Here is a 56,532-nt window from a genome sequence, read left to right on the forward strand (position 1 = left end):
ATTTCTCGTGTACTAAATGTTAAGGGAAAAATCTACCCAATTTCCACAGAAAACTTATCGCTTCATGCAAGAATGGAAGACGGGACAATTGTTTCAGGAGAGTCAAATATTCCCCTGTCAAACAAGAGGATTGATGAAGTTTATTTAAGCCCACAACCAGCAAAGCCGTTCGTAAATGCAGTGCAGGCGATTGTTGATGCAGATTTAATCGTCATTGCCCCTGGAAGTTTATATACGAGTATTATGCCGAATTTGATTGTACCTAGTGTACAAGAGGCGTTAGAAATAACAAATGCTAAAATAGTATATGTCTGTAATTTAATGACACAATACGGGGAAACTACGGGATACACTGCTTCTGATCATGTGGAAGCAATTAACCGACACATCGGTAGCGGTATTTTACAATCAATTGTTGTACATAACGAGCCCATTCAACAGACCATCAGACAAAAATATGCTGAAGAGAATGCTGAACCAGTAGTTTATGACATTGAACGATTACTCTCCTTAGGATTAGAAATCATTGAGGGAGATATCATAAAAAAACCTCATCATACTGTAAGACACGATACAGAAAAGATAGCAAAACTACTGTATTCTCTTTTACAAAAATAAACGCTTGAGAATGAGATAATAGGGAGGTGAAGCTAATGTCGTTTGCTTCTGAAATTAAGAAAGAATTAACTGGTATGGAAACAGAAAAAGAAGAACAAATTGCTGAGTTGTCCGCATTGATTCGAATGAATGGCGTAGTTTCCTTTTCAAGACACCATTACACACTCGATGTTCAAACCGAAAATGCAGCAATTGCAAGAAGAATCTATACCTTAATAAAAGCAAATTTTACCCAAACGATTGAAATATTAGTACGAAGAAAAATGAAGCTTAAAAAGAATAATATTTACATTGTGCGTATGAAAGATGATGCAATTTCCTTCCTAAAAGAATTAAAAATAATGGAAGATCCTCATCAAACAATACAAGCAATTTCACCAGAAATAATTAATAATACCGATACAAAGAGAGCATACCTACGAGGTGCTTTTCTAGCTGGTGGTTCCATTAATAATCCAGAAACATCATCTTATCATCTTGAAATCTATAATTTTCACGAGGAGCATAATAACTCTTTGAGTGAATTATTAAATACATTTGGCTTAAGATCCCGAACTTTAGAAAGAAAGCATGGTTTTATCGTTTATATAAAAGAAGCTGAAAAAATCACAGAGTTTCTAAGTTTAATTGGTGCGCATAACGCTTTATTTAGATTTGAGGATGTTCGTATTGTTCGTGACATGCGGAATTCTGTAAATCGTCTCGTGAATTGTGAAACAGCCAATCTGAATAAAACAATTGGTGCAGCGTTTCGCCAGATTGAAAACATAAAGTTAATTGAACGTACGGTAGGACTCGAGCAGCTTCCTGAAAAGCTTCAAGAAATCGCACTTTTGCGAATGGAGCATGAGGATGTTTCTTTGAAAGAACTTGGTGAATTAGTAAGCAATGGCAAGATTTCTAAATCTGGTGTTAATCATCGATTGAAAAAAATTGATGAATATGCAGATAAAATTAGACAAGGGGAATTAATTACGAAATAGAAGATGATAAAAGTCCACTTTTTGTAACCTCGCATTTTTATACCCAGTCTACACGCAACTCGCTTTCCGTTTAAGTTTTGGGAAAGCGAATTGTTATTAGGCGTTAGTAATAGCAACTTACTAATATGAGAAAATGGCAAATGATAATATTTCAATTTGGAAAAAATATACAAAATTAAGTACAAAATGTAATAATTTTGTTTTATCGTTCTCATAATTTTTATTTCATGCTATAATACAAATAATTAGTAATTAAAATTTATGTAACGCAATAAGATAAACTGAAAAAGCAGTTTGGACTGCTTTTTTGAATACTGAATAATGTTAGCGTTTTCTATAACTCAGGGAGGATGAGTGGAGTTGGTTGAGAATACAGTAAAGATAGAGTTAGAAACAGGATTACAGGCACGTCCTGCTGCACAATTTGTGCAAGAAGCAAATCGATATTCTTCGCATTTATTTTTAGAAAAAGATGGTAAAAAAGTGAATGCCAAGAGTATTATGGGCTTAATGAGTTTAGCGATTGCTAATGGTGAAGAAATTAAAATCATAGCAGATGGGCCTGATGAAGAAATAGCAATGAACCATTTAGTCTCCTTCGTAACAAAAGGATAATTGAAGGTTATATGAAAACAAGCGCAATCCCGTTAAATGTTAGGGGATGCGCTTATTTTATTGTGCTTTTTAAAAGCATTTATTATTGATTAGGTTCATAAATATCCCATGCCGTTTTTAGTGAGTCTACCACAAAGTCTGAAACCTCTTCAATGTCAATATTATCTGTTACTACTTTTGAGTGATGTTCTTCATATATTGGTTGTCTCTTATAATACAACTCTTTCATTTCTTCATCGTTTTTCCCTTTAAGAACTGGACGACTTTCGATTAAAATATTTGCTCTTTCTTTCCAAGAATCCCATGATAAATCAAGATAAAATACAATACTCTTGGAGAGACACAGTTCTCTAATTTCTTTCTGTAAAAAAGCTCCGCCACCCAAAGAAATTACTTTTAATCGTTGGTTACAAAATTCTGTAATCATTTCTTTTTCTTTTTCTCTAAAAGTAGCTTCTCCGTACTCTTGAAAAATTTGTGTCGTTGGCATTTGAAATTCTTTTTCAATTTCCTGATCAATATCAATGAAATCCCGGTAAAGTTTCCTTGCGATGGATTTCCCAATCGTCGTTTTACCTACCCCCATAAAGCCAATTAAAACTATATTTTTCTGTCTAAGTGCAACCTGATTAAAAACCATACAACAATCCTCTTCCTACTAATATATTTATATTTTTTAGATATTCTAAAGTTTATTATTGAGTTTTTCTAATTGAAGAATGAGAAGACTAAAATGAGCTTCAGAAATATACGGAGACTCCAGCGGGAGGAAGCTCACCAGCCGCCCGCCAAGCGTGCGTATATTTCCGAAGCGGGTTTATCCTCTCAACAATATTTAACTTTAACAGCGCTAATCTTTAGTTAAACAGTATAATTACAATAATATCTACTTCATAGTATAATCCATCTTTGTTTATATGTAAAAACGGTTCGGATTATCAATAGGAGATAATCCGAACCGTTAAGTGTTCTTAATGAAGCTATTCATTTAGATTCTGATAAATTACTTCGCTTCTTCGTTACGTTCTAAAATTTTGTCAATCAAACCGTACTCAACTGAACGTTGTGCAGTCATGAAGTTATCACGTTCTGTATCACGTTCAATTGTTTCCATAGGCTGTCCAGTCTTGTCAGCTAAAATTTCATTCATACGTCTTTTAATTTCAATAATACGTTTCGCATGAATTTCAATATCAGTTGCTTGACCTTGTGTGCCACCTAATGGCTGGTGAATCATAATTTCACTGTTTGGTAATGCAAAACGTTTACCTTTTTCACCAGCAGCTAGTAGGAAAGCTCCCATAGATGCTGCCATTCCAATACAAATTGTTGATACGTCAGATTTAATGAAGTTCATCGTATCGTAGATTGCCATACCAGCTGTAATCGATCCACCTGGTGAGTTGATGTAAAGAGAGATATCTTTTCCTGGATCTTCAGCTTCTAAGAATAGTAGCTGTGCAACAATTGAGTTTGCAACGTTATCATCGATCCCGCTTCCTAGTAAAATAATACGGTCCTTCAAAAGTCTTGAATAAATATCATATGCACGTTCCCCGCGGTTTGTTTGTTCAATAACTGTAGGTACTAAATTCATAAACAAATTCCTCCTAGTAAACAAATTTTCTTTGTAAATCTAATTTTATCATATATCATTGGTCAATGAAGGTCAAACAAAAACGTTCAATAAAAAAAGAACTATATCCAAGCTTTCCCATTTCTAATATTTATAAACCGAATTGCTTTTTTATCCATAGATTCAAGCTTGTAAGAGATTTGGATAAAGGTTATAATATGGATTGTGTAATTTTTCGTTGGATAATCGAATTTTAACGAAGTTTCATTTTTGCGCCCATAGCTCAGCTGGATAGAGCACTAGTTTCCGGTACTAGGTTTGTCGGGGGTTCGAATCCCTCTGGGCGTGTTATACTAATAGATGAGCAAGTGAAAAGTATTTCTTTTCACTTGTTTTTTTATGCGTTTTAACTATTAATTTTTATTCTACTTATCATTTCTGCGATATTTCTTTTCTTATAATTTCTCTTGCCAGTCGATCAGCAATGTAATTTTCTTTCTCAGGAATCCATTTAATAAAGAAATAAGGAAAATCTTTCTTTAACTCTCGAATCTCTGTTAAAAAGGAAGAAAAGATATGATTTTTTGTGTGGTCCTTCTCAATTGTGTCAACAACTACTTTAGAATCTGTACGAAAAGAAAGTATTTCTTCAGGAAAGTTTTTCTTGCAAATTTCTAATGCTTTTATAACTGCGAGAAACTCTGCTTCATGGTTGGAAAGGTTCTCTTGAAAGAAACTATACTCATGAATTTCTTTATTCTTTTTTATCGCAATCCCCATGCCACTAGGCCCAGGGTTACCTCGTGAAGCTCCATCTGTATAAACTTCAATCAATCAATAGCAACCTCCTTATGAACAATACTTATAGAATATTATAAGCTATTTGTTATTTTAAGTAAAAATCTAAAACAAATTTGAAGTAGCAAGAATGCTGTTATATAACCTTTGTTTTGTTGTTTTTTCTTTTATTAGGAAAATAAACAAGACATATAATATTAAATGACTTGCCATATTAATTAATATTCAGTATATTATAAACACAGAGTACTCCAACTTCGAGGGGGGATGGTATGTCAGAAGTAATTTTAGAACTTAAAGAATTAAGTACTCATTTTTTTACAGATAGTGGAGAAATCCCTGCGGTGGATAAAGTTAGCTTTAAAGTTCATAAAGGAGAAGTAGTCGGAATTGTAGGAGAGTCTGGGAGTGGAAAGAGTGTTACTTCACTTTCAGTCATGCAATTAGTTCCAAGCCCACCAGGTCGGATCGTCGGCGGGGAAGTGAATTTTAAAGGTCAAGATATAGCACATGCATCTGAAAAGAAAATGAAACAAATTCGCGGTAATGAAATTTCGATGATTTTCCAAGAGCCAATGACATCATTAAATCCATTATTTACAATTGGAAATCAGATGCGAGAAGCAATTCGTATTCACCAAAAGGTCAGTAAGAAGTTTGCAACTCAAAAAGCGATTGAAATGCTTAAAATGGTAGGTATTCCAAGAGCAGAAGCTATTGTAAATGAATATCCTCACCAATTATCGGGTGGAATGCGTCAGCGTGTAATGATAGCGATGGCTATGTCTAGTGATCCAGAACTTTTAATAGCGGATGAGCCAACGACAGCATTAGACGTGACGATTCAAGCGCAGATATTGGACTTAATGAAGAACTTAAATAAAGAAGAAGATACAAGTATTCTACTCATTACACATGATTTAGGTGTTGTTGCAGATATTTGCGATAGGGTAGTTGTAATGTACTCTGGACAAGTTGTAGAACAAGGCACAAAACGTGAAATTTTAAAAGATCCACAGCACCCATATACACAAGGACTAATTAAATCACTACCCAAAATTCATGGAAGAGATGAAAAATTATACTCAATTCCAGGAACGGTAGCACGTCCAAAGGTTGGGCAGGTAGGATGTAGATTTGCTCCACGCTGTGAGTTCGCTTTTGATAGATGTTTTAATGAAAATCCTGAATTATATAAACTAGAAAACGGTCGTGAAAGTCGCTGCTTTTTACATGCCGAAGAGGAAAGGGAGCGATTAGCCAATGCAACAGCCTCTACTAGAAGTTAAAGGATTAAAGAAGCACTTCCCTATTCACGGGGGTGTTTTAGGAAAAAAAGTTGGAGATGTGAAAGCGGTTGATGATGTTTCCTTCGAAGTAAGAGAAGGTGAAATTCTCGGTATTGTTGGAGAGTCTGGCTGTGGGAAATCAACAACTGGAAAAGCTATTTTAAGATTGATTGAACCAACAGAAGGTGAGATTTGGTTTGAAGGTGAAGAAATTACTAATATTTCTCCAGAAGAAATGCGTAAGTTAAGAAGGAATATGCAAATAATTTTTCAAGATCCATACGCATCTTTAAACCCACGTCATACAGTTGAGAAAATTATTGGAGAACCTTTACTTATTCATGGAATGAGTTCGCGCGCTGAAAGAAAAGCAAGAGTGCAAGAACTATTAGAAGTTGTCGGGCTTAGTGCTTATCATGCTACAAGGTACCCACACCAGTTTAGTGGTGGACAAAGACAACGTATTGGGATTGCTAGAGCGCTTGCGAATAATCCCAAGCTAATCATTTGTGATGAACCTGTATCCGCATTGGACGTTTCCGTGCAATCACAAATACTTAATTTGATGGAAGATTTAAGAGATGAATTTAATTTAACCTATGTATTTATAGCGCATGATTTAAGTGTCGTAAAGCATATTAGTGATCGTGTTGGCGTAATGTACTTAGGAAGAATGGTAGAACTTGCCGATAAGGATGATCTCTATGCATCTCCTAGACATCCATATACACAAGCATTATTATCTGCAGTTCCAGACCCTGATCCAGATGTTGTTCAGGATAGGATCATTTTACAGGGAGATGTTCCAAGTCCTGCAGATCCGCCAAGCGGTTGTGCTTTTCATACCCGCTGTCCAGTAGCAATGGACATATGTAGTAAGGTTCGACCAGAATTTCAGCCAGTTGATGATAATCATTTTGTTGCTTGTCATTTATATGGTGATAAGCAGTAAAATATATATTTTTCAAAAAAACAAGGGGGTAAGTAAATGAAATTTCGATTAACGTTTTTAGCTATCTTGATGCTAGCTTTTGTACTAGTTTTAGCAGCATGTAGCGGCGATGGTGGAGCAGATCCAGAAGACACGGATACAGACACTACCGAAGATACGGATGATGGAGAAGAGACTACTGATGATGATGGGGAAACTGACGGTGAAGAAACGGCGTCTGGAGACCAGATTCTAGTATTTGCTAGAGGTGGAGATTCAGAGAGTCTTGACCCATCAGCTACATCTGACGGGGAATCTTCAAGAGTTACGCAACAAGTTCTAGAAGGGTTATTAACTTTTGAAAAGGATTCATTTGAATTACAACCTGGTCTTGCACATGATTGGGAAGTTTCTGATGACGGATTGAAGTACACGTTCTATCTAGAAGAGGGAGTTACTTTCCACGATGGAACAGACTTTAATGCAGAAGCAGTAAAAATTAACTTTGAAAGATGGGCAGATCCTGAGCACGAATACGCATTTGCAGATGATGGCTATGTGTATGTACTTTACGGAACAATGTTCGGTGGGTACAAAGGTGATCCAGGACATGTAATTGATGAAATTAATGTTGTAAATGATCATGAAGTTGAATTTATTTTAAATCAGCCACTTGGATTCTTCTTACAGAATCTAGGGATGAGCTACTTTGCAATGATGTCTCCTGCAGCACTAGAAGAATATGGACCATCAATTAATGAAAACCCAGTAGGGACTGGTCCGTTTAAATTCGTAAGCTGGAGCAGAGATGATTCTATTATCCTTGATAAATTTGAGGACTATCGTAAAGAAGGTTTACCAAAGCTTGATCGTGTAATATTTGAAGTTATTCCAGATAACGCTGCAAGATTAATTGCACTTCGTTCTGGTGAAATCGATATTATGGATGGACTAAATCCAGACGATGCAGCTGGAGTAGAAGCGGAAGATGGACTTGAATTATTAACAAGAACTGAGAACAACTTTGGTTATGTTGGTTTCAACACACAAAAAGCGCCATTTGACCAAGTAGAAGTGCGTCAAGCATTTAAACATGCAGTTGATAACCAAGCAATTGCTGATGCTTTATATGCTGGTTACGCAACGACTGCTAAGAATCCTTTACCACCAGGATATCTTGGTTATAACGATGATGTAGCAGCTTTCGAATATGATCCTGAAAGAGCTAAAGAGTTACTAGCAGAAGCAGGATTTGAAGATGGTATGGAAATCGAATTATGGACAATGCCGGTTGCAAGACCATATATGCCAGATCCAGAAACAGTTTCACAAATTGTACAAAGTAACTTGGCAGATATCGGTGTTACAGCAACAATTGTTCGTGAAGAATGGGCTCCATATCTAGAGAAAACATTAGCTGGAGAGCATCAGCTCTTTATCTTAGGTTGGTCAGGTACGAACGGAGATCCTGATTACTTCTTAAGTAGTCTTCTACATGGCGACGCAATTGGAAGTAGTAACCGTTCATTCTATGAAAACCCAGAAGTTGATGAATTATTAGATGCAGCTAAACGTGCTGTTGACCAGGACGAACGTGCAGATCTTTATGCACAAGCTCAAGCTATAATCTCAGAAGATTCACCAATGATTACACTTGTACACTCTCGACCAGTGATGGCTACGACTAGTAATGTTATAAACTACGTGCCACACCCATCAACAAGTGAATCATTAGCAGAAGTTGAATTACAGAATTAATAACTAAAAAGAAAATCAGGGGTAGTAGTTAAGTGCTACTATCCCTTCTCTTTTATTGGGAAGAAGTCTTAAGAGAATGAGGGTGAAAAGATGGTTACCTATATAATTAGACGCTTGCTTATGCTTATACCAGTATTGATAGGAATGACTTTAATCACATTCTCCATCGTGCACTTAATTCCTGGAAATCCAGCTCAAGCGATATTGGGAGAAGCAGCCACCGCCCAAGCAGTTGCAGATTTAGAACAAAGTATGGGGCTGAATGAACCTTATTTTATACAATACGGTCATTATGTTCTTGATTTACTTCAAGGGGATCTTGGAACTTCCTTACGATCCAAAGGAGAAATATCTACTGAAATTATACCTTACATAGCGGCTACATTTGAGCTAACTGTATTTGCTATGATTTTCGCGATCGTTATCGGTGTTAATGCGGGAATTATCAGTGCTTGGAAGCAAAACTCATGGTTTGATTTATTAGCAATGTTATTTGCTTTAATTGGTGTTTCCATGCCTGTATTCTGGTTAGCTCTAATGGAGCAATGGGTGTTTGCGCAAGAATTGGGTTGGCTTCCAGCGTATGGAAGGCAAAGCAGTCGAGATCCAATTGCTGCAATTACACATTTATATGTACTAGACTCATTGATTCATCTAGATTTCTCTAGAACGATTACTATTTTGAAGCACTTAATTTTACCAGGTATCGCACTAGGAACCATTCCAATGGCGATTATTGCACGTATGACAAGATCTAGTATGTTAGAGGTTATGAAGTCTGACTACATTCGTACGGTTCGTGCAAAAGGTTCTGGTCAATTTTTAGTTATCTATAAGCATGCATTAAAGAATGCGATGATTCCAGTACTTACTGTTATCGGTCTTCAATCAGGTGTTTTACTTGGTGGAGCAATTCTAACGGAGACAATTTTCAGTTGGCCGGGTATTGGTCGCTATATATATGAAGCCATCAACTACCGAGATTATCCTGTTATTCAATCGGGTATCCTTGTAGTCGCATTTATCTTCGTAATGATTAATTTATTTGTAGATATTCTTTATAAAAAAATTGATCCACGGATTAAATACTAGGGGGTGCTGCATATGAAAACAGAAGTAAAAAATTCAGAACAACTAGTACCTAATCCTGCAAGTCGTGATCAACATATAGATACGGAAGAAATAGAAGCTGTCTCTCCCTGGAAGGATACCTTAAAGCAACTCTCAAGGAATCGTTTTGCAATTATTGGCTTTGGGATTATCGGATTCTTTATCTTAGTTGCAATAATAGCGCCGTTCTTTACTTCTTTCGCCTACGAAGAACAAAATCTTGTCGATCGATTAGTTCCTCCATCAGCTGAATACTGGTTAGGAACAGACCATTTAGGTAGAGATATGTTTACAAGACTTGTGTATGGTGCGAGAGTTTCCTTGATGGTTGGATTCTTTGCTGTTACAGGTGCATTGGTATTTGGGACATTATTAGGAATTATTGCTGGTTATTTTGGACGCTGGATTGATATGGTTATTTCACGTATCTTTGATATCCTTTTAGCATTTCCTAGTATTCTTCTAGCAATTGCGATTGTTGCTATTTTAGGAGCATCATTAGAAAATGCGCTAATTGCGATTGCTATTATTAATATCCCTATCTTTGGTAGACTTGTTCGTTCAAGAGTTATTAGTTTGCGAGAAGAAGAATATATCATGGCTGCAAAAGCCCAAGGAATGAAACACGGTAGAATAATCTTTCAGCATATATTACCAAACAGTATTGCGCCGATTATTGTTCAATCAACCCTTGGATTTGGTACAGCTATCCTAGAGGCTGCGGCACTTGGATTCTTAGGTTTAGGTGCGCAACCACCGACTCCAGAGTGGGGGCAAATGCTTGCGGATTCGAGAGATTTTATCCAGCTAGCACCTTGGACGGTTGTCGTTCCTGGTATAGCCATCGTTCTTGTCGTATTAGGTTTTAACTTAATTGGAGATGGCTTGCGTGATGCATTAGATCCGAAAATGAAAAATTAATAGGAAAACTATTTAAATGCCCGTTCATCAGAAACTTTGATGGGCGGGCATTTTAATTTTATGTGGTTTGCTTTCTCTCTTGATCCAAGTCGTGAGAGTTTCATCGAAGATTTTTTACATGGTATAATAGATAGAAACGGTAAAGCAGGAGGATATGTAAAGTGAAGCAGGGGATTATTCAACACCAAACGCTGGAAAGAAAAATAAATCAGACACTTATACAATCGCTGCAACTATTACAATTTACTTCTACAGAGCTACATCATTACTTGAATCATATTGCGGAAGAGAATCCTTTAATAGAAGATATAATTTTTAATTATGAAGAAAAGCCAACTACATACCACCGTTCGGAAACGGTTTCCTTGGAAGAAACAAATGCAAGTGAAAAAAATTTATATGATGTTTTGCTAGATCAAATTTTAACCATGAATCTTTCTCCTGACCTAAAAAAAATAACGGAATACGGAATCTATTCCTTGGATGAAGCAGGATATCTTGATATTACTCTAGAAGACTGGGCAGAAAATTGTGCGGTAGATATCCCCCAGGTAGAGGAGTCATTAAAAGTTATCCAACAGCTTGAACCATTCGGTGTTGGCGCTCGCTCACTTGGTGAGTGTCTTCTTTTACAAGTAAGACAGATGAAGGGCTACCACGATTATATGGATGACTTATTGTTGTATCATCTGGAGTGGCTTGCAGAAAATGAGTTTGAAGCAATTAAGGATACTTATAATATAGAAGAAAATGAGGTTGCTGAGCTCTTTCAAATGATCCAGGGATGTAACCCAAAGCCTGGTCAACTGCTCACAACTTCTCCAACAGAATATATCATTCCAGAGGCAAATATTTATAAAGATGAAGCAGAGTGGCATATTGTTTTTCATCACCTAAGTATCCCGAAAATTATATACAGTAAGCCTGCTTTAGAACAAGTAGATCGCGAAACAAAGGATTATTTAAAAGAAAAAACACAACAGATTGATGGAATAAAAAGAGCATTGAAATATCGTGCATCGACTTTGGAATTGGTTTTAAAAGAGATTACGGATAAACAACAAGCTTTCTTTGAAAATGGAATAATTGGTCTTGTCCCTTTAAAGTTGAGTGATGTTGCGAACAAAGTAGGTTTGCATCTCTCTACAATTAGTCGAGCAATTAGCAATAAACATATTCAAACTCCGCATGGTGTCTATCCTATAAAGTTTTTCTTCCAACACGGAATAAAACAAAAGGATGGATCAATTGCTACAATTATAATTAAGGATTTAATAAAACAAATCATTAGTCAAGAAAATAAAGATAAACCTTTATCAGACGAAAAGATTCGCTTAGAATTAGAGGGGTCGTATTCTTTAAAGGTAGCGAGACGCACGGTTATGAAATATCGAGAGCAACTAAATATACCCTCATCATTAAAAAGGAGGCAACAGATTTAACATGCATATTATTTTTTATACGAAAGAAATATGTTCTTTATGTGACGATGCAGAAGCTTTGCTTTCAGCGTTTTCTTCTGATTATCCACATACGATTGAAAAAAGAGATATTTATTCAAATGAAGAGTGGTTGGAAAAGTACCAATTATTAATTCCAGTAATTGAAATCAACGGAGAACAGCTAAATTGTGAAGAAATTAGTTATGATGCAATAGAAGATTTTTTGAAAAAACACCAAGGAGAATAGCGATTGCTATTCTTTTTTTGGTTCTAACGTAAATAGTTGTAATTGAAAGTGTGTGTGGTATAATTATTTTATGCGAGGGACTGTTTACGTCTACCATGGACTTTATTTGTCCAGCTAAGGAGTTTAAGATGAAAACAATAGTAAATTTACAAAAGAAGTTAATTCCAGATGTATTGGAAACAATGGAAGAACGCTATTCGATATTAAAAAGCGTAAAGCTACTGCAACCAATTGGAAGAAGAGGATTGGCTGAGAATGTAGGTTTAACTGAACGCCATGTCCGAGGTGAAATAGACCTTTTACAGCAACAGGGCTTAATTTATATAACAACCAAAGGCATGTACACGACGAATGAAGGAAATCATGTTTTAGATAAGTTAGCAGAACTCATGACTGAACTTCGCGGATTAAATGTTTTAGAAAAGCAGTTAATGGAAAAACTAAAATTAGAGAACATAATTATCGTGCCGGGTAACAGTGATGAACATGATTGGGTAAAAAAAGAAATGGGCAAGGCCTGTGTCGGTCATCTTAAAACAATTATTGGTGATAATTATACGATTGCAGTAACTGGTGGAAGCAGTGTTGCCGCTGTCGCAGACGTTATGATGCCTCTGAATCAAGAAGGGAATTATAATTTTGTCCCAGCTCGTGGTGCACTTGGGGAGCAAGTTGAAAACCAATCCACACGTATTGTTGAGGAAATGGCCAAGCGTGCGAAAGGAAATTACAGTTTACTTTATGTACCAGATCCTTTAAGTGAAGCTGCATATCAAAGTTTAATGAAAGAACCAACAATACAGGATATTGTGCGCAAAATTAAGCAAGCTAATATAGTTCTTCACGGTGTTGGTGACGCTTTATCAATGGCTGCTAGAAGAAAAACATCAGAAGAAGTAATGGAAATTTTAGAAGAGAAGGAAGCTGTAAGTGAAGCTTTCGGCTATTACTTTGATAAACATGGAAATGTGGTCCATCGAGTGAGGACAGTTGGTTTGCATATTGAAGATTTATCTTCTATTGAAACTGTGATAACGATTGCAGGTGGAAAATCAAAGGCTCAAGCAATCGCATCTTACTTTGAAAAAGGTAAAAGTGATTTGCTGATTACAGATGAAGCATGTGCAAAAGAGATCTTAAAAGGTTAAACCTTTTATAAATATAATAATTTTACTATATGGAGGAAGAATTATGACAATAAAAGTAGGAATAAACGGGTTTGGTAGAATTGGACGACTTGTATTAAGATATGCTATGAAACAAGAAGATGTAGAGATTGTAGCGATTAATGATTTGACAGATGCAGAGATGCTTGCACATCTATTAAAGTACGATTCTGTGCATGGTGTGTTAGATGAAAAAGTAGAAGTATCAGGTTCAAGTATTATTGTTGGTGGCAAAGAGGTAAAAGTACTATCTGAAAGTGATCCAGCAAACTTACCTTGGGGCGAACTAGGTGTTGATATTGTAATTGAATCTACTGGCCGTTTCACAAAACGTGAAGATGCTCAAAAACACATTGATGCAGGTGCAAAGAAAGTCATGATTTCTGCACCAGCTACAGATGAAGATTTAACAATTGTTATGGGTGTTAACGAAGATAAATATGATGCGGACAACCACCATATTGTTTCTAATGCTTCATGTACGACAAACTGCTTAGCACCATATGCAAAAGTATTAAATGATGCATTTGGTATCAAGCGTGGAATGATGACAACGATTCACTCGTACACGAATGATCAGCGAATTCTAGATTTACCACATAAAGATTATCGTCGAGCTCGTGCAGCAGCGCAAAATATTATTCCAACAACAACTGGTGCTGCTAAAGCTGTAGCAAAAGTTTTACCTGAATTAGAAGGTAAGTTAAACGGGATGGCAGTACGCGTTCCAACTCCAGACGGTTCATTGGTTGATTTAGTTGTAGAGTTAGATAAAAACGTAACAGCTGAAGAAATCAATAGTGTATTTAAAGAAGCTGCTGAAGGTCCATTAAAAGGAATTTTACAATATACAGAGGATCCTATTGTATCATCTGACATTGTTGGAAATGCCCACTCATCAATTATCGACGGCTTATCAACGATGGTAATGGAAGACAACCTTGTAAAAGTAATCAGCTGGTATGACAACGAATACGCATACGCAGCCCGCTGCGTAGACTTAGCAAAATTCATGCAAAAGTAAACGAGCAAAAGTAACTTTAATATAGCCTAATCCAATAGCGGAGGAGAACATAAATCGTCTCCTTCGCTATTTTTATAGGGATTTTAATTTTATGGTAGTTACTTCATGGATTATTACAAGCGTTTAAACAGCTTATACTATATAATGATTAGTGGAATAAAAACTTGGGAAATCCTAAATATAGTAAATTGCAAAATACATAATTGGGAGGTTGTTTGAATGAACAAGAAATCATTAAAAGATTTTGATGTTAAAGGAAAAAAGGTGTTTTGTCGTGTGGACTTTAACGTACCAATGAAAGATGGAGAAGTAACAGATGACACACGAATAAAAGCAGCAATTCCTACAATTGATTATTTAACCGAAAATGGTGCAAAAGTAATTCTAGCAAGTCACTTAGGAAGACCTAAGGGAGAAGTTGTTGAAGAATTACGATTAGATGCAGTAACAGCAAGACTGAGTGATTTAACTGGAAAAGAAATTTTAAAAACCGATTCTGTCTATGGTGCAGAAGTAGATGAAGCAATTTCACAATTAAACGATGGTGACATTTTACTTCTAGAGAATGTTCGTTTTGAAGCTGGCGAAGAGAAAAATGATGACGAACTAGCTTCGGCATTTGCAGCGATGGCGGACTTATATGTAAACGATGCTTTTGGAGCAGCACACCGGGCACATGCATCAACGGCAGGTATAGCTGAGAAGTTACCAGCAGCTGCTGGTTTACTATTAGAAAAAGAAATTGAAGTGCTCGGAAAAGCATTAGAAAATCCGAAGCGACCATTCACAGCAATTATTGGTGGTGCAAAGGTAAAAGATAAAATTGATGTTATTGATAATTTATTAGATAAAGTTGATAACTTGATTATCGGTGGAGGCCTTGCGTTTACGTTCATTAAAGCTCAAGGACATGAAATAGGAAAATCACTCCTAGAAGCTGATAAAATTGAGTTAGCAAAAGAATTTATTAAAAAGGCAAAGGAAAAAGGTGTAAATTTCCTTATTCCTATAGATACAGTTGTAGCAAATGAATTCTCTGCTACAGCAGATACAAAAATTGTTCCAGTAAATGAAATACCAGACGACTGGCAAGGATTAGATATTGGTCCTGACACACGTGCACTTTATCGTGAAGTAATTGAGGCGTCAGAATTAATTTTATGGAATGGTCCGATGGGAGTATTTGAAATGAACCCATTCGCAGGCGGTACAAGGGAAGTTGCTGAAGCACTGGCACAGACGGAAGGATACTCAATTATTGGTGGAGGAGATTCCGCAGCTGCAGTTGAAAAATTTGGTTTTGCATCTGAAATGGATCATATCTCAACCGGTGGCGGTGCTTCATTAGAGTTTATGGAAGGTAAGGTTTTACCAGGTGTCGCAGCGCTGGATGATAAATAATTTTTGGGGGTTAAAACAATGCGTAAAATAGTTATTGCAGGCAATTGGAAGATGAATAAAGTATTAAGTGAGTCCGTAGATTTCACGGAAAAAGTTCTAGATAAATTTACAAACTCAGATAAGGTTGAGGCAATTATTTGTGCGCCATTCCCATATTTGAAATCGCTTGTTGATCAAACGAAAGATACGGGAGTAAAAATTGCAGCACAAACCATGCATTTTGAGGAAAGTGGCGCATATACAGGAGAAGTAAGTCCTCTTATGCTCAAAGATATCGGTGTTACTCACGTAGTTATTGGGCACTCTGAAAGAAGAGAATACTTTGCTGAAACAAATGACACTGTAAATAAGAAGGCAGTCGCTGCACATCAACACCAGTTAGTTCCTATCATTTGTGTAGGTGAATCATTAGAACAACGAGAAGCTAATGAAACGGTAGCACATGTACGAGAACAAGTAACTGCTGCTTTAGAAGGGCTTTCTCATGATGAAATTGCTAAAACAATTATTGCTTATGAGCCGATTTGGGCAATTGGTACAGGAAAAACTGCTACTAGTGAACAAGCAAATGATGTCTGTACTGATATTCGCCGCGTCATTAAAGAGTTGACGGATGAAGCAACTGCTGACCAAGTAGTCATTCAGTATGGTGGTAGTGTGAAACCAGCTAATATTAATGAACTATTAGAGCAATCTGATATTGATGGCGCATTGGTTGGTGGCGCAAGTCTTGAAGCTGAATCTTTCTTACAATTAGTGGAGGCAGGTACTAAATGAGTAACAAAGATAAATTAGCTGCTTTAATCATTCTCGACGGTTTTGCGATGCGAGATGAAGAAGTTGGAAACGCAATAAAACAAGCTAAAATGCCAAACTTTGACCGCTATTGGGCAACGTATCCACATAGCCAACTCACTGCAAGTGGGGAAGCTGTAGGCCTGCCTGAAGGTCAAATGGGAAATTCTGAAGTTGGACATCTAAATATTGGTGCCGGACGAATCGTATATCAAAGTTTAACGAGAGTTAACCTCGCAATTCGTGAAGGAGATTTTTATCAAATTAGAGCTTTCCTGGAATCAATCCATAAAGCGAAAGCAAATAAAAAAGCCCTCCACCTATTTGGACTTTTATCTGATGGTGGTGTGCATAGCCATATTAATCATTTGTTCGCGCTGCTTGAACTAGCGAAAGCCAACGAACTTGAAAAAGTTTATATCCATGCTTTTTTAGATGGACGAGATGTTGGTCCGCAAACAGCGTTAACATATATTCAACAGACGGAAGATAAAATGAAAGAGCTAGGTGTTGGAGAGTTCGCAACGATTTCTGGTCGATATTATTCGATGGATAGAGACCGTCGTTGGGAGCGCGTCAAGAAATCTTATGAAGCGATGACACAAGGGAAGGGTCCGAAATACAAAAATGTAGTCGACCTTATTGAGGACTCTTATGAAAAAGGAATTCATGATGAATTTATTATTCCTTCTGTTATCGTTGATGAAAATGATGAACCTGTAGGCTGTATAGAAGATAATGATTCTATTATTTTCTATAATTTTAGACCTGACCGTGCCGTACAAATATCACAGGCCTTTGTTGATGCAGATTTCCGCGACTTTGATCGTGGAGAAAATGTACCTAGTGATATCGACTTTGTAACGTTTACTAATTACAGTGAATCTCTAAATGGGTTCGTTGCATTTGCTCCAAATAATCTCGACCATACAATTGGTGAAGTACTTTCTAAGAACGGCTTAAATCAATTACGAATAGCCGAAACTGAAAAATATCCACATGTTACGTATTTTATGAGTGGTGGGAGAAATGAAGAGTTTCCAGGTGAAACACGGATACTAATAAACTCTCCTAAGGTAGCAACATACGATTTACAACCTGAAATGAGTGCTTATGAAATAACTGATACACTACTTAAAGAATTAGATACAGGTGAACACCAGGCAATTATCCTGAACTTTGCTAACCCAGATATGGTTGGTCATTCAGGGAAACTCGGCCCGACAATTAAAGCACTTGAAGCTGTGGATGAGTGTTTAGGTCGGATTGTTGATAAAATAACTGCGCTAGGTGGCACAGCAATTATTACAGCAGACCACGGGAATTCAGACGAAGTAGTTACGATGGACGGTGAGCCAATGACTGCTCATACGACAAACCCTGTACCAGTTATTGTTACAAACAAAGATTATATGCTTCGTAATGGTGGCATACTTGCAGATCTATCACCTACACTATTGGATATTCTAGATATAGAAAAACCGGAGCAAATGACAGGTGAATCTTTAATTATTAGATGATTTATTTTTTAAAGCTTTGTATATAACTATATTAATTATAAAAAAGGAGAGATTTGTAAATGCCATATATAACAGATGTTTATGCTAGAGAAGTATTGGATTCACGTGGAAACCCAACAATAGAGGTAGAAATTTCAACGGAATCAGGAGGCTTCGGTGCGTCACTTGTTCCTAGTGGAGCTTCAACTGGTGAGTATGAAGCAGTTGAATTACGAGATGGGGATAAAAGTCGTTACTTAGGAAAAGGCGTAGAAAAAGCAGTCAATAACGTAAATAATCTTATTGGTCCTGAACTTCTCGGTTTAGATGTAACACGACAAAATATTATTGATGCACTACTTATCGAACTTGATGGAACAGAAAATAAAGCGAAACTTGGTGCAAATGCTATTCTAGGTGTTTCAATGGCTGCAGCACATGCGGCATCTAGCTATTTAGATATGCCTTTGTATAATTATCTAGGTGGGTTCAATGCGAAAACTTTACCTACACCAATGATGAACATCTTAAATGGTGGCGAGCATGCGGATAATAATGTAGATATCCAAGAGTTTATGATTATGCCTGTCGCAGCACCTACATTTAAAGAAGCTTTACGCGTAGGGACAGAAATTTTCCATAGCTTAAAGAAAGTTCTAACAGACAAAGGATTAAATACAGCTGTTGGAGACGAAGGTGGATTTGCACCTAACCTTGCATCAAATGAAGAAGCGCTACAAACGATTATGGAAGCAATTGAAGCAGCTGGCTACAAACCAGGTGAAGAAGTTCAACTTGCAATGGATGTTGCAGCTTCAGAGATGTTTGAAGATGGAAAGTACAATCTTAAAGGTGAAGGCCTTGTTCGTACATCAGCTGAAATGGTTGATTGGTATGAAGAAATGGTCAATAAATACCCGATTATTTCTATTGAAGATGGGCTAGATGAAAACGACTGGGACGGCTTTAAACTACTAACAGAGCGTATTGGTGATCGCGTCCAACTAGTTGGCGATGATTTATTTGTTACAAATACAGCGAAACTTTCTGAAGGTATAGAAAAAGGAATTGCAAACTCTATTCTAATTAAAGTTAACCAAATTGGTACGCTAACAGAAACATTTGAAGCAATCGAAATGGCAAAACGTGCAGGCTACACAGCTGTAATCTCACATCGTTCTGGTGAAACAGAAGATGCGACAATTGCAGATATTGCAGTAGCAACAAATGCAGGCCAAATTAAAACAGGCGCACCATCTCGTACAGATCGTGTAGCAAAATACAATCAGCTTCTCCGCATTGAAGATGAACTTGCTGGTATCGGCGAGTACGCAGGAGCACAAGCATTTTACAATTTAAATAAATAAGATAAAATAAATCCTAGACAAGAAGTTGTTTCTTGTCTAGGATATTTTAATAGTCATTTGGTGATAAAAAGCTTTGAAAATGGATTTTCGGGTTGGTAGGGGGAAATAGATATGAACAAAGATATTTTACATACAATAAAATCTCGTCGCTCAACACTTACATTTAAGAATGAAGAAATTAATTTAGATCTTTTAAAAGAAATATTTACATATGCATCTTATGCTCCAACACATTATATGACGGAATCGTGGAGAATCAAGCTTTACCAAGGAGCTGGCAAGAAGCATTTAGTAGATGCAATTATTAAAAGTTATCAGCGCAGTGGGCTATTGAAAGCAAATAATCCGAGTGCAGGTGAGTCAATTGCTAACTTCCTTTTAACAATCCCGCATCATGCTTTGATTTACTTTGAGAGACAACTAGATCCTGTACGAAACGAAGAAGAATACGCATCGGTAGCAGCGTTTATTCAAAATGCCCAACTTGCAGCATGGGAACTAAACGTAGGCATACTCTGGACTATCACGCCATATATGCATGACGAAGCATTTATAAAGGATGTCGGACTAGATCCAGAGAGGCATAAGATAGCTGCGGTGTTACAGATGGGTTATCCAGATAGAGTGACTCGGTTTAGGGAGAGAATGCCTGTGGAAGAATTTATGGAGGTTGTTGAGGGCTAATTGGAGGTTGTTGAGGAATGTGACTTGGCAGGTTGGCTTGTCTTGAGCTCGATGTAAATTCGCTCCATCTTAGGGCCAAATCGCTCGACCTAGTAGCCAATTCGATCGACGTGGCACTCAAATCGATCAATCATTGAGTTAGTATAAATAGTGGACATACCAATTGAGCCATGTTTAACTAGATTAAATATGGAGAGGGACGTGTTCAAGGTGAGTAAACAAGAGCATAAAACATACAGTAGTGAATTCAAAGAGTATGTAGCGAAAATGGTTGTTTTAGATGGTCATAATATGAGGGAAATAAGTGAGAAACTAAGTGTTCCATATGGCACGTTGAAACGTTGGGTGCAGACCTTAAAGAAGCAACAATTAGCAGCAAAAAAAGAAGGTCAACTTCAGCTATTGACAGCGACAGAGTATAAAGAGTTATATGAGAAAGAACGTCAAGAAAGGCTTGATATAGAAGAGGAGAACGAAATCCTAAAAAAAGCGATGCACATCTTCACGCAAGAAAGGAAGTAAAATTTGCGTTCATCTATGAACATCAAAAGGAACACACCATTGTGAAGATGTGTAAAGTCTTAGGTGTATCAAGATCAGGTTACTATGCGTATGAAAAACGTTTAAAGCGTGAAGAGACGGAAAGGGAGAAATTCAACCGTCATTTAGACGAGCGTATTGTTTTCCATTTCCTTGATAATCATGGGTTTTACGGTAGTCCGAGAATCTATAGACTTTTGAAGAAGGAAGAGATTAAAGTTTCTCCAAGGAAAGTGGGAGAACGCATGAAACAACTGGATTTATACGCAACTCCACCGAAACCTTATGTGGCTACAACGGACTCAGATCATACACAGCCATTTTTCCCTAATGAACTTAATCAAGAATTTGAACAAAGCGCACCGAACCAAGCTTGGGCGACGGATATCACCTATATTCATACTGGAGAAGGCTTTTTATATTTAAATCCCGTCATGGATCTATTTTCACGTGAGATTATTAGTTACAGAATCGCTGATCACATGAGAAAAGAATTGTCTTTAGGAGCGTTGAAAGAAGCGATAACACTACGCCAGCCGAAAGAAGGATGGATTCATCACTCCGATAGAGGATCGCAATATTGCGCAAATGATTACGTAGAAACACTGGTAGAAGCTGGTGCGACGATTAGCATGAGTCGTAAAGGTAACCCCTACGATAATTCCTGTATGGAAAGCTTTTTCGCTTCGTTGAAGAAAGAGTATTTGTATAAGTGTGTTTTTGAGACAAAAATACAAGCCATTTTAGCAATAGAATTTTATATCAAATTTTATAACGAGAAGCGAATGCATTCGTCACTGGATTATATGAGCCCAAAAGAGAAAATATTAAGCTATGAAATGAGCCAGCACCGAGGGATCGCTAGAGAGCAATTATCCTCTGCGTAAAGGAATGAATGTGATATTGGTTCATTCCTTTACGCAGAGGCATCCAAGTGACTCGAATGAGTCGCGCGGAAGATAGAAAAGTGGCTCAATGAGAGAGCTATTGATGTCTATTATATTGACAGAAGTCCAATCATCCCGCCAATTCGCTCGATCCAGTGCTCGATTCGATCAGTAGCCAAGCCAATTCGCTCAACCCAGCTCTCAATCCGAGCACCCCTGGACTCAAATCGCGCATCATAGCCCTCAATTCGAGCACCCCACACTCCAATCCGCGCATCACAGTCCTCAATTCGAGCACTCCACAGTCCAATCCGCGCATCACAGCTCTCAATCCGAGCACCCGCACCACCAATTCACGCACTCCACATCTCAATCCGAGCACTCAACCCCTCAACTCCCGCACCAACGCTTCCACTTCCCCCGCCGTCCCCATTGAAAGAATCTCTTCAACTTTCTCAGAGAAAATCCCGCTATCCACTCGGCGGATCAGTTTACGAGTTGCTAATACAGAAGCTGGATTCATACTTAGTTTATCAAGTCCAAGTCCGAGTAAGATCGGAATTGCCACTGGGTCACTGGCCATTTCTCCACACATGCTGACCGAGATTCCTTCAGCTTTAGCTGCTTCATAGACAAGGTGAATTAGTTGTAAAACTGCTGGATGACATGGCTGATAAAGGTTAGAAACCCATAGATTCATTCGATCTGCTGCTAATGTATATTGGATTAAGTCATTCGTTCCAATACTAAAGAAATCAACTTCTTTTGCAAATTGTCGGGCAAGCAGAGCTGCTGAAGGTGTCTCTATCATGATTCCAAGCTCGATATTATCTGAAACAGCCACTCCACCATCAATCAACATCTGCTTCTCTTCCAAGAAAATCGATTTGGCTTCACGGAATTCTTCTAAGGTAGCTACCATTGGAAACATTATCCGAAGGTCGCCATGAATACTAGCTCGAATCAGAGCTCGTAAATGTGGTCTGAAAATATCTTCGTTTGCTAAGCAAAATCGGATCGAGCGAAAACCGAGGAAAGGATTACGCTCGATAGGTGTATCGATGTAAGGAATTTTCTTATCCCCACCTATATCAAGCGTGCGAACAACAACAGGTTTATCCCCCATTTTTTCTAGAACATATTTAATTGCTTCGTACTGTTCATTTTCGGTGGGAAGTGCATCACTTTCCATATAAATATATTCCGTTCGAAAAAGTCCAATCCCTTCAGCTCCATACTTTAATGCCATATCCACTTCATCTGCTGAAGATATATTTGCTAAAAGTTCAATTTCCACTTTATCTTTCGTAAATGTTCTTTCATCTTTAAAAAGTTGTTCTTCTATTTTATCTTGAGATAATTTATTCATTTTCATTTTATATTCATTTAAGACTTCCGCGCTAGGATTTATAATCACAGTACCGTTAGCTCCATCAATGATTACAGTATCGCCAGTTTGAACTTTTTCTGTAATTTTTTCAACGCCAACTACTGCGGGTATCTCGAGCATGCGTGCAAGGATTGTAGAGTGAGACATGACACTGCCAAAATTTGTTGCAATCCCCTTGATATAATGATTATTAAATTCGGCTGTTTGCGAAGGAGTTAAATCGTCACTAATAATAATGACTTCCTCTTGCGACTCGGAAAAGTCTGGTAATGGTTCGTTAACTAAATGACCATAAACACGCCTAGATACATCAGTAATATCGATTGCTCTTTCCCGGATATATTCATGATCCATTGCCTTGAAGAGACTAATAAATTCTTCCGTAACCTCACGTAAAGCTGACTCTGCATCATAGCCATCATCCACAATTTTATCTCGAATAGAATGCAGAAATTCTGGGTCTTGTAAAATTAAAAAATGTGCATTAAAGATTTCAGCTTCTTCTTCACCAATCTTTTCTATTGTCCGTTGTTTTATCTGCTCAACATCAATAATTGCCAAGCGTAATGCTTCATCAAGTCTTTCGAGTTCTCCAGAGGCTCCGAGCTTTTCTTTATTCAAGGAATCTATATTTCCAGTTTTTAATTTATAAACTTTAGCAATTGCTATTCCTGGAGCTGCACTAAAACCCTGTATGATTTGCATTCCTGATTCACTCCTCGAGTTAAAACTAAATTTCATCCAATTGCTTTTGAAGCCACTGTGTCACATGGTGGATAACATCATCCTTGTTTATTTCATTATGGAGCTCATGTCTTGCATCAGGGAAAAGCATGACAGAGACATTGTCTAAGCCTGAATCAGCATATAACTGTGCCGCACGGAAGACTCCTTTTCCATAATTTCCGACCGGATCTGCATCCCCACTTAAAAATAATAATGGAAGATCTGCGCGTATATCTTGGTTATTAACCATATCCTGCATTCTTAGAATGCTTGTAAGTAAGTCAGCAAAAAAACCAGCAGTAGGCACGTAACCTGTAAAAGGATCTTCTACATATGCAGCTACTATCTCATCATCTCTTGTTAACCAATCAAAGGCTGTTTGGAAATTTAAAATTTTGCTATTGTGGTTGCCAAAGACGATATCATTCATAAGATGTGATTGCTCTTTACGAGGGAGCAATGCTGCAATATTTAACCCGACAGTTGCTGTGAGTTTTGGAAAAAATCCTGTACCAGATAAAATCGCTCCGCTCGGTATATGTGATGCCTTTTGTAAAAAGATACGTGCAATAAAGGAACCCATACTATGTCCATAAATAAAAATAGGTAGATCTGTATGTTTTGCTTGAACATGTTGTATAACTTCATGCATATCCTCAACTAGAATATTAAGGTCATTCGTATCTGAAATATAACCTAAATGTCCTTGTTTCTCACCAGTTTTTCCGTGCCCACGATGATCATGGCCATAAACGATATATCCTTCTGCATTCAGTTTCCTAGCTAAATCATCGTAGCGCCCGATATGTTCCATCATTCCGTGTGAAATTTGAACAATAGCTTTTGCTTGCTTTAGATCTGCTCCCCAAGAAACGGTGTGGATATCACATCCGTCACTTGCTTTTAACCAGAAAGAATCTTGCATGTCTATCGCCTCCGTCACTATATATATTATCTATCATATAGAAAAAGGAATATACGGAGCAAACTTAAACCATTAAAATGAGAATTATCTTGCCTTATAAAATACAAGTGTGATAAAGTATAAGATAGTTATTGTTGGCACAGGAGGTATCATTTTAACCATGTTAATGGCAGTGAATATTTTATTAGTGATTAATGCAATCATCCTAATCGTATTAGTACTTTTACAATCAGGACAAAGTGCAGGTCTATCTGGTGCGATTTCGGGTGGAGCTGAACAGTTATTTGGAAAACAAAAAGCAAGAGGAATCGACTTGGTTTTACACCGTAGCACGATCGTATCTGGTATTTTGTTTTTCGTACTTGCATTCTTAAGTGCATATGTCTTGCAATAAAAGCTGACCCTTATCACAATCTGTGGTAAGGGTTTTTTTCGATTAAAATGATAAAAAATATAGAAATAGGGAAAAGATGATGATAAGGGGTTTAGATAAGATGAAAATAGTTCAGCCAAAGCCATTTACATTTGAAGCAGGACCCAGAGCCGCACTTTTACTACATGGTTTCACAGGTCATTCTGCAGATGTACGCATGCTTGGAAGGTTTTTAGAGAAGAAGGGTTATACAAGCCACGCACCAATCTACAGAGGGCACGGTGTTCCCCCAGAAGAGCTAATCACTTCAAATCCAAAAGAGTGGTGGGAGGATGTCCAAAAGGCATTAGACCACTTGAAGAATCTCGGTTATAAAGAGGTAGCGGTAATTGGCCTATCTCTAGGTGGAGTGCTTGGTTTAAAATTAGCATACACAACTCAAATAAAAGCGATTATCCCAATGTGTGCTCCAATGTATTTTGATAATAAAACACAACTCACACAAGGCTTCCAAGATTTCTCTAAGGAATATAAACAGTTAGAAGGCAAAGATGAAGCTACAATTGAAAAAGAAGTATCAGCACTAATGGAAGATTCTAAAGAAGTTTTTATAGGGCTTGAATCTTTAATCAAAGATGTAAAAGAAAATATTGATACGATTTATACACCGACTTTTGTTGTACAAGCTGCTAAGGATCAAATGATAAATCCAGAAAGTGCTAACTATATATTCGGAAACGTCGAATCTGATAAGAAAGACATGAAATGGTATGAGAATTCAGGCCATGTCATTACTTTAGATAATGAAAAAGAAATATTACATGAAGATATTTATCATTTCCTAGAAAGTTTAGATTGGGAAAAGTGATTATAAAAAGCAAAAAGGTTAACAATAAAGAGAAAGAGGGTGAGAATGTGAAAACAAAATTATTAACAATTTTTCGTGAAGAAGAAGATAAACCATTAAAAGTTGAAGAGATTGAAGAAAAGCTTCATATTCAAGATGCCGAGGAATTTAAGGATTTGGTTAAGACATTGAATGAATTAGAGGAATCTGGTGAACTCGTCCGTACTAGAAAGAATCGTTACGGACTACCAGAACGCATGAATCTTGTTTTAGGTAAAATCCAAATGCATAAGAAGGGCTTTGCTTTTCTAATTCCAGAAGAGGAAGGCATGGATGATATATTTATTAATCCATCAGATCTAGCATCAGCTATGAACGGCGATAAGGTGCTTGTTAGAAGAGAAAAACAATCGGATAACCGTGACCGAGCAGAAGGAACGGTTGTAAGAATTCTCAACAGAGCAATTACTGAGATTGTTGGAACCTATCAAGACAATAAAAATTATGGATTTGTAATTGCCGATGATAAACGTGTTCCGAATGACATTTTTATCCCAAAAAATAATTCAAATGGTGCGATAGACGGTCATAAGGTGCTTGTGAAAATTACAAAGTATCCTGAAGAATGGAGCAGCGCTGAAGCAGAGGTTACACAGATTTTAGGACATAAAAACGATCCTGGAATTGATATTCTCTCAATTATATACAAACACGGAATCACAATTGATTTTCCAGAAGAAGTGTTAGAACAGGCTGCAAATACACCTGAATCGATTTCACCTGAAGATATCGAAGGTAGAGTCGATCGTAGAGATGAAGTCATTGTTACGATTGATGGAGCAGACGCAAAGGATTTAGATGACGCGATATCTGTTAAGGTTTTAGAGAATGGAAATCATCAATTAGGAGTATATATTGCAGATGTCACGCACTATGCACAGGAAGACTCTCCAATAGATGAGGAAGCATATGCACGCGGTACAAGTGTTTACTTAGTTGACCGAGTTATCCCGATGATTCCACATCGTTTGTCGAATGGGATCTGTTCTTTGAATCCAAAGGTTGACCGTCTAACGATTGGCTGTGAAATGGAAATCAACGCAGCAGGAGAAGTTGTACGTCATGAAATTTTCCCAAGTGTTATTAACACAACGGAAAGAATGACTTATACAGATGTTAATAAAATCCTTATGGAAAAAGATGAAGAACTCATTCAAAAATATGAACCACTTGTACCAATGTTTCAGGAAATGGAAAAGCTTGCAGCAAATCTTCGTGCTAAACGTAAAGAACGCGGGGCTATCGATTTTGATTTTCCAGAAGCTCAGGTACTTGTCGATGAAGATGGGACAGCTACAGATGTTATTCTCCGTGAACGTGCAGTTGGTGAAAAACTAATTGAAGAATTTATGCTAATTGCAAACGAGACAATTGCGGAACATTTCCACTGGCTAGAAGTACCATTTATTCATCGTATACACGAAGATCCAGATGAAGGAAAGCTAGAAGGATTCTTTGAGTTCTTAGCTGGACTAGGGATTTCGGTAAAAGGAACAACAAATGAAGTTCACCCACAAGCATTGCAAAAAGTTTTAGAAGGTATTAAAGGTGAACCAGAAGAAATGATTGTATCAAAACTAATGCTTCGCTCACTAAAACAAGCGAAGTATGATCCAGAAAGTGTTGGTCACTTTGGACTTGCGACTGAGTTTTACACGCATTTCACGTCACCAATCAGAAGATATCCCGACTTTATTGTGCACCGCTTGATTCGAACGTATCTTTTTGATAAACAAATGGATAGCAAAACAAGAGCTGATTGGAAAAATCGTCTTCCTGAAATAGCTAGACATACATCAGAAATGGAAAGACGAGCAGTTGATGCCGAAAGAGAAACCGATGATCTGAAAAAAGCAGAATTCATGAAAGACAAGATCGGTGAAGAGTTCATCGGCATGATAAGTTCTGTTACGAACTTTGGTTTATTTGTGGAATTAGAAAACACTGTCGAAGGTTTAGTTCATGTAAGCTATCTCGTGGATGATTATTATCATTATAATGATAGAGCACATGCATTAATTGGTGAACATACCGCGAAAATGTATCGTGTAGGCGACGAGGTAAAAGTTAAGGTAATAAAAGTTAATATTGAAGAACGAGTGGTTGATTTTGAACTTATCGAATCACTTTCTAACCGTAAAGCAGATTCTAGTAAGCAAGAGATCCCAGGTAGACGGAAGAAGAAAAACAATCAACATAAAAAGAACCAGAATAAAAAAAGACGTAGATAAAAAAGTAGTGAGCGCGATGCTCACTACTTTTATATTATAAAGATGCACAATTTCTTATGTATCGCCTATAATAAGCTAGAAATCTTTCTGAATGTTGCCCTTGGTAAAAACAATTGTTGACAGCTAACTTACTTATCGATTATACTTATTTTACTTTGAATAATTGGGTGAACGGATAGCAAGATAGAATCATACAGATAAAGTAATTTATGATGAAAGTTGGACTCGGTAAAAATTACGACTGTTAAAATTGAGGTGTATCTATGGAAAACGTGTTATTAGCTTTTCTCTTTACTTTATTTGCAGGGCTTGCAACAGGTGTTGGGAGCTTGCTTGCTTTTTTTACAAAAACAACAAATACAAAATTTCTTTCGTTTTCACTTGGTTTATCTGCAGGTGTCATGATTTACATTTCGATGATTGAAATTTTCTTCAAAGCAAAGGATTCACTTACTGCAGCATTAGGAGAAACACCAGGATATACATGGACAGTTATAGCTTTTTTCGGAGGTATGCTTATAATTGCGTTAATTGATAAATTTATTCCTTCTCATTCGAATCCACATGAAATTAAGAATGTAGAAGATATGAGGAATCCTGGTAAAGCAATCAAAGATCCAGAGCTGATGAAAATGGGAACCTTCACTGCATTAGCAATTGCTATTCATAACTTCCCTGAAGGAATTGCTACATTTGTTGCTACATTACAAGACCCTACGATTGGGTTTGCCATTGCAGTCGCAGTTGCGATTCATAACATTCCCGAGGGTATTGCTGTATCTGTGCCAATTTATTATGCAACAGGCAATAAAAAGAAAGCATTTAAACTTTCTTTTTTATCAGGATTAGCAGAGCCACTCGGTGCTCTTATTGCATTTCTTGTTTTAATGCCTTTCCTAAATGATTTTGTTTTTGGAATTATATTTGCTATGGTGGCGGGGATAATGGTGTTCATTTCATTAGATCAACTTCTGCCAGCAGCTAAGAAATACGATAAAACGCATTTGTCCATTTATGGTGTCATTGTAGGGATGGCGATAATGGCAATTAGTTTAATTTTATTACCACAATAAAATGGACCGAGATTTTCTAATTGGCTTCTATGCTAATTTTTGTTAAAATAGAAGTCTATGCTAGATATGAGGGGGTGGACGTATGCCAAAAGGACATGGAAGTACAATCGCAGTAAATAAAAGAGCAAGACATGATTATTTTATCGAAGAAACCTATGAAGCAGGAATTGTTCTTAAGGGTACGGAAATTAAATCTCTCAGAATGGGTCGAGTGAATATTAAAGATGCACATGCGCGTATCGATAACAGAGGCGAAGTACAATTAATAAATCTTCATATAGCTGAGTATGAGCAAGGGAATCGATATAACCATGACCCGACAAGATCACGTAAGCTTTTATTGCACCGTAAACAGATTGATAAATTAATTGGGTTAACAAAGCAACAAGGATACACGCTTGTTCCGTTAAAAATCTATATTAAAAATGGATTCGCGAAAGTATTAATTGGGCTTGGAAAAGGGAAGAAACAATATGATAAGCGCGACGATAAGAAAAATCAACAAATGAAGCGTGATGCTGATCGAGCAATGAAAGAATATAATCAGTAATTGATGTAATAATTCCCAGTACTTTAAAAGTGACATGATTTATGCTATAATCAATATACAGTTCAAGCTAACCTTAGCTGTTCTCATTCATATGGGGACGTTTAGGATTCGACAGGGGTAGGTTGAGCTCAGGTTGCGCGTCGAGGTTACGGCTCGTAAAACGTTATCGCCTATAATTGGCAAAAACGAAAATCTTTCTTTAGCAGCTGCGTAAGCACTGACTAGAGGATCCTTCCTGCAATCGCCTGTGTTGCCGTTTTGAAGGGTCTCAAACTTAAGCAGGCTAAACTAACATCCACCGTCTGAGGATAGTTGGTTGAAACCAATCAGACTAGCATTCACAAAGCCTGTTGATAGGCCAAGTGGATTGCGAAATACTAATATATCAACTACACGTGTAGAAGCCTGAGTGTCGATATCTCTGGACGTGGGTTCGATTAGTAATTAGTCGCCTTTTGTGGTAACACAGAAGTGAAAATTCGGCTTTATCGGTGAAACCTAATTTGCTTTATTTAGCAAAATGGCAATACCGAGTGGTATGTGGAGCAATCCAACAGCCATGTATCGACTTATAGGCTGCCAATTTGGTAGTACTAGGATACGAAATACTGCCAGTGATGGTAAATATAAATTTCGTATAATACGCCGAGGGTCCTAAAAATAGGATCAAGATATAGTCAGTGCCATGACGAAAGCATGGAAGTGCACGTCCCACCGTCTCCACCAATACATAATGTTGGTGGTTTTTTTATGTTTAAAACTAATGGATTTAAAACTTAAAAAATATTTCTTCAAATAATATTTTCTTCTTAAACAATTACTGAAATATTCTCGGTTTAAAATCCCCCATATACGGAAATACGAATAAACAAATGATAAATGATTTATATTAACCTTACCCACTATAAAAAAGGGAGCTGTCATTTGTGGATACATTTCTATTTGCGTTATATACCATTCTTTACATCGCTTTACTCGTATGGGGCATAAGTAAATCGCCGAGAGGAAACTTTTGGTCATTACGTACTTTTTTATTTTTAGTTCTTATCGGATTAATTTATGATAATAGTATCATGGCGCTTGGAAAGTTCATTGGAGAAGGTGACTTACTAGAAACTCTGAATTTACTCCGTTACTGGAGTCATGGACTTTTCACACCAACCTTAGTTTTATTCTCGCTTGGCGTGTTACAAGCTGGGGATACGAAGTGGGCGAAAACAAAAATTGCGTATTACTCTGCTATAATATTTACTGGGATATTGATTTTTATCGAATTCCGTACACAAATTATTGGACTAGAGTTAGAAGCAGTATGGGAATATGGTGTACTTCGCTATACTGAAGTTGATCCTTCAGGTGGACCACCGATTATGATTTTACTCATTACTGCTGCTTTACTAATAGCTGGACTTATACTTTGGATTACTAGTGGGTGGGCATGGATGTTTGTAGGTGCTATCATTATGACAATCGGTAGTGTTGTTCCAATTCCACTAGAAAGTGAAGCAAGTACAAATGGGTTTGAACTCATTTTGCTCACCTCACTTCTTTTAACAAAAATTCATATGGAAAAATAAATAAAGATCGCTGGTGAAATTTCATCGGCGATCTTTATTCGTCTCTTTTTGTAAAATTTTCTTGAATTATGGCGTAAACAAGGCAATTTACCCTAATAAAATACAGTCCTTTTCATGAATAAAGAAAAATTCGTCGTTTTATGAAATATAACTGTAATATTTCCATAACCGAAATGAAATCTTAACATGTTATACTACCCTTAGTTTGAAAGACATAAACATACAATTTTCACGATATTGCTTTATATAAATGATTACTAGATAGAGAGAAGATCTATTGCAATGATTGTGTTGGAAGTGGGGAACGAGTCAATTGAAGAAATCTTTATTAACAGTTGCCGCAGTTACTGTGGTAAGTTTTGGTAGTGTATTTTTCAGTACGCCAGCATCAGCAGAATCTTTAGAAGAGCTAAAAGACAAACAAACAGAGATTCAAGAAGAACGCAAAAGTCTTAAATCTAATCTATCAGATGCAGAATCTGAAATTGCAGATCTTTTAATAGAGTTAGAAGAAATTGAAGTAGAGATTAAGAGAATTAATAATGCAATTGAAGAAAACAAAGCAGCAATCAATGAAAACAAACAAGAAATCGAAAATACAGAACAAGAAATAGAAGCACTTGAAGCAGAAATTTTAAAATTAGAAGAAGCAATTGAAATGCGTTTTGAAATTTTAAAAGATAGAGCAGTTGCTTACCAAAAAAATGGTGGTAACATTTCATATATCGAAGTACTATTTGGTTCACAAAGCTTTGGCGATTTTATTAGTAGAGTAACTGCAATTTCTAAAGTAACTGATTCAGATACTGCTTTAATGGAACAAATCGAAGCTGATAAAGTTGTCGTTGAAGAGAAACAAGTGGAAGTTAAAACGAAACTAGAAGAATTAGAAACGCTAAGAGTAGAACTTGAAGGTATTCAAGCACTTATAGAAGATCAAGAAAAACAAGCAAAAAACAAACAATCTGAACTTAAAAATAAAGAAAAAAATCTTCGCGATAAAGTAAAAGAATTAAAACTTGAAGATGATAAATTAGTTTCACTAGAAAAGAAAGTTAAAAGTAATATTACAGCTTTAACAAGACCTCCAGCACCACCAAGCACAGCACCATCAAAAGGTAACCTATCTACTTTAAGCAAGAGTACTTCATCAAATAGTGGTGGCTACTTAGCTTGGCCTGCAGTTGGTGGGTATATCTCAAGTTATGTTGGTCCTAGATGGGGTAGAAGCCATAATGGAATTGATATCGCTAGACCTAGTAACTACAATATTTTAGCTGCTGAAAGTGGCGTTGTAACTGCTGTGGGTAGTTATGCCGGCTTTGGAAACAGAATTGAAATTCAGCATAGCAATGGACTGAAAACATTATATGCACATCTCTCTTCTATGCAAGTTCAAGTTGGTCAGCAAGTAAGTAGAGGACAAGTTATCGGTATCATGGGTTCAACTGGAAATTCTACAGGAATCCATTTACATTTCGAAGTTAGAAAAAATGGTGCCCTACAAAACCCAATGGATTACTTAAACTAAAAAATAAATCTTGAAGAGTATTCTCTTAATTGAGGATACTCTTTTTTGTTATATAGGAAATTATAAAATTTCTATGGTGTTGATATTAATAGTGGGATAGCCACGTCCGGCTCCAGCACCCAACGACTATCAAACTTCGCACTCCTTCAATCGATAAGTCAACATCGGCTCGTACCTCGCCGTGTTTCCTTTATCTCAACGAGAAGGGGAAGTTCAACTAAGAACGCCACATCACGTGACAACGTTGAACCACCCCACGTCCTGTGAGGCGCAGTTTGTTCGTCGTTAAACGGGCGCTTGCAACTTTGTTATATATTTTGACCCACGTCAAGGCATAGGATATAAAAGACAGCTATAATTGAAGTATATATCAGGAAGCAGGTGGTTGACGATGCAAGAAGTCTCGTTGATATTAGCTTTTGGTGCAGGGTTATTATCGTTTTTATCCCCTTGTTCACTACCGCTATATCCAGCATTTCTTTCCTATGTGACTGGAATGTCAGTAGACGAATTGAAATCTGATCGACGCGGAATTTTTAGAAGTAAAGCTTTTACACATACGATACTATTTCTAATCGGGTTTTCAATTATTTTTCTAGCAATTGGGTTATCAACAACTTTTATAGGAAGATTCTTTTTAATTTATCAAGATTTATTAAGACAGGTTGGCGCAATCATTTTAGTGTTTTTCGGTTTGGTTTTAGTAGGGATATTAAGATTTGATTTCTTATTAAAGGATAGAAAAGTTCACTTCAGTCGACGCCCGGCTGGATATCTAGGCTCCGTCCTCATAGGAATAGCTTTTGCTGCGGGCTGGACACCGTGTACTGGACCAATTCTTGCGGCAGTAATTGCGATGGGTGTTGTTAATCCAGGAATGGGATTATTCTATATGTTCTTTTATGTGTTAGGATTTGCAGTTCCATTTTTACTGATGACATTATTTATTGACAGACTCAATTTTTTCAAAAAATACGCCGCAAAATTCATGTTTATCGGTGGAATATTGATGATTATTATGGGGATTATTTTATTCTTCGATTGGCTGACAGTTATCATTGAACTATTAATTCCATGGTTTGGTGGATTTACAGGGTTTTAAACTTGATAGTTGCTCCCTTTGATAGTGACCTCTCATATGAAAAAGGGAGCGTGCTTTTTTATTGACCAATATACTATAGGGGGGTATAGTATAGATAGATAATAAAAGGATGTGAAGCTAATGGATAATTTTTTACATGAGCATGCCGTAACTCCAAGAACAGATGTGGAAAAGACAGCTGTTACAAATAGATTAAAAAGAATTGAAGGACAAGTACGAGGGATCCAAAAAATGGTGGAAGAAGATCGCTATTGTGTAGACATACTCGTTCAAATTAGTGCAATAAATGCCGCGTTAAAAAAGGTCGGATTTGAAGTAGCTGAACGACATGTAAAGCATTGTGTTCATGATGCGGTGCAGACAGGTAATGGCGAACCAATGATTGATGAATTATTAGATGTTTTAAAGCAAATCTCTAAATAAAGGGGGTCCTTATAATGAGTAACAAAACACATACAACAATAGGTGTAACGGGTATGACTTGTGCTGCATGTTCAACCAGAGTTGAAAAGTCGTTGAATAAAATGGACGGCGTAGAAGCACAAGTTAACTTAACAACTGAAAAAGCTACAATTGATTATGATGAAAATGTTACTTCGATAGATGATATTACCAAACGCATTGAAAATATTGGTTATGGTGTTGTATTAGACCAAGCGAATCTTGATGTTTTTGGTATGACTTGTTCAGCATGTTCAAGTAGGATTGAAAAGGTTTTAAATAAACAAGAAGGTGTTAAAGTTGCAAGCGTAAATCTCGCTACTGAGAGTGCGTCTATTGAGTACAACCCAGGCATCATCGATATCGATGCAATGATTGAAAAAATTAAAAACATGGGTTACGATGCAAAGCCAAAAGTAGAAAGTGAAGAAAAAGAAACGTATAAAGAAAAAGAATTAAAAACAATGAAAACAAAGTTAATCGTTTCTTCTCTATTAACAGCACCTTTGCTAATAACGATGCTTGTTCATTTATTTAATATAGAAATTCCAGCTATCTTTATGAATCCATGGTTCCAGTTCGCGCTGGCAGCTCCGGTACAATTTATTATAGGTTGGCAATTCTACACGGGAGCATATAGAAGCTTGCGGAATGGTGGAGCAAATATGGATGTCCTTGTAGCACTAGGGACGAGCGCTGCATTTTTCTATAGTTTATACGAAGGATTTATGACTATTGGAAATCCAGCATATGAACCTCATTTGTATTATGAGACGAGTGCTGTTATTATTACGTTAATTTTATTCGGAAAATATTTAGAAACAAGAGCGAAAAGCCAGACATCAAGCGCACTGTCATCCTTACTTAATCTTCAAGCAAAAGAAGCAAGAGTGCTAATAGATGGGGTCGAGACAATGATTCCTGTGGAAGATGTAACTGTTGGTGACCGCTTAGTAGTAAAACCTGGTGAGAAAATACCTGTAGACGGTATTGTAGTTAAAGGAAGAACTGCAGTTGATGAGTCTATGCTCACAGGGGAATCAATTCCAATTGAAAAAGATATTAACGCGACTGTAATCGGATCAACAATAAATAAAAATGGTTCGATTGAAATGGAAGCAACAAAGGTTGGCAAGGAAACAGCGCTTGCTTCGATTGTAAAAATTGTCGAAGAAGCACAAGGATCAAAAGCTCCAATTCAGCGTTTAGCTGACGTCATTTCGAGTTACTTTGTTCCGATTGTCGTAGTGATTGCAGCTCTAACATTTGCTATCTGGATTCTTTTTGTCCAGCCAGGTCAAATGGAATATGCTCTTCTTGCATCAGTTGCAGTCCTTGTAATTGCTTGTCCATGTGCATTGGGACTTGCTACACCAACATCTATTATGGTTGGAACGGGTAGAGCAGCTGAAAGTGGAATTCTTTTTAAAGGTGGCGAGCATTTAGAACGCACCCATGAATTAAACACAATTGTTTTAGATAAAACAGGAACGATTACAAAAGGAAAACCTGAAGTTACAGATTTCACAGGTGACAATGAAACGCTACAGCTTTTAGCAACTGCAGAGAAGGGTTCTGAACATCCGCTGGCAGAAGCAATTGTCGCATATGCTACAGAATTAGATATTGAGCTTTTAGAGGTAAATGATTTCACAGCTATACCTGGTCATGGTATCCAAGCAGAAATTTCAGGTAAAAATATTCTTGTAGGAAATAGAAAGCTCATGCGTGATCACGGGATTTCCGTTGGAGACCATGAAGATACAATGATTCAATATGAAACAGATGGAAAAACAGCCATGCTCATAGCAGTAGATGGACAATTTAGTGGTATTGTCGCTGTAGCTGATACGATTAAAGAAACAGCTGCCGAGGCAATTAAACAGCTGAAAGATCAAGGCTTACAAGTTGTCATGTTAACGGGCGATAATGAACGAACTGCACAAGCAATCGCAAAACAAGCAGGCATCACTGAAATAATTGCAGAAGTTTTACCAGAAGAAAAAGCAGACAAAATTAAAGAATTACAAGCTCAAGGCAAAAAAGTCGGAATGGTCGGAGATGGTGTGAATGACGCACCTGCTCTAGCAATTGCTGACATTGGGATTGCAATTGGTACGGGTACAGAAGTTGCGATTGAAGCAGCGGATGTTACGATACTAGGAGGGGAATTATTACTTATCCCCCGAGCAATTAAAATTAGTCACGCAACCATTAGGAATATTCGTCAAAATTTATTCTGGGCTTTTGGTTACAATACAGCAGGAATCCCAATTGCCGCAGTTGGCTTACTCGCGCCATGGGTGGCAGGAGCTGCAATGGCATTAAGTTCTGTAAGTGTAGTTACCAACGCACTTCGCTTGAAGCGCGTGAAAATATAAACTAAAATGTAGAAAAAGAGAGGTGATTTTTATGCAAACAACTAATCTAGAAGTACAAGGAATGACTTGTGGACATTGCAAGATGTCAGTAGAGGGCGCACTAAAAGGAATTGAAGGTGTATCAACTGCCGAAGTGAATCTTGAAACTGGAAAAGTCGAAGTAACATACGATGAGGCAAAAGTTTCTTTAAATGATATGAAAGAAACAGTTGAAGATCAAGGTTATGATGTAGTTTAGATAGATTAATTTTAAAGCTAGCTTCCATTATTGTTGGAGCTGGCTTTTTTTGATGGTGTTTTGTGTGGTATTTTGCGGAATGCTGAAGTTGTCACAGAATATGCCGAAGTGGACACAACTTTCCCCGAAGTGTTCACAAAATATCCCGAATTGGACACATAAAAGCCTGAAGTTCACAATTGCTTTCAGTTAAGATGTTGTTTAGATAGCTAAATGTTAAAGCTAGCTTCCATTATTGTTGGAGCTGGCTTTTTTTGATGGGTTTTTGTGTGGTATTTTGCGGAATGCTGAAGTTGTCACAGAATATGCCGAAGTGGACACAACTTTTCCCGAAGTCTTCACAAAATATCCCGAAATGGACACAGAAAAACCCGAAGTTCACAATTACCCTCACGAGAATTGACAGCTAATCGTCACGTTGTTAATATATGAGTATATACTAATATATACATATAAGAAAAATAACTTATAAAAGGAGTTTGTATTCAAATGAATGATACGAACCAAAATCCTATCACCAATAATACTGATTTAGATGAAGAAACGTTATTCATTGTTTCACAGACTTTTAAAGCTCTCGGAGATCCAACGAGAATTAGAATTTTACACTTATTATTTAAAGAAGAGCATTCTGTAAACTGTATTGCAGAGCGATTGAATTTAAAACAATCCACCGTCTCTCACCAATTACGCTTTCTAAAAAATCTTCGCTTGGTAAAATATCGACGCGATGGCACAACTTTATATTATTCACATGATGACGAACATGTATTAAATATCTTAGAGCAGACAATCGAGCATGCTTCACATTACTAATATATACATCTAGGGGGTATCTGAATGGGCCACGATCACTCACATGACCATACACATGGCGCAAATAAAAAAGCATTATTTATTAGTTTTATTGTTATAACTGTTTTTATGATTGTCGAAGCTATGGGTGGTGTTCTCACAAATAGTCTGGCGTTATTATCGGATGCTGGGCATATGTTAAGTGATGCTATTTCCCTTGGAGTTGCATTGCTTGCCTTTACATTAGGAGAGAGAGCCGCCAACTATAGTAAAACATATGGATATAAACGCTTTGAAATTCTTGCTGCTGTTTTTAATGGTGTTACACTCGTGTTGATATCAGGATTTATTTTCTATGAGGCTTTTAAACGTTTTCAAGATCCACCAGAGGTTGCTTCATATGGCATGCTAATCATTGCTGTTATTGGATTGTTAGTCAATATTTTTGTAGCATGGCTCTTGATGAGTAAAGGTGACACAGAAGGAAATTTGAATATGCGCGCGGCTTTTCTACATGTTCTCGGGGATTTACTCGGTTCAGTAGGGGCAGTAACTGCAGCATTACTCATTATATTCTTTGGCTGGGCGTGGGCTGATCCGTTAGCAAGTATAATTGTAGCTGTACTTATTTTGATTAGCGGCTGGCGAGTGACAAAAGAATCTGTGCACGTATTGATGGAGGGTACTCCAAAGGACATTGATATCGAAGAAATTGTGGAATTGATAGAAGCAAATCAAAAGGTAATTAGCATCCACGACTTACATGTTTGGAGTATAACTAGTGGGCAAAATGCACTCTCTTGTCATGTAGTCGTGGAGGAAGAAATTTCTATTTTGGAAAGCCAAAAGATTTTAAGGAAAATTGAGCAAGACATGAAACAAAAAAATATCGGCCATGTGACGATTCAATTTGAAACAAGTGATCATCCGCATGAAGATACGTTATTGTGTAGAGAGAAAATTAAGAAACACCCTCATGAATAAAAATTGGGGGTGTTTCTTATTTTTTTAATACAATTTAAGATGATTCCCGAATAACTAATTCTGGTTCAATAACTACCTTTTCCTTTTTACGATTAGGCTCTGTAATCCGTTTGTGAAGCAAAAGTGCCGCTTCTTGACCAGATTTTTGTGCGAACGATGATATTGTGGTTAGTGGTGGATAGGAAATTTCCGTTTCAGGAATATTATCGAATCCAATAACATCAATATCAACTCCAGGTTTTAATCCCATTTTTCGCAGACCAAAAATTGCTCCAAAAGCAGTTAAATCATTAAAACAGAAAATTGCCTGTGGTGGATCTGGCTGATTCATAATCTCCTCGATTGCAATTAGCCCACCATCCCTTGTTGGAGAACTTTCTAAGACAAGTGAATGGTCAACTGTCAATCCGGCATTTTCATGTGCGCCTGCATAACCATCCATTCTATCAAGCCATGGTAATGAATCGGAAATACCACCTATAAATGCAATTCTTTTATGCCCTTTTTTTTCAATTAAGTAATTTACAGCCATATAAGCTCCCGTATAATAATCAAGACCAACATAATCACGGTCAAGGTTCGCGAGTTCTCTAATACTAAGAACAACAGGTAGATCAAGTTTTTCGATTCGTTCAACCGTTTCAGTTGAACTAGTTGAAACCGGACATAATAAAATACCGCCAACTCTATTTTCTAACATTGTAGAAATTAGTCTATCCTGGTTTTTTAACGAGTCAAAAGTAGTTCCTAGTAAAACAGTATAACCATATTTTTCTAGTTCCTGATGGACCCCAAGTAAAAATTGAGCATAAAAGGTATTACCTACATCAGTGATAATAATTCCGATTGTCGATGAACTTTGAGAACGTAGATTTGCTGCAACACGATCGTAGACATAACCTAGTTCTTTCATAGATTTCAACACTTTTTCTTTGGTTTTATCTGCAACTTTCGGGCTATTTCTTACAATAAGTGATGCAGTAGCACGCGACACACCAGCATGATTAGCTACATCTTGTAATGTAACTCTACGTTGTGGTGGTTTTTTCATAATATGATAGCCTCCTTTTCTACAAATAATGATCGTTCGTTATTAAAATTGTATAATATGTATAGTATAGGCGAAAAATATTGAGGTTGCTATAAAAAGTAATGCAAATGGAATATTCCATAGACCTACCCGGTAAGGATTTACTTTAATTTCACTAGCTAAGATAGAGACAGATAGATTAAAAGGGCTATATAATACACTACTCAAACTACATGTAATGAGAACAATTGAAACAGAGATACTGGAAATGTCTAATAAAACTGGCTGTAAAATTTCAGCTAAGAGAATGATTGATACTAATGGATGAAACCCGACAAATGAAATCAGAAAGAAATATAATCCTATAAAACAAAATAATAATAAAGTCTGTTCTGATATTTGAATAAAAAAGTTTTGTAAAAGTTGTAGCAATTTTGTCTCAGCTAACATATTTACAAAAAAGCCAGCACTTATAAACATACAAAAGTGATTAGCTAATCCTTTAGATTTAAACTTCCAATGGTTCATACTATGAATAAGATAACGCTTCATTTTACCGAGGCGAAGGGACCAAATAAGTGAAATTGGAAAAAGTAATAATACTAACGAAATCAAATAACTTATGTCGAATATGTAACCAAGAAAAGTAACCGCTGAGACCAGCACTAAGAGTAGAATAAATAATTCTTTTATTTTCGATAGAATAGTGTCTAATGTTACTGAAACACTAGTTTGAACAAGTGGTATATGGCTAAGTTTATTACTATGAATTTTTGAATCTAAATATAAGAAGATCATTGCAAATAAGACTAGAAAAGGAAAAACAACAAAATAACTTTTGCCCGTAATATCTAGGGATTGTATAACCATAATTTCCATAGGACTCCATACTAAACATAATGCATACCCTCTTAATAATACTTTTGCATAAAATCTATTACCAAAGTTCGTAGGAAACGAGGCTAAAGAACTTTTTAAGGATTGTAATAATAAAGGTATGGTTGCAATATTCAAGAATAGACCAAGGATATGACTCGTGTAAATACTGCGCTTATACAAATCACCCACATGATTAACTCTGAATTGAAGCAAGGATGCCAAATGCTTGTCATAGCGACCAACAAGAATCAGGGAATTTAGAAATGGAAGAAATAGAAATAGTGCAAGTATGCCAAGCATGCTATCGAATTGTAAAAAGTAATCATACCAAGAAAGGTCATTATTTATAAAAAGGATAAATCCAATTATATAAAATGCAATCCCAGAATAGAGATATAATCCTCTTGCATAATAAATTGATATGACAACAGCGAGGTTTGCAAAAATTCCTACTGCATATAAAACTATCTGATGTGGTAAGAAAATGGATAATAAAAATAGTATGATCACAAATAAATATAAGTAGCTTCGGAACATATAGAATATCTCCTTTTGATTAGATCGATCCAAAATTTAAGCCGATAAATGTATTACTTGATTTAAATACAATAGTACCATCTTTCCTTGTTAATACTATATTTTTTGAAATAAATAATAAATTATTTACACAATTCATAAAATTATTGTTGACAACGCTTTCATTCTAATTTATAATTCTGGATATATCAACTACTGCTTAAAAGTAGATCGATCTAATTAAACGAATAATAAATTCTTACATAATTATCAGTACTAATAATAACAATATAATACTAGAATATTAATGAGATTGAATAGTTAGATCCAAAAATTAGATCGATATAATTTCTGACAATTAAGATTACCAGTAAGGATAATTTTGATCTTTAAAATGCTAGCGCAACTCTATCACTACCGTAATTGTAAGTAACAAGATTGTTCTATATTATCAAATGAGATGATTTAATTAGAAGTTTTCATTTATGGTTAACTTGTTAGGGGGTATCAAGGAACTTCTTAAATTAGAAAGAAAAGCTATTATTAATGTTTATAAGGTTAGGAGTGTTAAAAGTGAAGCCAGTAATCAAAGTGATGGATGGATTAAATTTCATTATAAAAATTCTGTTAGGTACATTTATTTCTGTTGCGCTCGTCGTTATGACATGGCAAATTGTTGCACGTTATTTCTTTAGTGCACCACTTCCATGGTCAGATGAATTGGTAAGGTATTTGCTAGTATGGATTACATTTTTAGGAGCAGGTTTAGCAGTAAGGTACTCTAAGTTAATTCGATTAGATTTTGTATTTAACTTAATAAAACTCCCTCATCTCGTTGAGAGAGGACTTCGTGGATTAGCAACATTATTAACAATAGCATTTTGTGTCATTATATTAATTTACAGTTGGGAATTACTTACTATTGTTCATCCACAGAAATCTTCAAGTATGAAAATACCAATGTCGATTCCATATGCAGCAATACCTATAGGGAGTCTCATTATGTTATTAAATGTTTTCGTCGTCTGGATAGAAGGAGAGAAAACAGGTACTGGGGAGGAAGTCATTTAATGGGTCCATTTTTATTGTTTATTTCATTTATGATTTTCTTATTACTTAGTGTTCCAGTAGCTGTATCAGTAGGTCTTTCATCTACAATCATGGTTTTCTTGGAAGGCACATCTCCTACAGTCATCATACAAAGACTCTTTACATCAATTGATTCATTCACATTATTAGCTGTACTGTTTTTTATACTAGCTGGTAAATTAATGGAGGTAGGTGGTATATCCAAAAGGCTTGTTGATTTCGCATATTCTTTAGTTGCATCAATGACTGGAGGATTGGGAATGGCGGCTGTAGTAGCATGTATGTTTTTTGCTTCTTTATCGGGCTCAGGTGTTGCTACAGTAGCTGCAATTGGTGCAATTATGATTCCTGCAATGGTCGCAAAGGGGTATGATAAAGGTTTTTCCTCTTCTACCGTCGCAGCTGCAGGAGAGTTAGGGGTTATCATTCCACCTAGTATTCCGCTAATTTTGTATGGTGTAGCCGCAGGAGTATCGATTAAAGATATGTTTTTTGCGGGAATTGTGCCAGGGATAATGATTGGAATTTCTTTCATGATTATTGTGTTTGTTGTATCCAAAATAAAAGGATATTCAGGTGAAGGAAAGATAGAGTTTAGAGAAATATTTGTATCATTTAAAGATGCAATTTTAGCATTGTTAATGCCGATTATTATATTAGGTGGAATATATTTAGGGATCTTTACGCCAACTGAATCAGCAGTTGTTGCTTGTGTATATGCATTAATTATTAGTTTATTTGTTTATAAAGAAATGAAGTGGAAAGATCTACCAAAAGTATTCTATGATGCAGCATTAACAAGTTCGATCATATTAATTATCATTGCAAATGCTGGATTATTCAGTTGGATTTTAACAAGTGATATGGTACCTCAAGCTGCAGCTACTTGGTTTGGAGAAGTATCAAGTAATCCAATAATCTTCTTACTTATTATTAATGTTTTGCTGTTTATTGTCGGAATGTTCTTTGATTCCGGTGCAGCGATTTTAATAATTGCACCAATATTAGTGCCAGTAGCAATATCATATGGAATTGACCCAGTTCACTTTGGAATTATAATGATTGTTAACTTAGCGATGGGAATGATCACTCCACCATTTGGAGTAAATCTATTTATGGTGAGTCAGGTGGCAAATATATCAATTGAAAGATTGATGAAATACACGTCAATATTTGTGGCAGTAATGATTATAAATATTCTTATCTTAAGTTATGTTCCACAATTATCTTTATGGTTACCTGAATTAATAAAGTAGAAATTCTGTTACCTGTTGAATTTGATTAGTAGAGTTATTCTCTATTAATCTTTCAAAATATATTCAAATAAAAGAAGGGGTGTAAAAGAATGAAGAAAATTTTATTCGTTAGTTTGTTGGCATTGATTTTATTTCTAGCAGCATGTGGAGACGATGATGGGGATGCTACTGAAACAGCAGCTACACCAGATGCATCAGCTGAAGAAGGAACTGAAACTTCTGGAGATGCAACAATAATGAAAATTGGTTCAACGGACAAACCAGACGTTGCCATGGGTAAAGCAATGTATAAGTTTAAAGAATTAGTTGAGGAGAAAACGAATGGATCAATAGAGGTAGAAGTTTTCCCAGACAGCCAATTAGGTGGAGAACGAGATATCATTGAAGGTATTCAATTAGGAACAATGCAAGGTGGTCCTATTGGGTCTGCAGTTATGGCAAACTTCGCTCCATCCTTTAATTTATGGTCTCTACCATTTGTATTTCCTACGAGAGAAGACTCTCATAGAATACTAGATGGCCCATTAGGACAAGCGACTTTAGAAGATCTAGAGGATATTGGAATTATTGGATTCGGATTCTGGGAGAGTGGAATTAGAAACTTAACGAATGATGGTGGAGAAATTTCTAGTCCTGATGATCTAAATGGATTGAAAATAAGAACATTAGAAAATGAAATTCAATTAGACTTATGGACAGAATTAGGGGCTTCACCTACTGGAATGGCTTTTGCAGAATTGTTCTCTGCGCTACAACAAGGTGTAGTTGATGGGCAAGAGAATCCTTATAGTGTAATTTCTGCGGCAAACTTCAATGAAGTTCAAAGTTATGTAACTGAAACAGAGCATTTAATAGGGGTAAATCCATTCTTAGTTAATAAAGAATGGTACGAGGGCTTAACTTCAGAAGAACAAAGTGCTATTAAAGAGGCTGCTGAAGAAGCAAGAGATTTCCAAAGAGAAGAAAAGTCTAAAGAAGATGCTGAATTTAAAGCACAATTAGTTGAAGCTGGAATGACGGTAAAAGAATTATCACCTGAAGAAAGACAGGAATGGGTAGATAAAGCGAAGCCAGTAATTGATAAATATAGAGATGAAATCGGTGCAGATCTTGTCGACCAGTTGATGGAAGAAGCAAATCAATAACATAACTAATGATGAATTTGTAGTATAAACCTATATACAATTAATTAGATTTTGCTCTGGGATATACGGCTTAAAAGAGAGAAGTATATCCTTGGAGCAGGTTATTTCATGAATAATTATACTTCAATTTTTTAGTAAATGGGTTAAATATAGGAGGGAATAATATTGTCAACCAAGAGACCTACAGAGTTAACTTCAATTCAGAAAGAAGAATTAGATCAAGCATTTGAAAAAGCAAGAAAAGCTCAACAAATAATAGAGCAATATGATCAAGAAAAACTTGATCGTTTATGTCAGGCTGTTGCTTGGGCCGTTTCTAATAAAAGTACCTTTACTCGACTGACAGAAATGGGAATAGAAGAAAGCGGTCTAGGAGATATGAAAAGCCGTATGAATAAACGTTTTAAAATTCGTGGAATTCTCAGGGATGCACTAAGGCAAAAAAGTGTTGGGTTAATAGAAGAGATACCTGAAAAAGGGATTAAAAAATATGCGAAACCAGTTGGAATTATTGCTTCAATTGTACCAACTACAAATCCAGATTTAACTCCTGCAGGTTCAGCAATATATGGATTGAAAGCAAGAAATGCATTAATTTTCTCTCCACATCCTCGTTCCAAAAACACATCGTTTGAGACCGTAAAGTTAATGCGCGAAGCCTTAGAAAAGGAAGGTGCTCCAGCAGATCTCGTTCAATGTTTAGTGAACGTTAATATTCCAATGACAAGAGCGCTGATGGCAAGAGCTGACCTTGTGCTTGCAACAGGTGGTAAAGCGATGGTTGAAAGTGCATATAGTTCAGGCACACCTGCGTATGGTGTTGGAGCAGGAAATTCAACGATGGTTATTGATGAAACAGCTGATATTGAAGAAGCTGCACTAAATTCGATGTTAAGTAAAACTTCGGATTTTGGCTCTGGTTGTTCTGCAGATGGAAATCTTATTATATCTGACAAAATTTACTCTAATATGTTAAATGAATTAATAAAAGTTGGAGGATATCTAGCGAACGAAGAGGAAAAATCACAGTTGCGTAATATCATGTGGAATGAAGAAGGAACTCGTTTAGCTGATTCTGTAGCAATATCTCCACAGAAACTAGCTCTTAAAGCTGGTTTTGAAATTCCGGATGATCGTAAATTTATTATAGTAGAAGCCACTGATATTGGTAAGGAGCATCCGTTTTCTGGTGAGAAATTGACAACACTAATGGCAGTTTATAAATATGAAGGTGACTTTGAAAATGCATTAGATATGATGCGTGCTATTTATGAAGTTGGTGGAAAAGGACACTCTTGTGGAATCTATTCCTATAATGATGATAACATTCATCGTTTAGCGCTTGCGGCACCAGTAAGTAGAATAATGGTTCGCCAACCACAATCAAAAGCAAATGCAGGAGCATTTGATAATGGAATGCCAATGACTTCAAGTCTGGGTTGTGGAACTTGGGGTGGAAATATAGTTTCTGAGAATGTAAATTTAAAACATTATATGAACGTAACTTGGGTTTCTGAAAAAATTCCAGAAGATAGACCATCTGATGAAGTTTTATTTGGTGAATTTTATGATCCAGTATTAGAACGATGATCAACTAAATGAATAACAAGTGTAATTATCTATTTTATTTATCATTATTTAGATCGATCTAAAGAGAACGGAGGATTTTATGTCAAATGAATTTTCATTAGCTCATCTGACTGTTTTAGACTCAACTCCACCTGAGATGACTTATCTTGCCGCTAAGGCAGGTTATGATTATGTTGGTTTTCGCGTCATAAATATGGGACTGCCAGGGGAACCAAATTATGATTTAGCGTCTAATAGACAAATGTTAAGAGAAACAAAGCAAGCATTAACTGAAACAGGTATTAAGGTACTCGATATCGAATTAGCAAAAATATTCGATGGCGTGGATCCTAAAAATTATGAACCTGCAATGGAAGTTGCAGCTGAATTAGGTGGAAGACATATTTTAAGTAGTATTTGGTCGGATGACAAAAGCTACGCTACTGAAAAATTCGCAGAGCTTTGTGATCTTGCGAAACATTATGATTTAACAGTTGAATTAGAATATGTGCCGATCGCATCTGTTATAAACCTAAAAGAATCGATTGAAATATTAGAAACTGTTAATAAAGAGAATGCTGGATTAATGATAGATACTCATCATTTTGATAGAGCCCAAGATAATATAACTGATCTCCAGCGTGTACCAAAAGAGTGGTTTCGTTATATGCATATTTGTGATGCAATTGGTCAAATTCCTAGTTCAAGAGAAGAAATGTTAAGAATTATAAGAGAAGAACGCTTATATCTAGGCGAAGGTGGTATAGATGTTGCAAGTATCATAAAAAACATACCGAAAATACCATATTCACTAGAATTGCCTAACATAAAACTTTCACGAGAGTTAGGAAATGAAGAGTTTGCTAGACAATGCTTACAGTTTGCAAAGAGTTATTTTGAACAACATGATTTGTAAAAAAATAAATATAGATAAGCGATAATAATTAGAAATATGTTAAGAGTTTTTAAAGTATGGATGGTGATAGGATGGTAAATGGATTATATATGGTTAGCCCTGGAAAAATCATTTGGGATACAGTACCACTTAAAGAAAGCCTAGAAGATCAAGAGGTAAAAATTAACGTTAAATTAGGTGGAATATGTGGTTCTGATACAGCAGTTTATAAAGGGAAATTAGCACATGCAAATTACCCCGTCGTTCCAGGACATGAAGTCTTGGGGGAAGTCACAGAGGTGGGGGAGAAAGCAAAAGTAAAAGTCGGAGATCGCGTAGTGGTTCAACCTAATACCTATTGTGGGAAATGTGAGTATTGTCTTGAAGGAAAAACGAATGTTTGTCCTGAAAAACAATCATTAGGTATTAATATTAACGGAGGTTTTTCCGAAACGCTGATTGTTGAAGATAAATATGTGATAAAAGTTCCCGAGGCGTTAGTTAATGAAAGGGCAATTTTAGTTGAACCTCTAGCCGTCATTGTCCATGCATTTAAAAAAATTCGTTTAATCAAAGACGCATCAATAGCCATAATTGGTTGTGGAACGGAGGGAATGCTTGCAATAGCATTAGCTACGTACTTGGGTGCAAAAGTAACAGCAATCGATATAAATAATAAAAAGTTAATAAAAGTTAAAAAACATTATCCAGATGTGCATGTTGCTTTGCCTAAAGATGTGAAAGAAGACTACTATGATATTGTAATGGAAGTTGCGGGAACCGCTGAATCATTTACACAATGTATTGACATAGTGAAACCTACTGGATGTGTTGTTTCCGTTGGCTTTCCACAACTTGCTGAAGTCTCTGTTGTAAAGATTGTTCGAAAAGAAATTACAATAAAGGGATCGATTATTTATCAAGCACCTCAGGATTTTGAAACGAGTATTAACTACTTATTAGATGATAATTTTCGAGTAGAATCAATAATTTCTAAAGTTGTTAATGTAAAAGACTATGAAGAAGCTTATCAAATGGCTGTCTCAGGAGATTATAGAAAAATAATATTAGACTTTGAATAATTATATCGACAAATTTCCAAATAGAAACTTAAATTAGAAAACCCAAGTATGTAAATTCAGTTGATTAACCTACGAATGATAATTAGGAGGTAATACATTGACGAAAAAGTTAGTTTCAAATTTACTGGTAGATTATCTGGAGGATAGAGGAGTAGAACATATTTTTGGATTATGCGGTCATACAAATATAGCATTTCTCTCCCAGTTAGAAAATAGTTCTATAAAGTTTGTTAATGTTAGACATGAGCAAATCGCTGCACATATGGCTGATGGCTATGCACGTGTAAAAAAGAAAACAGCAGTTTTATTAAGTCATCTTGGACCTGGTTTAACAAACGCAGCTACTGGTGTTGCCAATGCAGCACTCGATTCCATTCCTATGGTAGTCATTGCAGGTGATATTCCAAGTCACTTTTACGGAAAACACCCACACCAGGAAGTGAATTTACATGCTGATGCGGCACAGCATGAAATATATCGTCCATTTGTAAAACGTACATGGCGCGTTGATCGTCCAGATTTAATGCCAGAAATTATGGAGAAAGCATTTCAACTTGCAGAATCTGGTCGGCCTGGCCCTGTTTTAGTATCTGTGCCAATGGATATTTTTTCAAAAGAGATCGAATCTGATTCATTTGAGAAAGTGAAAGCTCATACACGTTCGCTAAGTAAACCTTCGATTGATGACGAACTAGCAAGAGAAATTATTGAGAAATTGGTTCAAGCTGAAAGACCAGTAATTTATGCTGGAGGTGGAGTTATTCTAGCTGATGCTGCGGAGGAATTAAGAGCGTTTAATGCACATTTTGATATTCCTGTTGCTCATTCTTTAATGGGTAAAGGTGTTGTCTCTGATGATAGTGATTTAACACTAGGTATGACAGGATTTTGGGGAACGAAATTCATTAATGAAAAATGTAGAACTGCAGATCTAATATTAGCATTAGGAACTCAATTTGCAGAAGCTGATAGTAGCTCATGGGAATCTGAATATACATTTGATATTCCAAACACAAAACTTATCCATATTGATATTGATGCAAGTGAAATTGGCCGAAACTACCCAGCAGAGATTGGAGTTGTTGCCGATTTAAAGCAAGCACTCAAAGTATTAAATCGCGTAGCAAAAGAGCTCTATTCAGAAGGTAAAACAAATGAGCAGATTAAGAAAGAAATTCTTGAAAACCGTCGAGCGTTTAAAGAAAGTAATATGGAAGTAAGAAATGATGATAGCTTCCCACTATTACCCCAACGTATTTTAGCGGATTTAGAGGCTGTCATTCCGAAAGACTATTACATTACCACAGATGTTGGTTGGAATAAAAATGGAGTTGGACAGCAGTTCCCGATATACGAAGCAGGAAGTATTTTAACACCTGGTGGATTTGCTACAATGGGCTTTGGTGCACCAGCAGCAATGGGAGCTAAAATAGCTGATCCAGATAAAGTTGTTATTTCTCTTGTTGGAGATGGTGGATTTGGACAAAATCCTGCACTTTTAGCAACAGCAGTTGAAGAAAATATACCAGTTATATGGATTATTATGAACAACTCTTCCTTTGGTACAATTGCCGGTTTGCAAAAAGCGCACTATGATACGACGTTCGGAACTGTTTTTGATAAGTCACCTGATTTTGCGGCAATTGCTAGAGCATATGGTGTTGAAGGTATCAAAATTGAAGCTGCATCTGAATTAAAACCTGCTATTGAAAAAGCGATTAAACTAAATAAACCAGTCGTAATTGACGTTCCTATGATTAATAATCCAGTTCCGACAGATGGACATTGGAACATCATGGATATATATTCACCTGATAAAAAGGTGCATCATGTAAGTGTTGAATAAGTATTTTTCATAGCTAAACACTTAAATTTTTAAAATTCTATGGTTCCTTAGAAGGGAGGATACTATTAATGAAAGAGATTCATTTACCCAAAGAGGTAACTATATGTGAAGTTGCTCCTCGCGATGGATTACAATCGATTGAAAAATGGATTCCAACAGATGATAAAGTAGGAATTGTACGTGGGATTGCAAAAACCGGTATAAAATCAATTGAAATCACTTCCTTTGTTCATCCGAAAGCAATTCCGCAATTGAAAGATGCAGAAGAAGTAGTGAAGGCTACGATCGATGAATTAGAAGGTATTAATCTACGTGCACTCGTACCTAACTTGCGTGGAGCAGAACGAGCATATGGAGTTGGAATCAAAAAGTTAAAAACCATGCTATCTGCAACTGATTCTCACAGCCTTTCAAATGCGAATGCAAAGGTTGTTGATGCACAAAATCAATTAACACCTATTTTTGAGTATGCAACAAAAAATAATATTGAAGTGATGGGATCTATTTCTGTTGCATTTGGCTGTTCATTTGAGGGTGTAGTACCAGTTGAACGATTAATAGATATTATTAAACGATATAAGGACGCTGGGGTAACTGAAATCTCGCTTGCTGATTCAACAGGAATGGCACAACCTAAACAAGTCTATAACACCTTAGCAATTGTAAAAGAGGAATTTCCTAATATAGAATTTTCCATGCATTTTCATAATACAAGAGGTATGGCTTTAGCCAATATCTTTTCTGCATTACAACAAGGTGTGACTATGTATGATAGTTCTATAGGTGGAATAGGTGGTTGTCCTTATTTGCCTAACGCAACTGGAAATGTGGCTACAGAAGATCTTGTTCACATGTTGGATGAGATGGGTGTAGAAACAGGGATTGATTTAGGTAGATTAATTGAAACTGCAAAAGACGTACGAAAGACTGCAGGGGTAAGCGGTGATAGCTATATGTTAACAGCTGGTCCATCTGCGAATCTTCACACGAAGCCAACTGGTCAGCAAAAAATGGGGTAGAAACAGTTAAGATAAAGCAATTGTGCCGTATAATCCAACCATAATAGAAGTTGTTGGATTATACGGTTTTTTATATAGATTTTATTCTAAATATCTAATCGAATAAACAAATCACAAATGAAACTTCCTAGCAATTTTCTTTTTGATTCGCACTGGTAAGCCATATTTCACGTAAAGCATAATTAATAATAAAGGGATTAGCTGAAGTACAGTAACGATAATCCAAGTCCATAGGTTTGTATCGCTTTGGTAATTTTGAATAAAGAAGTTTATCCACATGGCCAAAATGACTAATGCCATGAAGAGAGAACCAATAACATTGAAACCTCGAACAGATAAAGCTCTAACGACACTCCAATAACCAATAGCAATTACTGTCGTTCCAGTAACAATCGGGAATGCGAGTGGAATAAACCAATCTAAGCTTCCATCGAAAATATCCAAACCAAATAATAACAGGAGTGCATTTGCACCGATTCCAATGATGATTTTGTAATAATTTTGGACATAACCGAACGAAAAGTAAATGAGAACCAGTCCAGAGAGCACACTTAAATTACTATACCTTGACCATGTGAACGAATTATTTAATTCATAGTCCACATAGAACATGAGACTGACCGCGACAAATACCAATAAACTGAGGAAGATAAAAATTCGATTCAATACTCTCCTCATGTAAGCCGGATAAGGGTTCGTTGTTTTCGGGAATTTTCTTATGCGCAATGTTACTTCTTTTTCTTCATTTATTTTTGGAATATGGAAGCCACAAAGAGGGCAAGGGTGGTTGTCCCATTCCACTTTGACTCCACATTTTGGACAATAGGCCATCTTAATTCTCCCCATCATTTGTTTCTATCATAACTTCAACACCTAATTCTCGAATGCTTGTAAAAAATTCGCGCTCTAACATTCGATCTCGAGAGATACTACCAAAAGAAATACACATATTATCTTGATAACTAATGATAATTGCTTTTACCTTATTTCCAATACTTGGTGGTGGATAGCATTCAATTCTTTCTACATACTTTTCAAGTTCACTAGGCAGCTTAACGATTCCTAGATTAGAAAGTCCGCTTGTATATTGGCCTTCTCCAAAAAAGGAATAAATCGAAGGAGCTACGATATCCTTGATTGGAGATGGCATAAAACGTAAAACAATTGATTGCTCACTAATTACACTACGTTTTAAATATTGTTTCAGTTTTTTCGGTGTTAATAACCTGCTAAATTCAATACTAACTTCTTGAAGAATCTCTTCAAATGTATATTCCCCAAGCCTAGCATCTATAGATGGTGTAATACTTATAAAGAAATTTCGCATTGTTTCACTTTCGAAAAATGTCCGCATATTAACAGGTACATTGATCACGATTGGCCTTTTGCGTCTAGATGTTCTTTCCTGAATTCTGAGTAGGCTTTGAATATAAATAGCTGTAAGTAAAACCGTAATCGAAACCTGATATTCTTTAGCTTTTTCTTTTATTGCTTGGATGGAAATAATACCTGTGACAATATGATAATACCCCTTTTTATCCAAAGGTAGTGGGAGTTTAAATGATTTTCCGGAAATTATATTTGGAGCAGGAATACTTTTATCATAATATTTTCTAAAGGCATTTTCTGTTTCTAATTCTAATTGCTGCTCACTGACAACCTCTTTTTCAATTGGAACTCCCTCTTTTAAATGCAAGTATTGTTTCACAAGTTCATTTAAAAACTTTAATCCTCCTGTACCATCTGTAATACTGTGTGATAATTCCAGTGCGATGCGATTATTATAATAGTAGATACGATAAGGAAAAGACCCCTTTTTTTTAATGGATAAACTCATACACGGATAATACTTTTCTTTTTCAACTTTAGGAAAGTGTTTTGTTCCTTCGAAATAGTGCCAAAAGAATCCTTGTTTTAGTTGAACTCTTAAAAAGGGGAATCTATCTAAAGTTGATTCCAACGCATGCTGCAGGTGGACAGGATCAATTGGAGAGTTTAATGTTGCAGATAGTCGAAATAAAGTAGTTGCACGCGAAGAGATGAGAGAAGAATATAATTTTCCTGCGTTATCTAATTTATACCAAGCATCGTTCGTCCGCATTGATATCAGTCCTTTCCGCGTGATTGTTAAGTAATTGTATCATAATGAAACTGCTAAAGATAGGTAAGTAAAATGCCGTTTATAGAATACTTTTACCAAATTAAAAGAAGGTAAAACATAGATATTTGTCGAAGTATAATTAGGTAGTGATTGTAAAAGAAATCACTGGCTAAAATGAGGAGAAAATGATGAAAACAGTTGATAATGTTTCAAAAGAAAGTTTAAGAAGCAAAGGATTTAAGCTGATACTAAAAATCTTCCGAAGAAAAGCATTTTGGGATAAAACAGGCGATGATTTATTAAAGGCAATAGCAACAAGAAGATTATTAAGTTATGAGCCACCTAACAGATTGAAAAAACATATGAAAATAGAAAAGAAAAATATAGATGGTTTTCATTTTTATGAGTTACGTCCTTTTACTAAAACGAGTAATAAGTTTATTTATTATACTCATGGTGGTGCTTATGTTCATCGGATTAGTAAGTATCACTGGAATTTCTTAGGGAAGTTAATGCAGGAATTAAATTGTGTTATCATTATTCCGCTTTATCCCTTAGCTCCTGAGCATACATATAAAGATACCATTAAATTCACGTTGGAACTTTATGAGCTTCAATTACAAACAATAGATAAGTCATCGGAGATTATTTTAATGGGAGATTCAGCTGGTGGTGGCCTTGCACTCGTTTTAGCGCAAATAATAAAAGATACGGAGCTTCAACAACCGGAGAAAATTGTTATGATTTCTCCTTGGTTGGACGTATCTCTTACTAATCCAGCTATTGAAAAATTTGAGGAAGATGATTTGTTTCTTGTGAAAACTGGACTTGTAGAAGTAGGAAAAATGTACGCTGGAGATATTGATACGAAAGATCCGAAAGTTAGTCCGATTTATGGCGATTTGCATGGACTGGGAGACTTAACCTTAATGATGGGAACCCATGACTTGCTTGTGGCTGACGCTAGAAAGTTTATAGAAATCACAAAAGAACAGGGCATTGATGTTACCTATATTGAAGCACCAAAAATGTTACATGTTTATCCAATATTTAATTTCCCAGAATCAAAACAAGCTTTCGTAGAAGTAGTTAAGGAACTTAATAAAAAGAAAAAAATTTAAAAAGTACCGAGGGAGAAAATGCAATGAACTATGATGTTATTGTAATTGGGGCAGGTCTTGCAGGGTTGACAGCAACAGCAGAAATTGCTGATTCAGGTAAAAAGGTATTATTACTAGATCAAGAACCAGAAGCATCACTAGGCGGACAGGCATGGTGGTCATTTGGCGGATTATTTCTAATAGATTCACCAGAACAAAGGCGAATGAAAATTAAGGATTCCATAGATTTAGCAAGACAGGATTGGTTCGGATCTGCAGGGTTTGACCGAGAAAATGATGAAGACTACTGGGGTAAAAAATGGGCAGAGGCTTATCTTGAATTTGCTGCAACAGAGAAAAGACAATGGTTAAGAGAAATGGGCGTGCGTTTTTTCCCTGTCGTTGGTTGGGCAGAAAGAGGTGGACGACTAGCAAACGGACATGGAAATTCTGTCCCGCGCTTTCATATTGTTTGGGGCACAGGTCCAGGAATTGTCGCTCCATTTGAAAAGCGTGTAAGAGAGCATATAGAAAACGGGAATGTAGATTACCGTCCGCGTCATATGGTAGATCAATTACTCACTAGAGATGGAGCGGTTATTGGCGTTACAGGTTCAAAGCTAGCTCCAAGTAAAGCAAAGCGTGGTGAGGCGAGTAATCGAGAGGTGATTGATAAATTTGAATTCTTGGCTCCAAATGTTGTCGTTTCTAGCGGTGGAATTGGTGCTAACTTTGATTTGATTCGTAAAAATTGGCCAAGTCGTCTTGGTAATGCTCCAAAACGAATGATTTCAGGAGTCCCAGCTCATGTAGACGGTAGGATGCTTGAAATTACAGAACAAGCTGGAGGAAGAATCGTCAACCGAGACCGCATGTGGCATTATACAGAAGGAATAAAAAACTGGTCCCCTATCTGGAATCGCCATGGAATTCGTATTCTTCCAGGACCATCTTCTATGTGGTTTGATGCAACTGGGAAAAGATTTCAAGCGCCAAACTATCCGGGTTTTGATACCCTTTCAACATTAGAAGCTATTCAAAAGATAGGCTATGATTATTCTTGGTTTATTCTTTCCCATAAAATAATTGAAAAGGAATTTGCCCTTTCTGGTTCCGAACAAAATCCTGACTTGACTGGAAAAAGCATTCGTAAAGTGGTTGAAAGAGCTTTAAAATCCGTACCTGATCCTGTACAAGCTTTCCTGGATCATGGTGAAGATTTTATTATTGCTGATACAATCAATGATCTTGTTGAAAAAATGAATCATTTATCAGGTGACCATCTCTTAGATGCAGCAAATATTGAAGAACAAATTTTAGCAAGAGATCGTTCCTTAGATAATAAGTTTACGAAGGACTTACAAGTGACAGCACTAAGAGGTGCAAGAAACTATTTAGGAGATAAATTAGTTCGCGTAGCCAAACCTCATAAAATACTAGATCCGAAGAATGGTCCATTAATTGCGGTAAGGTTGAACATTTTAAGTCGTAAAACACTTGGTGGGTTACAAACAGATTTGGATGGAAGAGTGCTAAATGAAAGTGGAAATCCTGTACCAGGATTATATGCAGCAGGAGAAGTTTCTGGATTTGGCGGTGGAGGCGTTCATGGCTACCGAGCACTGGAAGGGACCTTTCTAGGAGGTTGTCTATTTACTGGACGGGTAGTTGGCCGTTCGATTGCTAATAACTAAAAGAACTTCTTTACTGCATGTTAATGGGTTTACCTCAGAGGTGCAAACAAGCTATTTGTAAATAATATCTTAGTGACATCCACAATAGAATTCACGGCGAAATTTTTATTGTTATATAAAAACTAGTCGGCGCTTGGTTCCAAATTCAAATAGAATATAACAACCATTTTCGCAGTAACAGAAATAAATATCTCCATCTTATAATTTTCCTGTGATTTAATATGTGAATTACTATGAAAAACAAAAGGGTTTAAATTTTATATTAAAATGTAAGTGAAAATATTGCAGGGATTGTGAAGCTTTACACTTAAGCTAACGGGGCAGGATAGTTGAATAAGAAAAACCAGAGTAAAGGAGAAAAATATATAATGACTGTTAATTTGGAACCAACAAAAGAACAAGTTAGGAATTGGATAGAAAGTTTTGTTCCCAAAAT

General features: G+C 36.4%; 52 protein-coding genes, 1 tRNA gene and 1 other RNA gene (1 of these 54 only partly in view). 44 read left to right on the plus strand and 10 right to left on the minus strand.

Going from position 1 to position 56,532, the window contains the following annotated elements; all coding sequences use genetic code 11:
- The 3 genes from ACXYMZ_RS07560 to ACXYMZ_RS07570 form a co-directional block, all read left to right on the plus strand.
- Positions 1–618, plus strand: the 3' portion of a protein-coding gene (locus ACXYMZ_RS07560) for a gluconeogenesis factor YvcK family protein (protein WP_458947777.1). Its footprint begins 342 nt before the window's first position; only the last 618 of its 960 coding nucleotides appear in the window; the start codon falls outside the window, past its left edge; the stop codon is at positions 616–618.
- A 35-nt stretch (positions 619–653) separates the two neighbouring features.
- Positions 654–1,601: a DNA-binding protein WhiA gene (gene whiA, locus ACXYMZ_RS07565; RefSeq protein ID WP_458947778.1), complete on the plus strand. Its 948-nt coding sequence runs from the start codon at positions 654–656 to the stop codon at positions 1,599–1,601.
- Positions 1,602–1,961: 360 nt separating this feature from the next.
- On the plus strand, positions 1,962–2,216 hold the full coding sequence (locus ACXYMZ_RS07570) for an HPr family phosphocarrier protein (RefSeq protein ID WP_458947779.1): 255 nt from the start codon (positions 1,962–1,964) through the stop codon (positions 2,214–2,216).
- A gap of 82 nt (positions 2,217–2,298) precedes the next feature.
- Here ACXYMZ_RS07570 and ACXYMZ_RS07575 read toward each other — a convergent pair whose 3' ends face one another.
- Together ACXYMZ_RS07575 and clpP are read right to left on the minus strand one after the other, a co-directional pair.
- Complete coding sequence (locus tag ACXYMZ_RS07575; protein ID WP_458947780.1) at positions 2,299–2,856, minus strand: shikimate kinase; 558 nt, start codon at positions 2,854–2,856, stop codon at positions 2,299–2,301.
- A gap of 363 nt (positions 2,857–3,219) precedes the next feature.
- Positions 3,220–3,813, minus strand: coding sequence for an ATP-dependent Clp endopeptidase proteolytic subunit ClpP (gene clpP / locus ACXYMZ_RS07580; RefSeq protein WP_458947781.1), 594 nt, complete (start codon positions 3,811–3,813; stop codon positions 3,220–3,222).
- Between the two features lie 251 nt (positions 3,814–4,064).
- On the opposite strand from clpP, the gene ACXYMZ_RS07585 reads away from it, so the two are divergent.
- Positions 4,065–4,140 (plus strand) — tRNA-Arg (locus ACXYMZ_RS07585).
- Positions 4,141–4,224: 84 nt separating this feature from the next.
- On the opposite strand, the gene ACXYMZ_RS07590 is transcribed toward ACXYMZ_RS07585, so the two are convergent.
- Entirely contained in the window at positions 4,225–4,626 is a 402-nt protein-coding gene (locus ACXYMZ_RS07590) for a ribonuclease HI family protein (RefSeq protein ID WP_458947782.1), read from the minus strand.
- A gap of 236 nt (positions 4,627–4,862) precedes the next feature.
- On the opposite strand from ACXYMZ_RS07590, the gene ACXYMZ_RS07595 reads away from it, so the two are divergent.
- The 16 genes from ACXYMZ_RS07595 to ACXYMZ_RS07670 all read left to right on the plus strand — a co-directional run bounded on the left by ACXYMZ_RS07595 (position 4,863) and on the right by ACXYMZ_RS07670 (position 21,651).
- Positions 4,863–5,879 carry an ABC transporter ATP-binding protein gene (locus ACXYMZ_RS07595; protein WP_458947783.1) on the plus strand — a complete coding sequence of 339 codons (1,017 nt, stop codon included), beginning with the start codon at positions 4,863–4,865 and terminating at the stop codon, positions 5,877–5,879.
- Positions 5,854–6,831, plus strand: coding sequence for an ABC transporter ATP-binding protein (locus tag ACXYMZ_RS07600; protein WP_458947784.1), 978 nt, complete (start codon positions 5,854–5,856; stop codon positions 6,829–6,831). The genes ACXYMZ_RS07595 and ACXYMZ_RS07600 overlap by 26 nt, the downstream gene beginning before the upstream one ends.
- Before the next feature lie 36 nt (positions 6,832–6,867).
- Positions 6,868–8,568, plus strand: coding sequence for an ABC transporter substrate-binding protein (locus tag ACXYMZ_RS07605; protein WP_458947785.1), 1,701 nt, complete (start codon positions 6,868–6,870; stop codon positions 8,566–8,568).
- Positions 8,569–8,658: 90 nt separating this feature from the next.
- The gene (locus ACXYMZ_RS07610; RefSeq protein WP_458947786.1) at positions 8,659–9,660 is read left to right on the plus strand and encodes an ABC transporter permease; all 1,002 of its coding nucleotides are present in this window, start codon (positions 8,659–8,661) and stop codon (positions 9,658–9,660) included.
- Between the two features lie 12 nt (positions 9,661–9,672).
- The gene (gene nikC / locus ACXYMZ_RS07615; protein WP_458947787.1) at positions 9,673–10,599 is read left to right on the plus strand and encodes a nickel transporter permease; all 927 of its coding nucleotides are present in this window, start codon (positions 9,673–9,675) and stop codon (positions 10,597–10,599) included.
- A 161-nt stretch (positions 10,600–10,760) separates the two neighbouring features.
- The gene (rpoN, locus tag ACXYMZ_RS07620) at positions 10,761–12,041 is read left to right on the plus strand and encodes an RNA polymerase factor sigma-54 (RefSeq protein WP_458947788.1); all 1,281 of its coding nucleotides are present in this window, start codon (positions 10,761–10,763) and stop codon (positions 12,039–12,041) included.
- 1 nt (position 12,042) lies between these two features.
- A complete protein-coding gene (locus ACXYMZ_RS07625) occupies positions 12,043–12,288 on the plus strand; it encodes a glutaredoxin family protein (protein ID WP_458947789.1) in 246 nt (81 codons plus the stop codon).
- Positions 12,289–12,416: 128 nt separating this feature from the next.
- Positions 12,417–13,436, plus strand: a complete 1,020-nt coding sequence (locus tag ACXYMZ_RS07630; RefSeq protein WP_458947790.1) for a sugar-binding transcriptional regulator — start codon at positions 12,417–12,419, stop codon at positions 13,434–13,436.
- Between the two features lie 43 nt (positions 13,437–13,479).
- Positions 13,480–14,478 carry a type I glyceraldehyde-3-phosphate dehydrogenase gene (gap, locus tag ACXYMZ_RS07635; RefSeq protein WP_458947791.1) on the plus strand — a complete coding sequence of 333 codons (999 nt, stop codon included), beginning with the start codon at positions 13,480–13,482 and terminating at the stop codon, positions 14,476–14,478.
- 219 nt (positions 14,479–14,697) lie between these two features.
- Complete coding sequence (locus ACXYMZ_RS07640; protein WP_458947792.1) at positions 14,698–15,879, plus strand: phosphoglycerate kinase; 1,182 nt, start codon at positions 14,698–14,700, stop codon at positions 15,877–15,879.
- Positions 15,880–15,897: 18 nt separating this feature from the next.
- Positions 15,898–16,656 carry a triose-phosphate isomerase gene (gene tpiA / locus ACXYMZ_RS07645; RefSeq protein WP_458947793.1) on the plus strand — a complete coding sequence of 253 codons (759 nt, stop codon included), beginning with the start codon at positions 15,898–15,900 and terminating at the stop codon, positions 16,654–16,656.
- Positions 16,653–18,194, plus strand: coding sequence for a 2,3-bisphosphoglycerate-independent phosphoglycerate mutase (gene gpmI, locus ACXYMZ_RS07650; RefSeq protein WP_458947794.1), 1,542 nt, complete (start codon positions 16,653–16,655; stop codon positions 18,192–18,194). Before tpiA ends, gpmI begins: the two co-directional genes overlap by 4 nt.
- A gap of 59 nt (positions 18,195–18,253) precedes the next feature.
- Positions 18,254–19,540, plus strand: a complete 1,287-nt coding sequence (gene eno / locus ACXYMZ_RS07655; RefSeq protein ID WP_458947795.1) for a phosphopyruvate hydratase — start codon at positions 18,254–18,256, stop codon at positions 19,538–19,540.
- Between the two features lie 111 nt (positions 19,541–19,651).
- On the plus strand, positions 19,652–20,224 hold the full coding sequence (locus ACXYMZ_RS07660; protein ID WP_458947796.1) for a nitroreductase family protein: 573 nt from the start codon (positions 19,652–19,654) through the stop codon (positions 20,222–20,224).
- Between the two features lie 210 nt (positions 20,225–20,434).
- The gene (locus ACXYMZ_RS07665; RefSeq protein WP_458947797.1) at positions 20,435–20,746 is read left to right on the plus strand and encodes a transposase; all 312 of its coding nucleotides are present in this window, start codon (positions 20,435–20,437) and stop codon (positions 20,744–20,746) included.
- Positions 20,747–20,757: 11 nt separating this feature from the next.
- Positions 20,758–21,651 carry an IS3 family transposase gene (locus ACXYMZ_RS07670; protein ID WP_458947834.1) on the plus strand — a complete coding sequence of 298 codons (894 nt, stop codon included), beginning with the start codon at positions 20,758–20,760 and terminating at the stop codon, positions 21,649–21,651.
- 110 nt (positions 21,652–21,761) lie between these two features.
- Here the strand turns inward: ACXYMZ_RS07670 and ACXYMZ_RS07675 are convergent, their stop codons facing one another.
- The 3 genes from ACXYMZ_RS07675 to ACXYMZ_RS07685 form a co-directional block, all read right to left on the minus strand.
- On the minus strand, positions 21,762–21,914 hold the full coding sequence (locus ACXYMZ_RS07675; protein ID WP_458947798.1) for a hypothetical protein: 153 nt from the start codon (positions 21,912–21,914) through the stop codon (positions 21,762–21,764).
- Positions 21,915–22,033: 119 nt separating this feature from the next.
- Entirely contained in the window at positions 22,034–23,746 is a 1,713-nt protein-coding gene (gene ptsP / locus ACXYMZ_RS07680) for a phosphoenolpyruvate--protein phosphotransferase (RefSeq protein WP_458947799.1), read from the minus strand.
- Between the two features lie 25 nt (positions 23,747–23,771).
- Positions 23,772–24,692: an alpha/beta hydrolase gene (locus tag ACXYMZ_RS07685; RefSeq protein ID WP_458947800.1), complete on the minus strand. Its 921-nt coding sequence runs from the start codon at positions 24,690–24,692 to the stop codon at positions 23,772–23,774.
- A gap of 160 nt (positions 24,693–24,852) precedes the next feature.
- On the opposite strand from ACXYMZ_RS07685, the gene secG reads away from it, so the two are divergent.
- The 14 genes from secG (at position 24,853) to ACXYMZ_RS07755 (ending at position 38,875) form a co-directional block, all read left to right on the plus strand.
- On the plus strand, positions 24,853–25,086 hold the full coding sequence (gene secG / locus ACXYMZ_RS07690; protein ID WP_458947835.1) for a preprotein translocase subunit SecG: 234 nt from the start codon (positions 24,853–24,855) through the stop codon (positions 25,084–25,086).
- Between the two features lie 100 nt (positions 25,087–25,186).
- The gene (locus ACXYMZ_RS07695; protein ID WP_458947801.1) at positions 25,187–25,933 is read left to right on the plus strand and encodes an alpha/beta hydrolase; all 747 of its coding nucleotides are present in this window, start codon (positions 25,187–25,189) and stop codon (positions 25,931–25,933) included.
- Positions 25,934–25,980: 47 nt separating this feature from the next.
- On the plus strand, positions 25,981–28,203 hold the full coding sequence (gene rnr, locus ACXYMZ_RS07700) for a ribonuclease R (protein WP_458947802.1): 2,223 nt from the start codon (positions 25,981–25,983) through the stop codon (positions 28,201–28,203).
- Positions 28,204–28,466: 263 nt separating this feature from the next.
- Positions 28,467–29,276, plus strand: a complete 810-nt coding sequence (gene zupT, locus ACXYMZ_RS07705) for a zinc transporter ZupT (RefSeq protein WP_458947803.1) — start codon at positions 28,467–28,469, stop codon at positions 29,274–29,276.
- A gap of 82 nt (positions 29,277–29,358) precedes the next feature.
- A complete protein-coding gene (gene smpB / locus ACXYMZ_RS07710; protein WP_458947804.1) occupies positions 29,359–29,826 on the plus strand; it encodes an SsrA-binding protein SmpB in 468 nt (155 codons plus the stop codon).
- Between the two features lie 101 nt (positions 29,827–29,927).
- Positions 29,928–30,266: a transfer-messenger RNA gene (ssrA, locus tag ACXYMZ_RS07715) on the plus strand.
- Positions 30,267–30,752: 486 nt separating this feature from the next.
- Positions 30,753–31,403, plus strand: a complete 651-nt coding sequence (locus ACXYMZ_RS07720; RefSeq protein ID WP_458947805.1) for a hypothetical protein — start codon at positions 30,753–30,755, stop codon at positions 31,401–31,403.
- A gap of 313 nt (positions 31,404–31,716) precedes the next feature.
- Complete coding sequence (locus tag ACXYMZ_RS07725; RefSeq protein ID WP_458947806.1) at positions 31,717–32,934, plus strand: murein hydrolase activator EnvC family protein; 1,218 nt, start codon at positions 31,717–31,719, stop codon at positions 32,932–32,934.
- A gap of 391 nt (positions 32,935–33,325) precedes the next feature.
- Positions 33,326–34,036, plus strand: coding sequence for a cytochrome c biogenesis CcdA family protein (locus ACXYMZ_RS07730; RefSeq protein ID WP_458947807.1), 711 nt, complete (start codon positions 33,326–33,328; stop codon positions 34,034–34,036).
- 120 nt (positions 34,037–34,156) lie between these two features.
- The gene (locus tag ACXYMZ_RS07735; RefSeq protein WP_458947808.1) at positions 34,157–34,459 is read left to right on the plus strand and encodes a metal-sensing transcriptional repressor; all 303 of its coding nucleotides are present in this window, start codon (positions 34,157–34,159) and stop codon (positions 34,457–34,459) included.
- Between the two features lie 14 nt (positions 34,460–34,473).
- Positions 34,474–36,858 (plus strand): heavy metal translocating P-type ATPase, encoded by a 2,385-nt coding sequence (locus ACXYMZ_RS07740; RefSeq protein WP_458947809.1) that lies wholly within the window; start codon positions 34,474–34,476, stop codon positions 36,856–36,858.
- A 31-nt stretch (positions 36,859–36,889) separates the two neighbouring features.
- On the plus strand, positions 36,890–37,096 hold the full coding sequence (gene copZ / locus ACXYMZ_RS07745; RefSeq protein ID WP_458947810.1) for a copper chaperone CopZ: 207 nt from the start codon (positions 36,890–36,892) through the stop codon (positions 37,094–37,096).
- A gap of 489 nt (positions 37,097–37,585) precedes the next feature.
- A complete protein-coding gene (locus ACXYMZ_RS07750) occupies positions 37,586–37,912 on the plus strand; it encodes an ArsR/SmtB family transcription factor (RefSeq protein WP_458947811.1) in 327 nt (108 codons plus the stop codon).
- Positions 37,913–37,936: 24 nt separating this feature from the next.
- Complete coding sequence (locus ACXYMZ_RS07755; protein ID WP_458947812.1) at positions 37,937–38,875, plus strand: cation diffusion facilitator family transporter; 939 nt, start codon at positions 37,937–37,939, stop codon at positions 38,873–38,875.
- A 34-nt stretch (positions 38,876–38,909) separates the two neighbouring features.
- Here the strand turns inward: ACXYMZ_RS07755 and ACXYMZ_RS07760 are convergent, their stop codons facing one another.
- Positions 38,910–39,926 (minus strand): LacI family DNA-binding transcriptional regulator, encoded by a 1,017-nt coding sequence (locus ACXYMZ_RS07760; protein WP_458947813.1) that lies wholly within the window; start codon positions 39,924–39,926, stop codon positions 38,910–38,912.
- Positions 39,927–39,968: 42 nt separating this feature from the next.
- Entirely contained in the window at positions 39,969–41,321 is a 1,353-nt protein-coding gene (locus ACXYMZ_RS07765; RefSeq protein ID WP_458947814.1) for a hypothetical protein, read from the minus strand.
- Between the two features lie 552 nt (positions 41,322–41,873).
- On the opposite strand from ACXYMZ_RS07765, the gene ACXYMZ_RS07770 reads away from it, so the two are divergent.
- From ACXYMZ_RS07770 to ACXYMZ_RS07805, 8 genes are all read left to right on the plus strand, one after another.
- The gene (locus ACXYMZ_RS07770) at positions 41,874–42,371 is read left to right on the plus strand and encodes a TRAP transporter small permease (RefSeq protein WP_458947815.1); all 498 of its coding nucleotides are present in this window, start codon (positions 41,874–41,876) and stop codon (positions 42,369–42,371) included.
- Positions 42,371–43,645: a TRAP transporter large permease gene (locus ACXYMZ_RS07775; RefSeq protein ID WP_458947816.1), complete on the plus strand. Its 1,275-nt coding sequence runs from the start codon at positions 42,371–42,373 to the stop codon at positions 43,643–43,645. The genes ACXYMZ_RS07770 and ACXYMZ_RS07775 overlap by 1 nt, the downstream gene beginning before the upstream one ends.
- Before the next feature lie 89 nt (positions 43,646–43,734).
- A complete protein-coding gene (locus tag ACXYMZ_RS07780; RefSeq protein ID WP_458947817.1) occupies positions 43,735–44,790 on the plus strand; it encodes a TRAP transporter substrate-binding protein in 1,056 nt (351 codons plus the stop codon).
- Positions 44,791–44,955: 165 nt separating this feature from the next.
- Positions 44,956–46,380 carry an aldehyde dehydrogenase family protein gene (locus ACXYMZ_RS07785; RefSeq protein ID WP_458947818.1) on the plus strand — a complete coding sequence of 475 codons (1,425 nt, stop codon included), beginning with the start codon at positions 44,956–44,958 and terminating at the stop codon, positions 46,378–46,380.
- A gap of 79 nt (positions 46,381–46,459) precedes the next feature.
- Positions 46,460–47,275, plus strand: coding sequence for a sugar phosphate isomerase/epimerase family protein (locus tag ACXYMZ_RS07790; RefSeq protein ID WP_458947819.1), 816 nt, complete (start codon positions 46,460–46,462; stop codon positions 47,273–47,275).
- Between the two features lie 71 nt (positions 47,276–47,346).
- Positions 47,347–48,336, plus strand: a complete 990-nt coding sequence (locus tag ACXYMZ_RS07795; RefSeq protein ID WP_458947820.1) for a zinc-dependent alcohol dehydrogenase — start codon at positions 47,347–47,349, stop codon at positions 48,334–48,336.
- A 97-nt stretch (positions 48,337–48,433) separates the two neighbouring features.
- Positions 48,434–50,182, plus strand: coding sequence for a thiamine pyrophosphate-binding protein (locus tag ACXYMZ_RS07800; RefSeq protein ID WP_458947821.1), 1,749 nt, complete (start codon positions 48,434–48,436; stop codon positions 50,180–50,182).
- Between the two features lie 68 nt (positions 50,183–50,250).
- Complete coding sequence (locus tag ACXYMZ_RS07805; RefSeq protein ID WP_458947822.1) at positions 50,251–51,201, plus strand: hydroxymethylglutaryl-CoA lyase; 951 nt, start codon at positions 50,251–50,253, stop codon at positions 51,199–51,201.
- A gap of 111 nt (positions 51,202–51,312) precedes the next feature.
- On the opposite strand, the gene ACXYMZ_RS07810 is transcribed toward ACXYMZ_RS07805, so the two are convergent.
- Entirely contained in the window at positions 51,313–52,050 is a 738-nt protein-coding gene (locus ACXYMZ_RS07810) for a DUF6320 domain-containing protein (protein ID WP_458947823.1), read from the minus strand.
- Complete coding sequence (locus tag ACXYMZ_RS07815) at positions 52,034–53,302, minus strand: alcohol acetyltransferase (RefSeq protein WP_458947824.1); 1,269 nt, start codon at positions 53,300–53,302, stop codon at positions 52,034–52,036. Before ACXYMZ_RS07815 ends, ACXYMZ_RS07810 begins: the two co-directional genes overlap by 17 nt.
- A 188-nt stretch (positions 53,303–53,490) precedes the next feature.
- Here ACXYMZ_RS07815 and ACXYMZ_RS07820 point away from each other — a divergent pair, with 188 nt between their 5' ends.
- Together ACXYMZ_RS07820 and ACXYMZ_RS07825 are read left to right on the plus strand one after the other, a co-directional pair.
- The gene (locus ACXYMZ_RS07820; RefSeq protein WP_458947825.1) at positions 53,491–54,423 is read left to right on the plus strand and encodes an alpha/beta hydrolase fold domain-containing protein; all 933 of its coding nucleotides are present in this window, start codon (positions 53,491–53,493) and stop codon (positions 54,421–54,423) included.
- Between the two features lie 23 nt (positions 54,424–54,446).
- Positions 54,447–56,096 carry an FAD-binding dehydrogenase gene (locus ACXYMZ_RS07825; RefSeq protein ID WP_458947826.1) on the plus strand — a complete coding sequence of 550 codons (1,650 nt, stop codon included), beginning with the start codon at positions 54,447–54,449 and terminating at the stop codon, positions 56,094–56,096.
- Positions 56,097–56,532 lie beyond the last annotated feature (436 nt).

The sequence above is a fragment of the Oceanobacillus sp. CAU 1775 genome (assembly GCF_054482815.1).

Coding starts and splice junctions, on each gene's coding strand:
- whiA (WP_458947778.1), top strand. CDS start 654: ATGTCGTTTGCTTCTGAAATTAAGAAAGAATTAACTGGTATGGAAACA.
- ACXYMZ_RS07575 (WP_458947780.1), bottom strand. CDS start 2,856: ATGGTTTTTAATCAGGTTGCACTTAGACAGAAAAATATAGTTTTAATT.
- clpP (WP_458947781.1), bottom strand. CDS start 3,813: ATGAATTTAGTACCTACAGTTATTGAACAAACAAACCGCGGGGAACGT.
- ACXYMZ_RS07595 (WP_458947783.1), top strand. CDS start 4,863: ATGTCAGAAGTAATTTTAGAACTTAAAGAATTAAGTACTCATTTTTTT.
- ACXYMZ_RS07600 (WP_458947784.1), top strand. CDS start 5,854: ATGCAACAGCCTCTACTAGAAGTTAAAGGATTAAAGAAGCACTTCCCT.
- ACXYMZ_RS07605 (WP_458947785.1), top strand. CDS start 6,868: ATGAAATTTCGATTAACGTTTTTAGCTATCTTGATGCTAGCTTTTGTA.
- ACXYMZ_RS07610 (WP_458947786.1), top strand. CDS start 8,659: ATGGTTACCTATATAATTAGACGCTTGCTTATGCTTATACCAGTATTG.
- nikC (WP_458947787.1), top strand. CDS start 9,673: ATGAAAACAGAAGTAAAAAATTCAGAACAACTAGTACCTAATCCTGCA.
- ACXYMZ_RS07625 (WP_458947789.1), top strand. CDS start 12,043: ATGCATATTATTTTTTATACGAAAGAAATATGTTCTTTATGTGACGAT.
- ACXYMZ_RS07630 (WP_458947790.1), top strand. CDS start 12,417: ATGAAAACAATAGTAAATTTACAAAAGAAGTTAATTCCAGATGTATTG.
- gap (WP_458947791.1), top strand. CDS start 13,480: ATGACAATAAAAGTAGGAATAAACGGGTTTGGTAGAATTGGACGACTT.
- ACXYMZ_RS07640 (WP_458947792.1), top strand. CDS start 14,698: ATGAACAAGAAATCATTAAAAGATTTTGATGTTAAAGGAAAAAAGGTG.
- tpiA (WP_458947793.1), top strand. CDS start 15,898: ATGCGTAAAATAGTTATTGCAGGCAATTGGAAGATGAATAAAGTATTA.
- gpmI (WP_458947794.1), top strand. CDS start 16,653: ATGAGTAACAAAGATAAATTAGCTGCTTTAATCATTCTCGACGGTTTT.
- eno (WP_458947795.1), top strand. CDS start 18,254: ATGCCATATATAACAGATGTTTATGCTAGAGAAGTATTGGATTCACGT.
- ACXYMZ_RS07660 (WP_458947796.1), top strand. CDS start 19,652: ATGAACAAAGATATTTTACATACAATAAAATCTCGTCGCTCAACACTT.
- ptsP (WP_458947799.1), bottom strand. CDS start 23,746: ATGCAAATCATACAGGGTTTTAGTGCAGCTCCAGGAATAGCAATTGCT.
- ACXYMZ_RS07685 (WP_458947800.1), bottom strand. CDS start 24,692: ATGCAAGATTCTTTCTGGTTAAAAGCAAGTGACGGATGTGATATCCAC.
- secG (WP_458947835.1), top strand. CDS start 24,853: ATGTTAATGGCAGTGAATATTTTATTAGTGATTAATGCAATCATCCTA.
- ACXYMZ_RS07695 (WP_458947801.1), top strand. CDS start 25,187: ATGAAAATAGTTCAGCCAAAGCCATTTACATTTGAAGCAGGACCCAGA.
- zupT (WP_458947803.1), top strand. CDS start 28,467: ATGGAAAACGTGTTATTAGCTTTTCTCTTTACTTTATTTGCAGGGCTT.
- smpB (WP_458947804.1), top strand. CDS start 29,359: ATGCCAAAAGGACATGGAAGTACAATCGCAGTAAATAAAAGAGCAAGA.
- ACXYMZ_RS07730 (WP_458947807.1), top strand. CDS start 33,326: ATGCAAGAAGTCTCGTTGATATTAGCTTTTGGTGCAGGGTTATTATCG.
- ACXYMZ_RS07735 (WP_458947808.1), top strand. CDS start 34,157: ATGGATAATTTTTTACATGAGCATGCCGTAACTCCAAGAACAGATGTG.
- ACXYMZ_RS07740 (WP_458947809.1), top strand. CDS start 34,474: ATGAGTAACAAAACACATACAACAATAGGTGTAACGGGTATGACTTGT.
- copZ (WP_458947810.1), top strand. CDS start 36,890: ATGCAAACAACTAATCTAGAAGTACAAGGAATGACTTGTGGACATTGC.
- ACXYMZ_RS07750 (WP_458947811.1), top strand. CDS start 37,586: ATGAATGATACGAACCAAAATCCTATCACCAATAATACTGATTTAGAT.
- ACXYMZ_RS07755 (WP_458947812.1), top strand. CDS start 37,937: ATGGGCCACGATCACTCACATGACCATACACATGGCGCAAATAAAAAA.
- ACXYMZ_RS07760 (WP_458947813.1), bottom strand. CDS start 39,926: ATGAAAAAACCACCACAACGTAGAGTTACATTACAAGATGTAGCTAAT.
- ACXYMZ_RS07765 (WP_458947814.1), bottom strand. CDS start 41,321: ATGTTCCGAAGCTACTTATATTTATTTGTGATCATACTATTTTTATTA.
- ACXYMZ_RS07775 (WP_458947816.1), top strand. CDS start 42,371: ATGGGTCCATTTTTATTGTTTATTTCATTTATGATTTTCTTATTACTT.
- ACXYMZ_RS07780 (WP_458947817.1), top strand. CDS start 43,735: ATGAAGAAAATTTTATTCGTTAGTTTGTTGGCATTGATTTTATTTCTA.
- ACXYMZ_RS07790 (WP_458947819.1), top strand. CDS start 46,460: ATGTCAAATGAATTTTCATTAGCTCATCTGACTGTTTTAGACTCAACT.
- ACXYMZ_RS07795 (WP_458947820.1), top strand. CDS start 47,347: ATGGTAAATGGATTATATATGGTTAGCCCTGGAAAAATCATTTGGGAT.
- ACXYMZ_RS07805 (WP_458947822.1), top strand. CDS start 50,251: ATGAAAGAGATTCATTTACCCAAAGAGGTAACTATATGTGAAGTTGCT.
- ACXYMZ_RS07810 (WP_458947823.1), bottom strand. CDS start 52,050: ATGATGGGGAGAATTAAGATGGCCTATTGTCCAAAATGTGGAGTCAAA.
- ACXYMZ_RS07815 (WP_458947824.1), bottom strand. CDS start 53,302: ATGCGGACGAACGATGCTTGGTATAAATTAGATAACGCAGGAAAATTA.
- ACXYMZ_RS07820 (WP_458947825.1), top strand. CDS start 53,491: ATGAAAACAGTTGATAATGTTTCAAAAGAAAGTTTAAGAAGCAAAGGA.
- ACXYMZ_RS07825 (WP_458947826.1), top strand. CDS start 54,447: ATGAACTATGATGTTATTGTAATTGGGGCAGGTCTTGCAGGGTTGACA.